Genomic DNA, 50,880 nt, shown 5'->3' with positions numbered 1-50,880 from the left:
ATGGTCAAACGCACAATCGGCGGCAGCGCAAAGATAATGGTGACCACCACGCCGGGCACATTCCCGATGCCAAACAGCATGACAATCGGCACCAGATAGACAAACGCCGGAGTGGTTTGCATGGCGTCGAGCAATGGGCGCACCACTTTTGCCGCACGCTCACTGCGCGCCAGCCAGATGCCGAGCGGCAGACCAAGCAGCATGCAAAAGAACAGGGCGGTTAATACCAGTGCCAGCGTGACCATGGCCTGTGGCCAGGCACCGATAGCTCCGATGGCAACCAGCGATATCAGCGTTGCCGCCCCCATACCCAGTGATGACATCTGCCAGGCGATAAGGGAGAACACCAAAATGGCGACCGGGGCTGGCATGCCTAACAGCGCCTGCTGGAAACCATTGAGAATGATGTCAACCGGCACGCGAATGCCTTGAAACAGCGGACGGAAATGCAGCACCAGCCAATCGATCCCTCCGGTGACCCAATGATCCAACGGAATCAACGTATCTTTGAACGGATCTAACAGTGAAAAGTGCTCCTGAGCCGGTGCTGGGGCGCTGTTCAGCCAATCAGCGCCAGACTGGGCGGCATCCTGAGCGGGTGCACCCCACGCATCCGCGCTGTTGGTGGCAGTGTCACCCGAAGCCGAAGCACTTTGTGCTGCCGATGACCAAGGATCGCCATTGCTGCTGGTGGCTGCCTGTTCGGCAGCATTGACCGGTGTTTGCGTGGTGTCCCACGGATGGGTTGCGTTAGTCATTGTTGCTGCCCTCCTTGTCTAATGCCTGTAACAGCATGCCCTTGGAAATAATGCCGATATATTCACTGTTCTCACCGATGACCGGTACGGCGCAGGGGGCCTGAGCAACCTGTGAAATCAGTTCGTTGAGTGACATATCTGCGGGCACCGGGGCAGGGTCGGACAGTAAAGCCTGTTCCAGCGGTTGTTGCGCGTGCAGTGCTTTTTTCAGCGAATCGATAGACACGACGCCGATAAATTTTTTCCCTTTTTCCAGCACGTAGCCATATTCACGGTCATCGTCCTGTAGGATCTTAAGCGCCGAGCGCGGCCCAACGCCTGGCGTTTTGCGGATCAAAGTAACGGGACGACGGCGTGCAATATCCTTCGCACTGAACACGTGGCTGATATCCACGCCGCGGAAGAAGGTTCGCACATAGTCATTGGCCGGGTTATTGAGAATTTCATCCGGCGTACCGACCTGGATCACTTCACCACCGTGCATGATGGCGATGCGATCGCCGATGCGCATGGCTTCGTCCAGATCGTGTGAAATAAACACGATGGTACGCTGGTGGCGCGATTGCAGTTTCACCAACTCATCTTGCATTTCCGTGCGGATCAGCGGATCGAGCGCTGAAAACGCTTCATCCATCAGCAGGATATCGGGATCGTTTGCCAGTGCACGTGCCAGACCGACGCGTTGACGCATCCCGCCGGAAAGCTCATCTGGGTAAGTGTTGGCATAGGCTTCAAGACCCACCTGTTGCAGAGCTTCGAGCGCTTTCTGTTCGCGCTGTGCTTTATCGACGCCCGCCAACTCCATGCCAAACGCGGTGTTAGCCAACACGCTCAGGTGCGGCATCAAGGCGAATGACTGGAACACCATGCTGATTTTTTTGCGGCGCAGGGCGCGCAGTTCCGTGTCTGATACCTCGGCGATGTTTTCGCCGTCGATCAGTACCTGACCGCGAGTCGGTTCAATCAGACGATTGAGAAGGCGTACCAGTGTGGATTTACCCGAGCCGGATAATCCCATGATGACGAATATCTCGCCTTCTTCAATGGCCAGATTGGCGTCTTTCACGCCGACAGTGAGACCGGTTTTTTCAAAGATCTGATCTTTGTTTAGCCCTTTGTCTATCAGTTTGAATGCCCTGTCAGGGTGCTCGCCAAATATTTTATAGAGATGCTTTACTTCGAGTTTTATTGCCATGAAATGATAAAATTCCTCTGTGATTTATCGTTCTATATTTCGGTCCTGATGAAGGTGAAAACACGCCATACCCTACCATACTCAGATTCTGAGGCAACCCTTGTGGCCGAGAATGATGCTATGGGGATATTCATTTTCATGTTGCTGTATAGTCCATTTTTGTTTATTTTTCACAGTCTGATTTAAATATTGTTTATTGATATTTTGTATTATTTTTTATTTTAATATCAATGTCATGTGTTTTTTAAAATTCTATATTTTAAATGGTTTTGTCGTTTAGGTGTGTTGTGGGTAATAATGGGGTTGAATGACGTTGTGATTTTTTTTGAAATTACTTATGCCATTGCAGTGATAAAGGTGATTTATATCGCTATTTGGTGGTGGATATTTTCGGATTACACTGAAAATGATTGCCCCATAGAATGGGGGAGAATGATACTGTCAAGGCTTTATATTTACCCGTGACAGGCATTGAAATAGAGGATGCCCACAGGCATCCCCTACAAGGCTATTTCACCTTCTTTACGGGCAGGAAATGGCGCTGACCACGCCGGATTGTTCCAGTGCCCAGGCGGCACGCAGACAAATATCTTCCCGCCAGGGGGCGGCAATAAGTTGCACGCCAATCGGCAGTCCTTTTTTGGTCATCAACGGCACGGTGACGACGGGAAGCCCGACAAACGAAATAGGCTGAGTCAACATGCCCATACTGGCGCGTACGGGCAGATCGGTGTGGTTGATTCGCATCGTTTCCTGCCCGATAAGGGTGGCGCAGCACGGTGTCGCCGGGGCAATCAGCAGATCCACGTGTTCAAACAGCGGCAATACCTGACGGCGAAAGGCGTCACGAAAGCGCTGAGCCTGTAGATACCAGGCAGAAGGTAGCATGGCTCCCGCCGTCAGGCGTTCACGTGAGTGCGGCTCAAATTTTTCAGGTGCGTGACGCAGAGCGGAGAGATAACGGTTGCCCCCTTCGCTGGCAGAGAGAATAAAGGCGGCGGTGCGAGCCAGTTCGGCCTGGGCGAGGGTCCTTTCTTCGTTGGCCGCCAGCGCGTGTGCAACACGTTGCACGGCATCGCGCGCATCATCATCGCAGGCTTCACGAAAGTAACCGGAAAGCACGGCGCTGCGCAGGCCATGAGCGCCTTGCTGCAAGCGGGAAGCCGTCGAAAGGTGCGGCTGTGAACGCTGAAAACGATCGTCACTATCAATGCCTTGTAAGGCATCGAACACTTGGGCCAAATCCTCCGAGCGGCGCGCCAGTGGGCCGATATGATCGAGGCTGGCAACAAACGGGTGGCTACCTTCACGAGATAACCGGCCAAATGTTGGCTTCAAGCCAAAAATGCCGCACAGCGACGCGGGCACCCGAATCGATCCATTGGTATCACTGCCCAGTGAAAAGTGCACCAGCCCCGCGCCGACCGCGGCGGCGGAACCACCTGAGGACCCCCCCGCGATACGGGTTGGATCGAGTGGGTGGTGAGTCGGGCCGTAGTGGCTGTTTTCGGTGGTGAAGCCGTAGGCGTATGCATCCATATTCAGCATGCCGGAAAGCAGAGCACCGCTGGCGCTTAACTGGCGTAGCGCAAAGGCGTCGCGCTTGGCGGGGGGATGGTCGGCAAACAGCTGTGCGCCTGCCAGCGTGGTTTCGCCGGCAACGTCAAACAGGTTCTTTACCGCATAAGGTACGCCCGCCAGCGGTGGTAAAACCTCACCGCGCAGGCGTCTCGCATCCAGCGCATCGGCCTCTTGTTGCATACGTTGGCCCGTTATCTGGGTATAGGCATTTAACGTTGGGTGCCGCTGCGCGATGGCATCCAGCGTAATGTCAGCGATCTCACGGGCGGCAAGCTCCCCACGTTGCAGATGTTGTTGCAGTTGGGTGATGGATAACGCGGTGAGTTCCGCCATCGACAACGGGAGCGTCATAATTGATACACCCCCGCGATCTCTTCCTGCATCTCCAGCGGATAGTCCATCAGCGGCTGCGCCATCTCTGCGATGCGCTGTAACTGGAGCAGCACCGCGTCATGGCGCTCTGGCGGGAGTGGCAGATTCAGCAGGGTTTCCATCTGTTGCAGATAAGCGCTTAGGGTTTCAGGGGCATGAGAGGTCATCGGTTCTCCTGTTGTTTCACGATGCAGACGTGTTAGCGTGAAACGTGTGTTGCAAGAGTTGTTCCAGAATGGTTGCGACACTGAGAGGGCAGACGTTTTTTCCTATTGTATGTCGGTGATGGGCTTGTGGTAGTGTGATTGCAACGAAAGTTGCAGTGACGCAGAGATAACGGAATCACCATGACACAAATTGATGAGCGGCTACGCAGTCGTTACAGCACTCTCTCTGGGCAGGAACAGCGCATTGCCGATTTTATCTTTACCCATTTCGACGATGTGATTGGCTATAACAGCGCCGAACTGGCGCGGCTGAGCGGCGTGTCGAAAGCGACAGTCAGTCGCTTATTCAAACGGTTGGGGTATGCCAGCTACCGTGATGTGCGTGAAGAGCTAAGAACCCTGCGCCAAAGCGGGATGCCGTTGGCCGAGAGCCGTGATGCGGTTCAGGGCAATACGCTGCTGGCACGCCACTATAAACAGGAAATGGCGAACCTGGCGCAGTGGATCAACCGGGTCGATCCAGCGCAGTTTGGTGCCATTATTGATGCGTTGCTGCGGGCCCGACAGGTCGCGATCATCGGTCTGCGCAATAGCTATCCGGTGGCGCTTCATCTGCGCCAGCAATTGATGCAGGTGCGTGCGCAGGTGGCGCTGTTGGCCCAACCGGGGCAGACGCTGTCGGAAGAGATTGCTGACCTGGAACCACAGGATGTCGCGGTTGTTGTGGCGTTTCGTCGCCGCCCGCGCGTTATCCAGCCGTTACTGGCACAGTTGCAGGCGCGTCAGATACCCGTTGTACTGATCTGTGAACCGCAGGCCAACGGCTTATTTCCCTTTGCTACCTGGTCATTGTGTCTGCCGCTGGACAGCGTTTCCGCCTTTGATAGCTACAGTGCAGCCATGAGTCTGGCTGGCTTGCTCAGCAATGCGTTACTGCATGAAATGTTGCAGCAAGGTCGTCAACGTATTCATCAGATAGCCGATCTTTATACCCACCTGGATGAATTAGAGCAGCGCTAAGCGCGCGCCAAAAGAGTGCTTTTGCACTTTTTTAGTGCTCACGCTGCGCTGCATTTTTGCGTGTTTTACGCGCTGTTAGCTCGTTTCCCCCCTTGCTATGCCTGATTATCACGTTTTTTAAGACTGGCATGCCCTTTGCTTAATCTGTGAAACGATAGTTTCACTTATCGCTTATTAAGAACTTTTGGTTTCATCTGACTCTCAACCAGGAGATACGCAATGGGCATCAAAAAACACCTTATCGCGCTGGCTGGCGCACTGCTGTTAGTGGCACAAGCGGGCAACGCGGTTGCCGATCAGCTTCAGGATATTGAACAGCGTGGCGTGTTACGCGTTGCAGTACCGCAAGACTTTCCACCGTTTGGTTCAGTCGGTACTGACCTGCAACCACAAGGCTATGACATCGACGTCGCCCGCTATCTGGCGCAAGAGATGAAACTAAAGTTGCAACTGGTGCCGGTGACCAGCGCTAACCGTGTGCCTTATCTGCAAACCAATAAAGTGGATCTGGTGATCTCCAGTCTGGGTAAAAACGCCGAACGTGAAAAAGTGATCGATTTCAGCCGTGCCTATGCGCCGTTCTTTCTCGGGGTGTTTGGTCCGCAGGCCGGTACGGTGAGCGATGCGCAGCAGCTGGCAGACAAAAGCGTCGGGGTAACGCGTGGTGCCGTAGAGGACATGGTACTGAGTGAAATCGCACCGAAAGCGGCGCAGATCAAACGCTATGAGGATAACAACACCACGCTGTCGGCGTATCTGTCCGGGCAGGTGGAGTATATCGCGACCGGTAACCTGGTGGTGGCTGCCATTGCGGCACAAAACCCCGCCAAGGCTCCGGTTGCCAAATTTATGCTGAAAGACTCACCGTGCTATATCGGCATCAAGAAAGGGGAAACAACGCTGCAAGCCAAAGTCGATGCGCTGATTGCCCAGGCGTTGGCGGATAACACCCTGAATGCGCTCTCTGAAAAGTGGCTCAAAGCGCCATTGCCCGCCAGCCTGCTGACTGAATAACCGGGTGCCTAAGGGAGAGATGCCATGACCTATCAACTGAATTTTGCCGCGCTGTGGCCTTACTGGCCCGAACTGCTCGCGGGGCTGTGGGTGACGGTCCAGTTGACGGCCATGGCGACCTTTGGCGGTATTGCCATCGGCATCTGTGGCGCGGCATTACGCAGTGGTCGCCCTTCGCTGCCAAGCCGCCTGTGGGGGCTATACGTTGAGCTGATCCGCAATACACCGTTTGTTGTGCAGCTGTTTTTCATCGTTTTTGGCCTGCCAACGCTCGGCTGGAAACTGACGGCGGGTGAAGCCGCACTGCTGGCGATGTTGATTAACCTGGGAGCCTACAGCACGGAAATTATCCGCGCGGGCATTCAGGTTACGCCGAAAGGGCAGTGGGAAGCCGCGCGCGTGCTGGGGCTGACACGCATGCAAACCTTTGTTCGCGTTATCTTGCCTCCGGCTATGCAGCGTATTTATCCGGCGCTGGTCAGCCAGTGCATTATCGTGATGCTCGGTTCATCCGTGGTATCGCAGGTTTCTTATGAAGAGCTGACCTTTGCCGCCAACCTGATTCAATCGCGCACCTTTCTCAGCTTTGAGGTGTATCTGGTTACCACGCTGTTTTATCTGGCGCTGTCGTTGTTGATGCGGCAATTGCTGATGATGGCGGGCCGCCGTTTACTCGGGAGAACGCACGGATGATGAACTTTACCGATTGGGATATCGTGCGCAACCTGCTGCTGGCGGCGCGTTGGACACTGCTGCTCTCGCTGACGGCTTTTTTCGGCGGCGCGCTGGTGACATTGCCGCTACTGTTGGTGCGGCTAAGCCAGCGCCGTTGGGCGGTACGTTTTACGCATTTCTATGCCGGTGTGTTTCAAGGAACGCCGCTGTTGATGCAGCTGTTCCTGGCCTTTTTTGGCCTTGGCCTGTTTGGCATTGATGTCAGTCCCTGGACCGCTGCGGCACTGGCGCTGACGCTGTTTACCAGCGCATTTCTGGTGGATATCTGGCACGGCAGCATCGTGGCCTTGCCAAAGGGGCAGTGGGAAGCGTCACGCTGTCTCGGGCTGAGCTTTGGTCAAACGCTGTGTCGGGTGGTCGCGCCGCAGGCCATGCGCATTGCCATCGCACCCACGGTGGGGTTTTCGGTGCAGGTGATCAAAGGGACGGCGTTGGCATCGATCATCGGTTTTATCGAATTGACCAAAGCGGGCACCATGCTGAACAACGTCACCTATCAACCTTTCAAGGTCTTTGGCCTGGTCGCTCTGGGCTACTTCCTGATGTGTTATCCGCTGTCCTATTACAGCCGCTATCTGGAGAAGAAATTCAATGCCGCTCATCACCATTAATCAGGTGCAGAAATACTACGGGCAGAACCACGTCCTGAAAGGCGTCGATCTGGATATCGATATGGGCGAGGTCATTTCCATCATCGGGCGCAGTGGCTCGGGAAAAAGCACGTTGTTGCGCTGCATTAACGGCCTGGAGGGCTATCAGGAAGGGAGCATCAAGCTCGGCGGCGTAACCGTGACCAACCGTGATTCGCAAGCGCGTGAAATCAGCCGTTCAGTGGGCATGGTGTTTCAGAACTTTAACCTGTTCCCGCACATGAGCGCGCTGGAAAACGTGATGCTGGCACCCCGTTTAGTGCTGAAAAAAAGCGAAGCGGAGAGCCGTGCGTTGGGAGAGCAGATGCTGGCGAAAGTCGGTTTAAGCGAACGTCTGCACTACTCACCCGCCAACCTGTCTGGCGGTCAGCAGCAGCGTGTGGCGATTGCCCGTGCGCTGGCGATGAACCCCAAAGTGCTGCTGTGCGACGAAATTACCTCGGCGCTCGATCCTGAACTGGTGGGCGAAGTGCTGAAAGTGCTGGAGCAACTGGCGGCAGAAGGTATGACGCTGATTTTGGTCACACACGAAATGAATTTTGCCCGGGAAGTGGGCGATCGGGTGGTGTTTATGCATGAAGGCACCGTGTGGGAACAGGGGGACAGCCGAGCGCTGTTCGCTAACCCGCAGACCCCCGAACTCAAACAGTTTATTGCGTCGGTGCGTGGTTTGACGGAGGCCTAAGTCCCGTCGCTTGCAACGAACGTTTCTGCTTTTTTTTGGAGTTGTGCATGATGAATAACGAATTATACGCGCAGATCAATCCGCCTCACCGTTTATTGATGGGACCCGGCCCGATCAATGCGGATCCCCGTGTACTGCGTGCCATGGCATGTCAGTTAATTGGTCAATACGATCCGGCCATGACGGAATACATGAACCAAACCATGGCGCTTTATCGTCAGCTGTTCCGCACAGAAAACCGTTGGACCATGCTGGTGGATGGTACATCGCGCGCGGGTATCGAGGCCATTTTGCTCTCGGCGATCCGCCCCGGCGATCGGGTTCTGGTGCCGGTGTTTGGGCGTTTCGGGCATCTGTTATGTGAAATTGCGCGCCGCTGCCGCGCCGATGTTCACACCATCGAAGTGCCTTGGGGAGAAGTCTTTACCGCGGATAAGATTGAATATGCCATCCAACGGTTGCGCCCGCGAGCCCTACTGACGGTGCAAGGTGATACCTCCACCACCATGTTGCAGCCGCTGGCCGAACTCGGCGATATCTGCCGTCGTCATGATGTGCTGTTTTATACCGATGCCACGGCGTCTTTCGGTGGCAACGTGCTGGAGACGGACGCTTGGGGATTGGACGCGGTTTCTGCCGGTTTGCAGAAGTGTCTGGGTGGCCCCTCAGGCAGCGCGCCGATTACCCTCAGTCCGAAGATGGAAGCGGCCATACGCCGTCGTCGCTGCGTGGAGCAGGGGATTCGCACGGCTGAACATCGCGACGGCGAAGAAGAGATGATCTACTCCAACTATTTCGATCTCGGCATGGTGATGGACTATTGGGGGCCTGAGCGCCTGAACCACCATACTGAAGCCACCAGCATGCTGTTCGCTGCACGGGAGTGTGCCCGAGTGATGCTCGAAGAGGGGTTGGATAAGGGCATCGCACGCCATGCACTGCACGGTGAGGCGCTGGTCGCCGGTCTGGAAGGCATGGGGTTGCGTATTTACGGTGATAAGCAACACAAAATGAATAACGTGACCGGTGTGGTTATCCCTGAGGGCATACAGGGTGAGCAAATCCGCCAGTGCTTGCTGAATGATTTTGCCATTGAAATCGGCACTTCATTTGGTCCGCTACAGGGGAAAATCTGGCGCATCGGTACTATGGGGTATAACGCCCGCAAAGATTGTGTGATGCAAACCCTGAGCGCGCTGGAAGCGGTGCTCAACCGCCACGGTTTCCGCACGGTGCAGGGCGCGGGATTGCAAGCAGCATGGGACCGTTATGACGCCAGCGCCGGAGTGGCGCAATGAGTTCGCCGTGGTTATCGCGCTTTACGGCGCAATCGGCCGCTGAGCGGGTCATGTGGCGCTGCGATACCCTGGCAGAGATCAGTGAAGATACCGATCAACTGACGCGGGTTTACCTGTCGCCGCAGCATTTGCGTGCCAATACCTGCGTGGGGGAATGGATGCGGGAAGCGGGAATGCAGGTGTGGCAGGATGCGGTCGGCAATATCTGCGGTCGCTATGAAGGCAATCTGCCCGATGCGCCGGCGGTATTGTTAGGTTCGCACCTTGATACGGTGCGTAATGCCGGACGCTACGATGGCATGCTGGGCGTGTTGGCGTCCATTGAGGTGGTGCGCTTTCTGCATCAACAGCAGATTCGCTTGCCGGTAGCGTTGGAAATTGTGGGATTTGGTGACGAAGAGGGAACGCGTTTTGGTATCACGCTGCTGGGCAGCCGAGGGTTGACCGGTACCTGGCCTAAAAACTGGCTATCCTGCCAGGATGCGCAAGGTGTGAGCGTATCACAAGCGTTGTCGCAGGCAGGGTTATGCCCGGAGGGGATCGGACGTGCGGCGCGTGTGCCACAAAGCATTGTCGCCTATCTGGAAATGCATATTGAGCAAGGCCCCTGTCTGGAACACGATAACGCCGCATTGGGCGTGGTGACAGCGATCAACGGTGCACGCCGGTTAAACTGTGTGTTTCAGGGAACGGCGGGTCACGCCGGTACGGTGCCGATGACGCAACGTCAGGATGCGCTGGCGGCAGCGGCACAGTGGATGGTTCTGGTTGAGCAACTGACACGCGAGCAGGCGTCCGGTTTGGTGGCAACCATCGGTACGTTGCAATGTGCCCCGGGGGCCGCGAATGTGATACCGGGTGAGGTGCGTTTAACGCTGGACGTACGCGGGCCGGAGGAGAAAGCACTGGCTGCGTTGCTGGCACATTTATTGTCTCATGGCGAGCTGGTTGCGCAGGTGCGTGGCTGTCGCTTTGAGGCTGAAGAGTATTACCGCATTGCCCCAACGCGGTGTGATGAGGGACTACAGCGGTTGCTGTGTGAAGCGGTTACTCAGGTACAAGGGCGTGCTCCCGCTTTGCCGAGCGGTGCCGGACACGATGCGATTGCGATAGCAGAGCGCTGGCCGGTCGGCATGCTGTTTGTGCGCTGCAAAGGGGGGATTAGCCACCACCCGGATGAGTCTGTCACCACGGTGGACGTGGCGCAGGCGCTCCGCGCATGGCTGGGGGTGGTACTCAATTTCGCTAAGGAATAGTGTTTTTTTTGATATATCGGCAACGTACCTTTGTTCAATTTTGTTTGGTCGTGATTCTTTTGGTGTTCTCCCGCGTCGAATGCTGCTGAGGAAAGGGGAGATGCCAGGATGAGCAGCATGGATGCTGCGAAAGCGCTCGCCGCGTCGGGAACGCGTCGAGCGCGGTCCGTCCGGCGGCGACCGTTTCCGAAGGCACCGCGCAGCGGCAGTATTCCGCAAAAAGCCCGGGGGCACGGGGTGGGGGCGACTGCACACCCCGTGTCGGGCGCGTGCCACGCGGGTGGCAGAGATACAGTGACGCTTTCGCGCACGAAACCTAACGCGGACATGGCATACATGTGATGCCTCGTTTCATCTAAACAGCATAACGGCCTGTGCCGTCTCACTGACTACAGTGTGAACCTATCCGCATCCCGCCATGCCGGAAATGCTTCACGGTAGCTTTGCAGTGCTTCCAGCGACAGTTCTGCGCTGATTTGCGCAGGCTGGTTCTCTGGCGCACGCGCGACGATCTCGCCCAGCGGGTTGATTATCTGGCTGTCACCCTGATAGCTGTGATCGTTGCCATCCGTGCCGACACGGTTGCACCCTGCCACATAGGCCTGATTTTCAATGGCGCGTGCCGCGAGCAGCGTACGCCAATGGTGGGCACGCGGGGCGGGCCAGTTTGCCACGTACAGCGCCAGATCGTAATCCTGACGGTTGCGTGACCACACCGGGAAACGCAGGTCATAGCAAATCTGCGGCAATATCCGCCAGCCACGCCATTCGATAATCAGGCGTTCATGTCCGGCTTCAAAATGGTGATGCTCGTTGGCCATGCGAAACAGGTGGCGTTTGTCATAGTGGTAAACGTCGCCCAACGGTGAAACCAGTACAAAGCGGTTGACTGCACCTTTGGGTGTGGCAACCGCAATGCTGCCGCCGATGAGCGCATTGGTCTCTTTGGCCCACTCTTGCAGCCAGGTTTCTACCACCGATTGTGACAGCCCTTTGCCTGCGGCATTCATGGCGAATCCGGTGGTAAACATTTCTGGCAGCACGATAAGATCGCTGCCGCGCACCGTTTCCAACTCGGCATCGAAATGGCTCAGGTTGGCTGGCCCATCAAGCCATACCAAAGGCTGTTGTAGTAGCGTGATCGTTAAAGTCGACATAAGCGTTCCGCCGCTGCTTGCAAGGTAGATTCCTGTTTAGCAAAGCATAGTCGAATCAATTTGTGCGGGAAGGGATCGGCGCAGAAAACCGAAAGCGGGATCGCCGCCACGCCGGCGTGTTCCGTTAGCCAGCGACAGAAAGTAACATCATCAAGATCAGAAATGGCACTGTAATCCGCCAGCAGGAAGTACGTTCCTTCACAGGGCAGCACGTCAAAACGGCTGGCGGAGAGCGCATTGACCAGAAAATCACGGCGTGCACGATAGAATTCCGGCAGTTCCTGCCAGTGCTCTGGCGCATGGCGCAGCATATCGGCAATGGCTAATTGCGCCGGCGTATTGACGGAGAAGGTGAGGTACTGGTGTACCTTGCGAATTTCTGCACTGATGGCCTCAGGGGCAATGCAATAACCCACTTTCCAACCGGTCATGTGGTAGGTCTTACCGAAGGAAGAGACCGCGATAGCGCGTTGGCGCAGTTCGCTGTGGCGCAGAACGCTGGCGTGCCCTTCCGGTGCAAAGCAGATGTGTTCATAGACTTCATCGCTCAACACGTAGATTTCGTGGTTGGCAATCGCCTGCCACAACTGCTCGAAATCGCTTTGATGCCACACGGTGGCAGACGGATTGTGTGGTGTGTTGAGGATCACCAGACGAGTGCGGGCGCTTAACAGCGCGCGAAACGCCGCCCAGTCCACGTTAAACAGCGGTGGCTGTAGCGCAACGCGTTTCACCACGCCGCCCGCCAGCTCAATAGCCGGCGCATAGCTGTCATAGCTGGGATCAAAACAGATAACTTCATCGCCGGGCCGCACCAGCGCAGCGATGGTGGCAAACAGCGCTTCGGTGGCCCCGGCTGTGACCGTGATTTCGTTGTCGGCATCAGGCTGCCAGCCATACTGTGCCGCGGTTTTTTCGGCAATCGCGCTGCGCAACGGTGCCGCTCCGGTCATCGGCGCATACTGGTTCGCCCCTTGGGCAACGTGATAGGCCAGACGCTGTTGCAGGTAATCTGGTCCGCTGAAATCCGGGAACCCCTGTGACAAGTTGATCGCCTGATACTGCTGGGCCAGCGCGCTCATTTGGGTAAAGATGGTGGTGCCCAATGCGGGCAGTTTGCTGTCGGGAAAAAGTGCGGCACTCATGGTAGAAATGAACTCCTGCAAACCTGCTGTATTGCGAGCCAATATAACACGATGCTTCGGGAAAAAGTGCGGCACTCATGGTAGAAATGAACTCCTGCAAACCTGCTGTATTGCGAGCCAATATAACACGATGCTAGTATTTGGCAATCAAGACGCATGGACGTTTAAACGGCTAAATTCCATTGGCGTCTAACCTATAACAAAACGTACTAACCACAGTGATAAACGCTGTGGTGAAGAGCACACCTGCACAGGATGAACGATGAGTGAAAACCCAGAACTGGCGGCGTTAGTCGCGGCCTGTCATTGGATTGGGCAAAAAGGGTGGTGTCCGGCAACCGGCGGCAATATGTCGGTGCGTCTGGATGCAGACCGTTGCCTGATCTCCGAATCCGGTAAGGACAAGGGCAGTTTGCATCAGGATGATTTTTTGCTGGTGAATATTGCCGATAACCATGTTCCCAGCGGGCGCACGCCGTCGGCTGAAACCGGCCTGCACACGTTACTCTATCGTCGCTTTGCGCCAGTCGGGGCGGTGTTGCATACCCATTCCGTGAACGCAACCGTGCTCTCCCGCGTAGAAAAAAGCGATGCATTGGTGCTGGAAGGGTATGAGATGCAGAAATCTCTGCAAGGGCAGCATACCCACCTTGACCGCGTTGCCATTCCCATTTTTGCCAACGATCAGGATATTCCCGCACTGGCAGCACGCGTCGCGGCATACGCGGATACCCAGACGCTGCGCTACGGTTTTCTCGTGCGTGGTCATGGGCTTTACTGCTGGGGAGAGGATGTCGCGCAGGCTCGCCGTCATCTGGAAGGGCTCGAGTTTCTGTTTCAGTGTGAACTGCAACGCCGTTTGCTGGAGGTAAAATGATCAAGGCCATCGTGACGGATATTGAAGGCACCACCAGCGATATCCGTTTTGTGCATAACATCCTGTTCCCCTACGCGCGCGCGCGTTTAGCGGAGACGGTGGCGCAGGCTGACACTCAGCCCGAGATAGCCGAAACGCTGGCGCTGTTGCGTGAAGAGATCGGTCAGCCGCAGGCGCAAGCCTCCACCTTGCTGGACGCGCTGCATCAATTTATGGAGCAGGATCGCAAATCAACAGCATTGAAACGTCTGCAAGGGATTATCTGGCGCAACGGCTATCTCAACGGTGATTTCCGTGGTCATGTGTATGACGACGTTGCGCCGCAACTGCGCAGGTGGCATGAGCAAGGGATCGCGCTCTACGTCTACTCATCGGGGTCGGTGGAAGCACAGCAACTGCTGTTCGGTTATAGCGATGCCGGGGACTTACGCCCGTTGTTTAGTGGCTACTTTGACACTCGCGTCGGTGCCAAGCGAGAAGCGCGTTCATACCATCATATTGCCCAGGCCATTGGACTACCCGGTGAGCAGTTGCTGTTTTTGTCTGACATTCATCAAGAGTTGGACGCGGCCGCCGAGGCTGGTTGGCAAACGTGCCAGTTGATTCGTGATGAGGCGGATGTGGAAAGCTTTCATCGTCAGGTGGCGCGTTTCGACCAAATTGACCCATCCCAGGCCACCAGCGCCGTTTAAGGAGTTTTGCCATGAGTGCATTAACCATTTTTAACGACAATGACGCCAGCCAACCGGTATGGGACAGCCGCGAGGCGGACGCTATCCAAACGGCGCTTGCCGCGATAGGCGTTCGGTTTGAACGCTGGCAGGCCGATCGCACGCTGAGCGCTGCTCCGACAGCGGAAGAAGTGCTGGCGGCGTATCAGCATGAAATTGATAAGCTGGTGGCAGAGAAAGGTTACCAAAGCTGGGATGTGATCAGTCTGCGTGCCGACAATCCGCAGAAAGACGCATTGCGCACCAAATTTCTGTCTGAGCATACACACAGCGAAGATGAGGTGCGCTTCTTTGTTGAAGGTGCCGGGCTATTCTGCCTGCACCTGAACGGCAAGATTTATCAGATATTGTGTGAGAAGAACGATCTGTTGTCGGTACCTGCGGGCACCGCGCACTGGTTCGATATGGGTTCCGAGCCGCATTTTACCGCGATTCGCCTGTTCGATAATCCAGACGGTTGGGTGGCGCACTTTACCGGTGATGCCATTGCCGATGCTTATCCGAAGCTGGCATAGTCATGCCGATTTTGCCTCCAGCCGTTGGCTGGAGGCAAGGGTTTAGCGCAATGCCTGAGCGAAGATCCCTGCTTGCACCTGTTCGGGTGTTATCACGCCGCTATCCAGCACCCAGCCGCTAATCAGTGAAGCGGGTGTGACATCAAAAGCAGGGTTATAAACCTGCGCATCTTGTGGTGCCCACTGGCAAGCGCCAAAACTGCCCGCCACGCCGGTCACCTCGGTGGCGGCGCGCTGCTCAATGGGGATCGCCTTGCCATCTAGGCAGGCCGCATCGTGCGTCGTGTGCGGTGCGGCGACATAGAACGGAATACCATGATAATGGGCTAGCACGGCCAGGCTGTAAGTGCCAATTTTGTTGGCAATATCACCGTTTGCGGCAATGCGATCGGCGCCGACCCAGACGGCATCGACTTGACCCTGTGCCATCAGGGTGGCGGCCATCGAATCACAAATCAAACGATAGGGGATGTTCAATTCCCCCAACTCCCAGGCGGTCAGCCGCCCCCCTTGTAATAAGGGGCGTGTTTCATCCACCCAGACCTGTTCCACGTGTCCTTGGCGGTGCGCATGGTGAATCACCCCGATGGCGGTGCCGACGCCCGCGGTGGCTAATCCACCGGTATTGCAGTGGGTAAGCAGACGACTGCCGGGTTTGACCAATGTGGCCCCGTGCTGAGCAATCTGTTCACACAGGGCGCGATCCTCTTCGATCAGACGCAAGGCTTCCTGCACCAGTGCAGGAACAGGCTGAGGCTGCGCCAGTGCCTGTTTCATACGATCCAGATTGTTCATCAGATTCACGGCAGTAGGGCGCGCGGCACGCAGGGTTTCCAGTGCTTGCTCAAGCGCAGTTACTGGCATGCCATTTTCCGCCAGCAGCGCTAACAGCACGCTGGCGGAAAGTCCGATCAGCGGTGCGCCACGCACCCGCAGAGTACGAATATGCTCAACCAGCGCTGCCACATCCGGACTGGGGTGCCATACCGTTTCCTGGGGTAAAGCCTGTTGGTCGAGGATCCAAAGTTGGTTATTCGTCACCTTAAGACTCAGTGTGTTAAAGCTCTGCATGGGTCGTTAAATTCCTGTTGCGTATTGCGTTGATTTTCTTATTCTGCCAATATGAAAAACAGAAGTATAGACGTCCAAACGCTTTTATGTCTAAAACTGGACGGCAGATAGCGAATTAATCGATAGTCGAGTCATAAGAAGAGGTGGTGATGTCCCTGTATCGTACCTTTAGCGCGGCAGATGCCGTTGAATATGCCCGTCAATTTGGTGCGGTGCCGGACCCGCAGACGCTGGTGGCCGCCGATGAAATTGGTGATGGCAACCTCAATCTGGTGTTTAAAATCCGCGATACGCAGGGCGTGAGCCGTGTCATTGTCAAACAGGCGTTGCCTTATGTGCGTTGCGTTGGGGAATCCTGGCCATTAACTCTCGACAGAGCGCGCATTGAAGCGGAAACCCTGCTGGTGCATGCGCACTATTGCCCGCAACACACGGTTAAGGTGCTGCATCATGATGCGGCGTTGGCGGTGATGGTACAGGAGGATCTTTCTCATCTGCATATCTGGCGGCGCGAGTTGGTGGACGGTCAGGCCTATCCGCATGCGGCGGCGCAGGTGGGAGAGTATCTGGCGCAGACGCTGTTCCACACCTCTGATTTTTACGCGCATCCCCATGAGAAAAAGGCGGCAGTTTCGCGCTTTATCAATCCTGAACTGTGTCAGATCACCGAGGATCTGTTTTTTACCGATCCCTATCGCGACCATGAACGTAACCGTTTTGATGCCGAGTTGCGTCCAACGGTGGAAGTGCTGTGGCGCGATGCCGCACTTAAGCGCGCCGTGGCGGCGCTCAAGCACCGTTTTCTGGCGAACGCCGAGGCACTGTTGCACGGTGATATTCACAGCGGTTCGATTTTCGTCGGGCCAACCACGCTGAAAGTGATTGATGCAGAATTCGGTTTCTATGGGCCCATCGGGTTTGATATCGGCACCGTGCTGGGTAACCTGCTACTGAATTTCTGCGGTCTGCCTGGGCTGCTGGCTCCCCGAGAAGCCGCGGCCGCGCGCGACAACCGTTTACAGGATATCACGGCGCTGTGGCACGCCTTTTCTGTGCGCTTTAGCGCATTGGTTCACGAAAATGGCCGCGATCCGGCACTGGTGGAATCAGGGTATGCAGAGCAGTTCCTCAAACACGTGTGGCAGGATACGCTGGGTTATGCCGGTACGGAGTTGATTCGGCGCGCGATAGGTTTCTCGCACGTTGCCGATTTGGCAAGCATCGCAGAATCGCAGGCGCGCCACGCTTGCCAGCGTCACGCCGTTGAATTAGGTAAAACGTTGATTTTGACTGCGAGTGATATTCCCGATGTTGCTGCGCTATTGGCGCGGGTGCGGCAGAGCGGGGCGTAACCTTAACGTGAAGACGCTAAACCGGTATAGAAACGGTTGCCGGTTTAGCGCTGTTTTATTTTTGGGCTGATAACGTCACAACAACATGTTTATCCAGACTCAAATATTGATGGATGCTTGCCGCAATATTAAAAATCTCAATAATGCTCGCTGATCCTGACGGCAACATGTCCCCTAAATACCGGGCTACCACCGTAGCCCGGCACACCATCATGCTACCGCGACAGATTTTTTCGTGGTTGGTTTAGCCTGTGGTGCCTGAGCAGCCAGTGCCTCAGGCGCAAAATCATCCACGTTGATGGCGCGCAATCGGCTCGCTTCGGCTCGGATCAATATCTGTGCTTCTTCTGCGGTGATATCGCCTTCTGCCAAGGCTTGTTCCGCTAACCGATCGAGTCGCATAAACGGCAAGGATTTACCCAGCGCTTTCGACAGCCGCTGGTGGATCGGTTCGGCAGCCATCACATCCTGCAACGACTGTTCCAGCAGGCCCACCGGGTTGTGCTCACTGGCCGTCAGGTATTGGCCACGTCCTAACCGGCTGCGCGTGGCGCTTGGCGTTTGCAGCAGCTTGGCGACTTGATGATCCAGACGATCGCTCGGCGCCGGGCTGACCTGACCCAGCGGGAATAGTGCGATGCGCATGATGGTCGCCACCGCCCGGTTCGGGAAGTTGCGCAGCAGATCGTTCAAGGCCACTTCTGCCTGGTGCAGGCTATCTTGCACCCCCCAGTGCACCAGCGGCAGGTCAGCCTGCTGGCGGCCCTCATCGTCAAAGCGTTTCAGCGTCGCCGAGGCGAGATAAAGTTGGCTCAACACATCACCCAACCGAGCGGAGATACGTTCCCGACGTTTCAAATCGCCGCCCAGCACCGCCATCGACACATCCGCCAGCAGCGCCAGGTTGGCACTCAGGCGATTCATCCGCTGGTAGTAGTGACGGGTGGCATCTTTGGTCGGTGCATGACTCAAATGCCCATTGCTGAGCCCCAGCCACAGACTACGAGCCAGATTGCTGCCGACATGCCCGATATGACCAAACAGTGCACGATCGAAGCGCGTCAGGTTGCCATCCTGTGCTGCCTCCATCTCTTTGAGCACATAGGGATGGCAGCGAATCGCGCCCTGCCCAAAGATAATCATACTGCGCGTCAGGATGTTCGCTCCTTCCACGGTGATCGCAATGGGGGAGCCCTGATAGCTGCGCGCCACGAAGTTGGAAGGGCCAAGACAGATACCTTTACCGCCGGTGATGTCCATGGCATCCAGCGCGGCGCGCTGGCCGCGATGAGTACAGTGATACTTCACGATGGCGGAGAGCACCGCTGGTTTGGCACCTTGCATGATGCCTACGGTCACCAGCGTCGCGGCGGCATCCATCACGTAGGTGTTGCCTGCGATACGCGCCAGCGGTTCTTCAATCCCTTCCATTTTACCGATGGAAATTTTGAACTGGCGGCGCAGGTGCGCATACGCCCCGGTTGCCAGCGCAATGGATTTCATGCCGCCCGTCGAGTTGGACGGCAGTGTAATACCGCGCCCCACTGACAGGCATTCCATCAGCATGCGCCAGCCCTGACCGGCCATTTTGGGTCCACCGATAATGTAATCGAGCGGAACGAAAATGTTTTCCCCTTGCGTCGGACCGTTTTGGAACGGCACGTTAAGCGGGAAGTGGCGGCGACCAATCTGCACGCCGGGCGTGTTGGTCGGGATCAGCGCACAGGTAATACCGATATCGTCTTCTTCGCCCAGCAGGTGATCGGGATCGTGCAGCTTGAATGCCAGTCCAAGCACGGTGGCAATCGGTGCCAGCGTGATATAGCGTTTGTTCCAGGTTAAACGCATACCCAGCACTTGCTCGCCCTGCCATTCGCCGTAGCACACAATGCCGACATCAGGAATCGAGCCCGCATCGGAGCCCGCTTCCGGGCTGGTGAGTGCAAAGCAAGGGATTTCCTGACCACGCGCCAGACGTGGCAGGTAGTGATCTTTCTGATCGTCGGTACCGTAATGTTGCAGCAGTTCGCCGGGGCCGAGTGAGTTAGGCACACCGACGGTGATCGCCAGAATACTGGAGACACCCGCTAGTTTTTGCAGTACCTGAGACTGCGCATAGGCGGAGAATTCCAGCCCGCCGTACTGCTTTTTGATGATCATGGCGAAGAAGCGGTGCTGCTTGAGGAATGCCCACAGCTCCGGCGGCAGATCGGCCAACTCATGGGTTATCTGGAAATCATTCGCCATGCGGCATGCTTCTTCCACCGGGCCATCGAGAAATGCCTGCTCTTCTTCTGTCAATGTCGGCTGCGGGTAGTTATGCAGCATCTTCCAGTCCGGTGCACCGCGAAACAGTTCGCCTTCCCACCAGGTAGTCCCGGCGTTGATGGCCTCTTTCTCGGTGTTTGACATGGTGGGCATCACCTTCTTAAACATCCGCAGAGCCGGGGCCGACAGTGCTTTTTGGCGCAGCGCGGTCACCACTAGCGGCGTCAGCACCACCAGCAGCGGCAACAACAGCCAGAAGGACCACAGCCCACCAGCCCCCATCAATGCGAAGTAGGCCACGAGCAACGCGGCGCTGAGCGGTAGATTCACCCGATGATAAAACAGGGCTCCCACCATTATCAGCAAAACAAGAATACTGACTGCGACCATAGTTCGTCTCCAGAGTTGTCATCGGCCGTTAATCCGATCCGTTCACGTTGCGCCTGCGCGCATCCCACTCAATCCTGTTATCACTACGGCAAACATCTGCTAAGAGGTCTGACCTGTATGTGTATAGTGTGTAGTGCATCGCGTCTTTTTTATCAATTTATTTACAACACAATTACAACTTAACTCACAAACTGGTGCGTTTTTACCCCAGCAGTGATAAACATCAGCAATTGTCTTGATTGCGGCATAGCATACTTCTCGCGGTTTCCGCGATCCGTTACACTGCCAGCATTCCCTCTGCGCGCACCTCCCGTGCGATGCAGAGTTATCGCCTGTTACCGAACAAAACGAGAGGATCCTATGTATCAGGACTTAATCCGTAGTGAACTGAAAGAGGCTGCGGCTACGCTGGACGCTTTTCTGAGTGACGACGCGAACATTCAGTCGATTCAGAATGCGGCGGTTCTGCTGGCTGATGCGTTCAAGGCGGGTGGCAAAGTGATTTCCTGCGGCAATGGCGGTTCACACTGTGATGCGATGCATTTTGCCGAAGAATTGACCGGTCGTTATCGTGAGAACCGCCCTGGTTACCCGGCGATTGCTATCTCCGATCCCAGCCATCTTTCCTGCGTGAGCAATGATTTTGGCTACGATTTCGTATTTTCTCGCTATGTAGAATCGCTGGGGCGTGAAGGCGATGTGCTGCTCGGGATTTCCACTTCGGGCAATTCCGGTAATATCATCAAAGCCATTGATGCCGCTCGCGCCAAAGGGATGAAAGTCATCACCCTGACCGGCAAAGACGGCGGAAAAATGGCGGGTACGGCGGACGTTGAAATTCGCGTACCGCACTTTGGTTACGCTGACCGTATTCAGGAAGTGCACATCAAAGCGATTCATATCCTGATTCAGTTAGTCGAAAAAGAAATGGCAAAAGGGCAGTAATCTCGCCAGGTTGCTAGCAGTAGGGGGTAGGAGGGGGCATGTGTGAACTGCTTGGGATGAGCGCAAACGTTCCGACGGATATTTGTTTCAGTTTTACCGGGCTTATACAGCGCGGTGGCGGCACCGGGCCACACAAGGATGGCTGGGGCATTACCTTCTATGAAGGCAATGGTTGTCGCACGTTCAAAGATCCGTTGCCGAGTTTCAACTCTCCTATCGCCCGCCTGGTGCAGGAGTATCCGATTAAATCCTGCGCGGTGGTGTCGCACATTCGTCAGGCAAATCGCGGCGCGGTTACGCTGGAAAATACCCACCCATTTACCCGCGAACTGTGGGGGCGTAACTGGACGTTTGCCCATAACGGTCAGTTGAAGGGATATCGCGGGCTGAAAACAGGCCATTTCCGCCCCGTGGGGCAAACCGACAGCGAGTACGCCTTCTGCTGGCTACTCAATCAGTTGGCGCAACGTTATCCGCGCACGCCCGCCAGTTGGCCTGCGGTGTTCCGTTTTATCGCGGAGCAAGCCGATGTGCTGAGAAGCAAAGGCGTGTTCAACATGCTGCTCTCTGACGGGCGCTTTGTGATGGGATATTGCTCCACTAAGCTCTACTGGATCACGCGGCGTGCGCCTTTTGGTAAGGCAACCCTGTTGGATAGAGATGTGGAAATCGATTTTCAGCAGCAAACGACGCCCAATGATGTCGTCACTGTGTTGGCGACGCAGCCGCTGACGGGAAATGAAACCTGGCATCAAATTATGCCAGGTGAGTTCGTGCTATTTTGTTTGGGTGAACGCGTAGCGTGAGGGTTTTTCACTGCTGATAACGGATGGATTAACCACATACTGTCCGTTATTTACCGTGATTAACGGTGGCTGATAATTCTGGTTGAAATACGCATAACCCGGCTGAAGTTGACGCCAGAAACTGTTATACGTGGAATTACGGTGGCGCTGCATGTTGGTTTCCGTCATACGGAAAGGATATATCGCCAAATCAATTTTGGTTTGTCCATTACGTAGCGCCGCTTCAGCATAACGGTAAATTTCGTCGATATAGTTGTTGGTCATGGCATAACAGCCAACAGACACACATTCACCGTGAATCATCAAATAGCGACCGGAATAGCCCTGCGCCCGATCGTATTCATTAGGAAAACCAATGTTGATCGCTTTGTAGTAATGGCTGTCGGGTTTTAACTGCCGCAGATCAATCTGATAGAAACCTTCCGGGCTTTTCAGATCGCCCTCGACACGCTTGGGCCCTAATCCGCCGGAATATTTGCAGATGGGGTAGTGATCCAGCAGGCGATATTCATTTCCTACCTTGGCGTACAGTTCCAGTATCCGCTCTTCTTTGAAGATCTGAATATAGATCGGTGAACCGAGTAATTGTTGTTTTAATTCTTTTGCTATGGGAGCCGGTTCACTGGCGACACTGGTAACAACGACGGATGGCAAAAAAAACAACATCGCAATAGACAGCGCGATTTTTTGCATTATTAATCCTGATGGTAAAAGCTGTGTGACAAACGATAGCCGCTGCCCTGCTCATCTTTTGTGAGACAGGCGCAGCCACATTATCATCGCCTTTATTTTTATCAAGCGAGAAAAGCAGCAAAACGGCATTTTTACGTTAAGAAAACGGTGACACGGCTTTTTCTCTGCGCTTCTTCAAGCGCATTGACAGAAAAAAAGAGTGTCACCTGATGTGTCAGTCCTATTTATGCGCATTGCGCTTCAATGGTCATGATATCCGTGCTGAACGATCCATCGGCTTGAATCGCAAAATAGTCGATGACCTCTGCGGACAAGGTTTTTTGCAGCGCCAGAATCGCGTTGGAGAAATGTGGCGGTGTGCGCATGCGGGCAATCCAACTGCTGAACTCCAACGGCAGTTTATCCGCCTGAAGCTGACGTATGGTAAAACCTGACTCGGTCAGCAGCGTCATCCACTCACCCGGCGCGTAGTTACGCACATGTGAGGTGTCGCGCAGCATTTCTACCGTTTGCAGGTAGATATCCAGCACCGGATGGCCTGGCGAAACCACATCCATCAGAATCACGGTGCCTCCCGGCTTCAACACGCGTTGGATTTCACGCAATGCCCGCCCGACGTCGTGCCAGTGATGTGCCGAATAGCGGCTAATGACCACATCGGCGCTGGCGTTGGCAAAGGGCAAAGACTCCGCAGGGCCATGCTGCGTGTGGATGTTGTTCAGCCCCTTCTGCTGTGCCGCCTGCGCCACGACGTTCAGCATCTCCGTCGAAAGATCGTAGGCCGTCACGCGGGCGACCTGCTGCGCCGCAACGAAGCTGGCATGGCCTGCGCCACACCCTACATCGATAATGTGTGCATCGGGAAACGCGGCGAGGCGTTCTGCCAGCCAAGTGAGATCGTTCCCTTGCGCATGTACCGCGCTGTTTAAATAGTGCTGCGCCTGTGCGCCAAATTGTTCAACGACGTGCTGATGGTGATTCGGTGTAGTTTTCATCATGGCTCTCATGCTGTTGGCAAAGGTAAGACGCAGCGCTACGTCGACCTGAATGACCCGAGTTGTGGTTACTATAGGCAGCCTCTGATACGGGTACAATATGAACATTTATACTGGTATAGAATAGTGCTAGTTTAATTAACACGATTCGTATTAACCAACGTAGTGCTCACCAACATAGTGCTCACCAACGTAGTGCTCACCAACATAGTGCTCACCAACACGGTCAAGAAAACATGAATAATGGCTCACTGAGTGGTCCAAAGGCATTAGGGGCTTTTTTGCGTGCGCAGCGTGAAATGCTCGCTCCGGAGAGGGTCGGGCTACCTGCTGCGGGACGGCGGCGCACCAGCGGTTTGCGCCGTGAAGAGTTAGCGCAGTTGAGTCGCATCAGCACCACTTGGTACACCTGGATAGAGCAGGGGCGTGAGGTCTCCGTCTCTCCTGCGGCGCTAGCGCGGTTGGCCGTGGCATTACAGCTTGCCCCCGCAGCGCGTGACTATTTGTTTAACCTGGCGAATGTTAAAGATCCGGACAAACAGCCAGAGGCTTTGCCTTTGGGCACACAGGTGACTGCGGCGTTGCAGTGCATGAATTGCCCAGCTTACCTGCTGGATGGCATGTGGAATGTGCTGGACTGGAATGCGCAGGCACAAGCGCTGTTTCGCGGCTGGTTAGGTGAAGACCCTCAACCTAACTTGCTGCGCTTCATGTTTGTTCACCCGCTGGCAAAGCAGTTGGTGGTGGATTGGCCCAAGCGCGCTCGCCGTGTGGTGGCGGAGTTTCGTGCCGAATCGAGCCATTACTCCCATGAGCTGATGCGTGAGTTGGTGGTGCAATTGTGTCGGGATAGCCGTGAGTTCGAACGCTGGTGGACACAGCAAGCGGTGATGGCGCGCGAAGGCGGCGAGCGGCGCTTTCACCACGCCACTACCGGCGAGGAGATAACCTATCAGCAGCAGACTTTTCATCCGGCGTTGCATCAGGAATTCAAATTAGTGATGTTGATTCCTGCGGATACCGGAGATGGGCCTACACCGCGTTAATCTTACTTGCATACCGTTTTTTGTTACTGTATTTTTGTACAGTAATTGGAGGGTGTATGCGTAAAATTATTCATGTCGATATGGATTGCTTCTATGCCGCCATTGAAATGCGTGATAATCCGCGCCTGCGCGATATTCCTCTGGCGATTGGCGGCAGTGCAGATCGACGGGGCGTGATCAGCACCGCCAACTATCCCGCCCGCCGTTACGGCGTGCACAGTGCTATGGCGACGGCGACTGCGTTGCGTTTGTGCCCTCAGCTTAAGCTCCTGCCGGGGCGTATGGAGGTGTACAAAGCCACCTCGCGCCTGATTCGCGATATCTTTTCCCGCTACACCACGCTGATAGAACCCCTTTCGCTGGATGAAGCCTATCTGGATGTGACAGACAGCCCGCTGTGTAACGGCTCTGCGACGCTGATTGCTCAGGATATTCGCCAGACAATCGCTAATGAACTACAGCTCACGGCATCGGCGGGCGTGGCTCCCATCAAGTTTCTTGCCAAGGTGGCATCGGAACAGAATAAACCTAACGGTCAGTTTGTGATTACCCCCAACAACATGGAAGCCTTTCTGCTGGCACTGCCGCTGGAAAAAATCCCCGGCGTGGGTAAGGTGACGGCAAAGCGGCTGGAAGAGAAGGGGTTGCACACGTGCGCAGATGTGAGGCAGTACGATTTGGCCGAATTGCTGCGCCAGTTTGGCAAATTTGGTCGTGTGTTATGGGAACGCTGCCATGGCATTGATGAGCGTGCGGTTTCTCCCGATCGTTTGCGTAAATCCGTGGGGGTAGAAAAGACGCTGGCCGCCGACATCCACCATTGGCATGAATGCGAGGGGCTGGTGGAACAACTTTATCAGGAACTGGAATTGCGCCTGAGGCGCGTGAAACCGGACCTGCATATTGCCCGCCAGGGCGTAAAATTGAAGTTTGATGATTTTTGCCAGACCACGCAGGAGCACGTGTGGCCCGAACTGAATAAGCAAGATCTGCTGCGTCTGGCGCGGCAAACCTGGGAAGAACGACGTCAGACCCGAGGCGTCAGGCTGGTTGGGTTGCACGTTACTTTGCTCGATCCGCAAATGGAACGCCAACTGCTGCTGAATTTGGAGTAACGGGACGTGAAGTAAAAAACGCGCCGGTGGCAGTAAATGCCCCGGCGCGCCTTGATTACGCTTTTTCTGGGATAGCCGCCAGCAGCGCGGTCAGCAGTTGCCAGTAACGGCCTACGCTTGCAATGTGCACCTGCTCATCGGGAGAGTGCGGTCCGGTAATGGTGGGCCCAATAGAAACCATATCCATGTTCGGGTAGGGCTTTTTAAATAACCCACACTCAAGCCCAGCGTGAATAACCATGACGTTCGGCGTGGTGTCGAACAGTTTCTGATACGTTTCACGCACCAACTGCATCACCGGTGAATGGGCATCCGGTTTCCAGCCCGGGTAGCCGCCTTTCGGCGCGGTGTGAGCGCCCGCTAACTGACCCAACGCCGTCAACGTTCCAACCACGGCATCTTTACCGCTGTCGATCAGTGAACGGATCAAGCAGACGATTTCTGCCTGTTCTGCATTCATGGTGACCACGCCCAGATTGAGCGAGGTTTCTACCACGCCTTTGACTTCATCACTCATACGAATGACGCCATTCGGGGTGGTATTCAACAAGGCCAGCAGGCGATCGCGGGATTCGGCGGTGAGCGGCAGAGCATCGCTGGAAGTTTCTTCCAGCACCAGCGTCAGGTTTTTCTCCACGGCAGCCAGTTCGTGTTGCAGCGTTGCCAGATATTGTTCTGCCAGCGTTTTCAGCGTGGCGACGTTGCCCGTAGGAACGGCCAGCGTGGCGAACGCTTCACGCGGAATGGCGTTACGCAGGGTGCCGCCGTTTAAATCCAGCACGCGAATATCCGTTTTCGCGGCGTGCTGGAACAGAAAACGTGCCAGCAGCTTATTGGCGTTACCCAGACCTAAATGAATATCGCAGCCGGAGTGGCCGCCTTTTAGCCCTTTCAACGTCAGTTTGAACGTGGTGAGACCTGCGGGCAGCGTTTCGCGCGTCAGCGGCAGACGGGTGATAAAATCGATCCCGCCGGCGCAGCCCATGTACACTTCACCTTCTTCTTCTGAATCGGTGTTGATCAGTATGTCGCCCTGTAGCCAGTTGGGCTGCAAGCCGAAAGCGCCATCCATACCGGATTCTTCCGTCATGGTCAGCAGCACTTCCAGCGGACCGTGTTTCACGCGATCGTCAGCCAGCACCGCCAGCGCCGAGGCCATGCCAATCCCGTTATCGGCACCCAGCGTAGTACCGCGTGCTTTGACCCAGTCGCCATCCACATAAGGTTGGATAGGATCAGTGGTAAAATCGTGTACGGTGTCATTGTTTTTCTGCGGCACCATATCCAAGTGCGCCTGCAATACCACCGCTTTGCGGTTTTCCAGCCCCGGCGTTGCGGCTTTACGCAGCAGGATATTCCCCACGGCATCGCGCTCGGCGTGAATATTACGCCCTTCGGCCCAGGCTAAAATGTGCTGTGCCAATGCCTCTTCATGGTAAGAAGGATGGGGAATGGAACAGATGGTGGCAAAAATATCCCACAAAGGCTGGGGAGCAAGTTGAGACAGTTCAGACACGATTAGCGTCTCCTCGTTAGCAGACCCGTCTGCGCATCAGGTGCGTAAGGCCTGCAAGTTAAACGTTTCGGGGTGTGCCGCCGCAATCGGCACGTCAGTGACAGAATATCACTTTCCTTCTGTTTTGATGCATCTTCAATTTGTATTGCCGAAGGTTGTGATATTTTGTGCTTTAAAAAATGTAAAAATAAGAATATTGCATCGATACTTTGCGCTAAGTAACCGGTATGAACGTTATTTTTCGCTTTGTGCTAGGGTGTCTTTACCCGGCAATGTGAGGGCAAAAGCAAGAGGTATGCAGCGATTGCGTGGATAAATACTGGTTTTTATGCTGGCGGCTATCTATAATCTCGCGCAACCTTTTTCCCCCCTCAGACTCGAATTAAGCCAATTTAACGTTGGTCAGGACAGATTTTTATGAGCGAAAAGTACGTCGTCACCTGGGATATGTTGCAAATTCATGCCCGTAAACTGGCCCAGCGTCTGCTGCCAGCCGAACAATGGAAAGGCATTATTGCCGTTAGCCGTGGCGGGTTGGTTCCCGGTGCACTGCTGGCGCGTGAATTAGGCATCCGTCATGTGGATACCGTGTGTATCTCCAGCTATGACCACGACAACCAGCGTGAGCTGACTGTCCTGAAACGTGCCGAGGGAGACGGTGAAGGGTTTATCGTGATCGACGATCTGGTGGATACCGGGGGAACGGCGAAAGCGATTCGCGATATGTATCCGAAAGCGCATTTTATCACCATCTTCGCCAAGCCAGCCGGACGTCCGCTGGTTGATGACTACGTGGTTGATATCCCGCAGGACACCTGGATTGAGCAACCGTGGGACATGGGCGTGGTGTTTGTTCCGCCTTTGGTTGGACGGTAACAGGCTGGGCGGTAATCGCCTTCCGGCATAGCGTTCAGACGCTAACTAATGTTATGTTAATTGCCCGGCTTTGTGCCGGGCAATTTTTTTTTAAAGGCTCCAAGAAGCCTGTGTAGCACGTTCATTTCGATGCGCATCAGCCGTGCGTTTTCGTGTTCTCAATCATGCCGTATCTAGGAGACTGCCGTGGTTCAAGCCAATCTCTCTGAGACACTGTTTAAACCCTCGTTCAAACATCAAGAGACATCAACGCTGGTCAGGCGCGCTCGCCACCATGAAGACGTTGAGCGTCATTCCGCGCTGGAAGGACGCTATTCAAAACACTGGTATCGCACGCTGAACCGCCTGATGTGGATCTGGCGCGGTGTCGATCCGCGTGAAATCGAAGAAGTGCTGGCACGGATTACGGTCAGTACCGCGCAACGCAGCAATGAACATTTTCTGGATACCGTGGTGGGCTACCGCAGCGGCAACTGGATTTATGAGTGGGCCAAGCAGGGTGCCGCCTGGCAATCCAAAGCGATGGAAAGCGAAGAGACCCAGCACGATGGTCACTATTGGCTGAATGCGGCCAATCTCTACAGCATTGCGGCTTATCCCTATATCAAAGGGGACGAACTGGCGGAGCAAGCACAAACGCTGGCTAACCGTGCCTATGAAGAAGCGGCTAACTACTTGCCGTACCAGTTAAAAGCGCTGGATTTTCCCATTGAAGGCGGCGGCAGCCTGCGCGGCTTTTTGCACTTGCCTGAGCAGGGCTCAGCACCGTTCCCGACCGTGCTGATGTGCGGCACGCTCGATATGCTGCAAAGCGACTATTATCGCCTGTTCCGTGACTACCTGGCACCCGCGGGCATGGCTATGTTGACCATTGATGTGCCGTCGGTAGGCTTTTCATCGCGCTGGAAGCTCAGTGAAGACAGCAGTTTTCTGCACCGACAAGTATTGCGTGCGCTGCCTGATATTCCCTGGGTCGATCACTGCCGCGTGGGTGCCTTTGGTTTCCGTTTCGGTGCCAATATCGCGGTGCGGTTGGCCTATCTGGAACCGGGCCGTTTGCGCGGTGTCGCAACGCTTGGCCCCATCGTGCACCATTTGTTGTGTGATACCCTGCGCCAACATCAGGTGCCGGATATGTATATGGATGTGCTGGCCAGTCGTCTTGGCATGGCGAATGCCACCGATGCGGCGCTAAAAACGGAACTGGGCCGCTACTCGCTAAAAACGCAGGGGCTACTGGGCCACCGTTGCCCGACGCCGATGTTGGCGGGGTATTGGGATAATGACCTGCTGTGCCCGAAAGAAGAAGCGAGCCTGATCGTCAATTCGTCCACCAACGGTAAATTGTTGCCCATCAAGTCGGCGCCGATATACCGTAATTTTCATCAGGCATTGGGCCATATCAGCGATTGGCTAAAGGGGACGCTGAATGCCTAATCATCGGACTCACAAAGAAAGAATAACCTGAACATATGACGGGTATAGCGGTTTAATTTATTGTTGCCATCTGTTAAAAAAGAAGCTTCAACCTGAGGAGTAAACCGATGACATTACCGAGTGGACACCCGAAAGCCCGGCTCATGAAAAGTTTTGCCTCATTGGGGCCCTATCTACGCGAGAATCAGTGCGGCAACGAGCGTTTTTTCTTTGATTGCCTGGCGGTATGCGTTAGTGTGAAACCTGTGCCGGAAAAACGGGAATTCTGGGGATGGTGGCTCCAGTTGGAAGCCCAGGAACAGACACTCGTTTATTCCTACCATACTGGCTTGTACGATAAAACGGGCCGTTGGCAAGAAGAGAAAATTAAGGATACCGAAGTGCTGACCAAAGTACAGGAGACGCAACAGCAGTTTCATACGCGTCTGGAAAAGCTATTACACTCTTTGGAACCCGCCTTGACGCTCACCGAGCGACCGTGAAGCCTCTCTTTTGAGTCTGCGCCGCGTTACCGTTTGCGAGAGCGGGGCAGATTCGCGTAATCTCTGTTGCCATTATGAACGTGCTCTGTGGCAACGTTTTCACTATTTCGTGTTTTGACCAACATTAACGGCAGATTAATCATGAGTGGCAGCCAGACTTTGGTTGTGAAATTGGGTACCAGCGTGTTGACCGGTGGATCGCGCCGCTTGAACCGTGCCCATATTGTTGAATTGGTTCGCCAGTGTGCGCAGCAGCACGCGGCCGGACACCGTATTGTGATTGTGACGTCTGGGGCGATTGCCGCCGGGCGCGAGCATTTGGGTTATCCTGAATTGCCTGCCACCATCGCCACCAAACAACTGTTGGCTGCAGTCGGGCAGAGCCGTTTGATTCAACTGTGGGAACAACTGTTTTCTATTTACGGTATCCATATTGGTCAGATGTTGCTGACGCGCGCGGATCTGGAAGACAGAGAACGTTTCCTCAACGCCCGCGACACGCTGCGTGCATTGTTGGACAACCGTATTGTTCCGGTGATTAACGAGAACGATGCGGTAGCGACGGCTGAAATCAAAGTTGGCGATAACGACAACCTGTCAGCGCTCGCGGCGATATTGGCAGATGCGGACAAGCTGCTGTTGCTGACCGATCAGGCTGGCCTGTTTACCGCCGATCCGCGCTCCAACCCGGAGGCGGAATTGATCCGGGAAGTGGAAGGCATTACCGATGAACTGCGCCTGATTGCCGGTGGCAGCGTTTCCGGCCTTGGCACCGGTGGGATGTCGACCAAATTGCAGGCCGCCGACGTGGCTTGCCGCGCCGGGATTGATGTGATCATTGCGGCGGGTAACCGCGCCGATGTGATTGGTGATGTGATTGGCAACGTGTCGGTCGGTACCCGTTTTCACGCCGTGGAAGCGCCGCTCGAAAGCCGCAAACACTGGATCTTCGGCGCACCGCCAGCGGGTGAAATCACCATCGATGACGGTGCGCTTTCCGCGATCGTTGAACGTGGCAGCTCGCTGTTGCCAAAAGGCATTCGCGAGGTGAAGGGCAACTTTTCTCGCGGTGAGGTCATCCGTGTGTGTACCCTTTCTGGACGCGATTTGGCGCATGCAGTAACCCGTTACAACAGTGATGCGCTACGCATGATCGCTGGGCACCACTCGCAGCAGATTGCCGATATCCTCGGGTATGAGTATGGCCCGGTGGCCGTTCATCGCGACGACATGATTATCAATTAAGGAGCACGCCATGCTGGAAAAAATGGGCAAAGCGGCTAAACAAGCCTCCTATCACCTGTCGGTGCTGAGTACGGTGCAGAAGAACCAGGCGCTGAACGTGATTGCTGACCTGCTGGAAGCGGAAAGTGCAGAGATCCTGGCCGCTAACGCGCTGGATCTGGCGGATGCACGGCAAAACGGCATGAGCGCCGCGTTACAAGATAGGTTGCTGCTCACGCCACAGCGGTTGAGCGCCATCGCTGACGATGTGCGTCAGGTCTGCCGCCTGAATGATCCGGTAGGTGAGGTGATTGATGGCCGCCTGCTGGATAATGGATTGAAACTGGAGCGCCGTCGCGTGCCGTTGGGCGTGGTGGGGGTTATCTATGAAGCGCGTCCGAATGTGACGGTGGACGTCGCCAGCCTGTGCCTGAAAACCGGTAACGCAGTGATTTTGCGCGGTGGCAAAGAGACGTATCGCACCAATGCGGCTACCGTGAGCGTGATTCAACGCGCATTGGCACAAAGTGGGCTGCCCGCTGCTGCAGTTCAGGCGATTGAAAGCCCGGACAGAGAGCTGGTCAACCAACTGCTTAAACTGGATCGCTACGTGGATATGTTGATCCCACGCGGTGGTGCCGGGCTGCATAAACTTTGTCGCGAACAATCGACCATTCCGGTGATCACGGGTGGAATTGGCGTGTGCCATATTTTTGCCGATGAGAGTATTGATTTTGCTAAAGCGTTGACCGTGATTGAAAGCGCCAAGGTACAACGCCCGAGCGCGTGCAACAGCCTGGAAACGCTACTGATTCACCGCGCCATTGCTGCTCAGTTCCTGCCTGCACTGAGCGAGAAAATGGCACAAGCAGGGGTGACGCTGCACGCCAGCCCGGAAGCTTTGAGCACGCTGCAAAGCGGGCCTGCCAACGTGGTTGCGGTGGAAGCCAAGGATTACGATGACGAATGGCTGTCTAACGACCTCAATGTGGCACTGGTGGACAACATGGATGCCGCCATTGCGCATATCCGTGAACACGGCACGCAGCACTCCGATGCCATTTTGACGCGCTCCATCAGCAATGCGGAACGCTTTGTGCGCGAGGTGGATTCTTCGGCGGTGTATGTCAATGCCAGCACCCGCTTTACCGATGGCGGACAGTTTGGTTTGGGCGCCGAAGTGGCGGTAAGCACACAGAAACTGCACGCGCGTGGCCCGATGGGATTGGAAGCGTTGACCACCTACAAGTGGATTGGTTACGGCGAAGACTTAATTCGCGCCTGACCGCTGCCTTAAGTCTGAAAGTTATAGGATTCTCCATTATTAGCAGTGAAAATAATGAGAGAATCCTGTTATTCCTTCGGTCGTTTACAAAACCAGCAAACGGACGGTAAAACTATTGACTTGCTGCGGTGATTTCACTACTTTGTCACCCCGTAGTCCACCGTCAGTGCTCACTGACGTGTCTCAGGGCCGATATAGCTCAGTTGGTAGAGCAGCGCATTCGTAATGCGAAGGTCGTAGGTTCGACTCCTATTATCGGCACCATAAAATCAATGAGTTACGTATATTCTAGGTTGCTTGCGTTGTGTCCTAAAACATTATGTAACGGCGTATGTAAGTAAATTCTGTCAACTCAGATCAACACTCTTTATAGATGAATGACGCCTATATTGCGAAATCGATCGTGGCTTAGGTCTAGGAATCTCATCTGGTTTTTTCCTCAAACTCTAGTGGCTAATCACTCTGCTCCCCTTGCTATGATGCTATTCCTGCTATTAATAGCGGAAATAGCAATCACTGAGGCCCAGTATTTTTATATAAGGGTATGTGAGTTTGCAAGTGACTACCTACCTCGCTGCCAACATCCCTGGATAATGCTTGGCAATAATGTCGTTCATCCGCTCGATCAAGTCAGGACGTTTAAAGGTGAGATGCCCAGTGCCTTTCTGAAAATAACGCACACTAAAGAACTCATCCTCGTATTCCTGCTTGTGAGGATTATCGCGGATATGGTCCATCAGTCGAATGGTGACATCACCCCGGTTATCGGGGATCGGTTTACCATCCAGCAGATAGAACATACGCTCTAGATCGGCCAGTTGATCGCGTCGCCAGCCCCAGTTCAGGCCAAACCCCCAACGGTTGTAGGTCACCAGATTGCTGATAATGATTTTGTTACCGAAGTAGCAAGGGTGATTGGTTTTGTAATCCCACGATAGCCCTTTGAATACGTTGATGACCCCACGCTCGAATACTTCCAGCTTACTCTGGTGAAGTTGCTCAAAGGTGCTGAGGATATTGGCTTCGCTGATAGCCGGTAGCTCACCCTCATCCAGATTCTTGTGCCACTGACTACGCGCTTCGGCATCCATCAGCGACAACATGCCGGATTTCAGCATCAGGTCGCGCCAGATATTGCGATCCAACGTGCGGATGATGGCGGGCATCGCCTTGTCAGGCGTTTCTGTTAGCCAGCAATCGTAGCGATGCCCTTGCTTTAACGCCCAGTCTTCAGCGGTGCCGCCACCAATAGTCGCTGTTAGTGTTGAGATCGCCCGTAGCTGGTTGAGGAGCTGTTCTATCTGTTGCAGCGCGGTATCACGTCCGGTAACGATACGTTCGATATTGGTCGAGCAGATCAGCTCGGTGTGTTCGGTCAAAACCTCGGATTCAGTTTGCATAGTTTGTGGTCCATACATAAAAGCAAATGCGCCAGCCGGTAAGGGCTGGCGCATTATGCATCGGGGAGAGAGATAAATAGGTTTAGTGTGGTGTTACTGGAAAACAGCTCGGGATTTTTATGCCTTAAGTAAGCCCGTTGCACGTCTGGCGCGAAGGATATCGACAGTCGTGAGAAACGGTGATTGCTCCTGCCAGTTAAAGCCGTTGCGATCGATACGCACCAGTTCGTAGCGCTCTACCAGAAAATTCACCGCATTGACCAGCGTGACGCCAGCATCGATATGCTCCTGAATGACGTTTTCTTCACAGAACGGTGTGTCGTTCAGCGTCAGGCCGTAGTGCTTTTCCAGCAGGTAGGTAAGTAGTTGCTGCCAGACGGTTACAGGTGACGGACAGGGGTTATCCTCCCGTGGCGGGATTGCAGGTGGTCTTTGCATGGAAATACTCTCTTCAGGTTAAGTCGATAAAATCAGGGAATTGCCAAAGACGGGGAGAAAAACAACGGATCAGTGTGTTACAGCAGAGGTCAGATAAATAACAATATACACATAGCCAAAACTGCCTAACGTATCGGCTTCACAGGTCCATTCATTGCAATGCAGCGTAATGCAGCCCTGCTGGCGAGGATTCAACTCACCCAAGCGCAGTTTTTGTTCCAACTGCTTAATCATCTCAGGAAAACTCTGTTCCAGATTACGGGCTTCCGTTTCGCTAAACGTACCGACAACGCTGGCCCGGTCTGCCAGATAATGAAGATAGTGACCTTCCTGCACCAGCCTAGCTCCGAACTGTGGAGTAACGGCACGTTTTAGTCCCCATTCCGGGGTATCAGACGATGGCATGATAGCTTCCTTATAAAAACACGGCGGTAAATGTGGTCATCACAGCCAACCACGTTCAGCGAACGACACCACTTCCGCGCCGCCAATAACCAGGTGATCAAGTACTCTGATATCAAGCGGTGAGAGGGAATTTTGCAGTGTGTCGGTGATATGGCGATCGGCCTGACTGGGCTCTGCCCAGCCGGAGGGATGATTGTGTGCCAGTATCACGGCGGCTGCGTTGTGACGTAGTGAGGCTTTGAGGATTTCACGTGGATGCACTTCGGTACTGTTGATACCGCCTAGCGCGATAACTTCCTTTTCTATCAGACGGTGTTGGTTATCCAGATACAGCACCATAAAGACTTCACGCTCCAGGTGGAGTTGCCCCTACTAAAACGGACACGGCTAATTAACAGCTAACATGGCATCGCGATATTCGCGTGGGGATTTCATGTTCAGCCCCTTGTGCGGATGCAGGTTATTATAGTCCTCCATCCATTCTGCCATTTTTTCCATCACTGATACTGCATCCGGCAGGTCATTTACGTAGACGTAATCCCGCTTGAACGTCTTGACGAACGACTCTGCCATGCCGTTGCTTTCCGGGCTACGTACTGGGGTTGTACACACGATGAACCCCAGTGAACTGGCGAACTTACGCGTGGCATCGGCTATGTAGCAACTGCCGTTATCAGTCAGCCATTCTACTGCATGTGGGACCATCAGTGCGTTACCGAACCGCTTCTCCAGACTTTCTGTCAGCAGATCCTGTACCATTACACTGCTGATACCCCCTGTGGTGGCACTCCAGCCGATAACCTCTCGGTCACAGCAGTCCAGGCTGAACACCACTCGTACTACTTCACGGTTCCAGCAGCGGATTTCAAAGCCGTCAGAGCACCACCGGGTATCCGGTTTCAGTGTGATCACATTACCGGTAGGGTTGCGGTGTTTTTTCTCATGCCCCGATTTTGCCAGCAGCAGGTTATGGTGTTTCATGATCCGGTATATCCGCTTTGGATTTACCCGGCGACCGTCTTCCTTTAACCTGCGATTCAGATGTGCGGTGACCCTGCGATAGCCATTTGTCGAGCGCTGGCTGCATATCTGTCTGATTGATGGCAATAATTCCTCATCCGCTTCTTTGCTGTAACGCGCCATACGGGGCATCCGCTGCCCACTCAGGCGTTCATAAAGATTAGATCGTGATACCTGCAGTACCCGTGTTATCCGGATTAGGGGATATCGTCCGGTGGCAGCAATGGCATGCGCGATATCAACTTTTTTGACTGCGCTATCTCCAGCGCATCGCGGAGGATTTCGGCTTCCATTGTTTTACGTCCCAGCATCTGCTCAAGCTGTTTTACCTTTTTTTCCAGTGCCTTAACTTCAGCAACACTAACAACGTCATCGCCAGCAGCGATCGCAGATTGGCCACCTTCGTTCATAAGTCGTTTCCATTTAAAAAGCAGACTGGGTGTAATGCCATATTGCCGGGCAACCAGAGAAACGGAATAGCCGGGTTGTATGGACAGCGCAACAAAACGGGACTTTTCTTCGGCAGTATAACGGCGTCGCTTCTGCTCGCCAGTGATCACTTCGATTCTTTGCACAAGACACTCCTTAAACATAGGTCTATGCCTATGTCTTATTGATGAAGTGTCCGGTTTAAATGGGGGCTACTACACCAGGCTACTGAGTTCCAGCATTAACCAGCTTTTGGTGTCCTCAGACGTTTTGAACTGGCGTGCGTTTTTACGCACCCGTTTTTCCAGCAGGCACAGCGCCATCTGGATGATGCGTTGCTCTCGGGCGAGTACTATTGAAGAGCATTTTGTATGCTGCATTTCATGCATTTCCTTATCAAAGATAAAGGCCCCAGTTGCTTGAGTAACTGGGGCCTGAGTAAAAGAAGATATACGTATTTAATAAATAGTCATTAAAACAGATTGATATATCACTTAATATGATTTATAGATGAATAAATATATTTACTATATAGCACGTTGATTATTTAACGCTAATTCCTTTTTCTTACGTTACTTATCTGGATTGCTAAAAGAGTTATTTTCACCATACTTTCGGTTTCTAAGCCAGACAGGATCGTGTTTTTCCTTATTAAAGGACCACGCACCGATTGGATAGCGTTTAACTAGTACGCCATTAATCCCAATATCAACGTTAGGAAGACCATAAGTTTTGCTTTGCGTAATATAGGCATTAGGGCTACAGATCCCAGTATCATACTGTTGCCAAGACTGAATATCACCACGATTTACAATATACAAATCACCAAAAGCGCAAGCACTCTTCGATACTCGGTTAAACACAGCAACATGAAATTTTGCACTAGCAATCAGTACGCATGTGCTGTTTGAGCCACCACAGGCTTGCCAGAGTGTTTGTCCATTTTTATTGGTAAATTCCCAGATAGTATTAGGTGGTGGAGCATCTGGATTGTTATTAGCAACAGACTTATTCGCTTCCGCAATACGCTTCGCGGTTTCATTTTTCTCAATTTCATCCGCAAACAATATTTTCTTTTCCTCTTCTCCGGGCTCACCGATGAACCCTTTCCTTTCACCAAAGTAATACCCTAAAACACGATGATCAGTTGGTTGATAAAGAAAATTGAGATAATGCCCACCACAATTATGTGCTTCACACATTGATCCCTTCAACCAAACTTTACCTGCTATTTCAATGGGGGATAATGGACTTTCTGGGCCATCTAACGGTGTGTTATCCTCCATCAGATTCTTCAGGCCTACCGCGTCCATGCTGGCGTCGATATCCTTTTTATACTGGGGATCGCTGCTGTAGAGTTCTGAAGGATAGGGACATGTATTTTGGATTTGGTTTCCGACACTGATTATTTTACATTGTAATGCTTCGCTTGCTGTTTTTGCACCGGTAGTAGCGCAGACAACAGTATTCAGTAGTGGAAGAGATACCGTAGCCCAGATGGTATTTCTGATATAGATATTCATCGTGTTTCCTTAAACTTAAATAGAGCTGAAATATCAGCCCTATTGAAATAATTAAATGTCGCCACGATCCCGGAGGATTTTTCTTGCCAGCCGTTTTTCCATGTCAGTTGCACTACTAAAGAAACCATCATCATTCATTATTTTCTTTAGCTCAGCACTGTTTTTTCCATCCAATTTTTCGTGGGTTTCTTTCATCTCACGAACATTATCTAATGTATCTTTTGCTACCTCTTTGGCTAATTTTCCCGCTGCATCCCAAAATCCCATAATCTTCTCCTTTGTGCTTAATTATTGGTTAACGCGTTAGTAATTATTGAATCGTCTCAGCTTTCATTTCCCTGGCAGATAATTTCTGCTACAGGTGCTGAGACAGTAGCGAATGCTGACATCACTTCGCGGATAAAACGAAAGTGTGGCAGTGCAGTGATGAAACTCGGGGTTGCCGTAAGTCGATAAATCACCTCACTGCGTGTATAGGTTTCTTTCGAGAAGGTGACAGCATGTATATCCGTTAGCGGAAAAACTGCGATGCGCCCCTGATATTCTCCTGTCAAATACCAGCATCCAGCCAATAGAATCAGGCGATAAGGGGCTAACCTCTCACAGCGATTACCATCAGCCAAAAGGCATACGCGTTGTTTCTCCGTAATGGCGGTAGCAAGTCGATAGAAGGAACCAGACAGTGACGTAGCTGTATTCGTGACACCATGCCAGATAAGGCATGGTGCATCATCACTGCCAGCCAGCAGGATGTTTACCAGGCGACTATCAAGGTCTGGGAACATACCAGCGACACCGGATTGACGGGCAAATGTAAGTGCTACCTGATCAGGATGCACAATGTTATGCCCTGTGAGCAGTCGGCAATTTCCGTTGTTATATTCCAAATCCAGATACATCAGACGTTCACGGAAATCCCGGCGCAGAGTACGTACCGACACGCCAAATTCAGCGGCCAGTTTACTAACATTTAACGTCTCTCCGGCCAACAGACGGCTGATGATCAACGACAACCTGATAGCCAGACGATCATAACGACGCTCTGCCTTAGGCATGATTTCATCTCCGTACAAAGTTAACTGACTAAAAATAGATATGAATACTTTAACGAGGGGGAGGGTCAGGGTATGGACACTATGAAAAATATTTTTATTTCAGAGGTAAGGCAGGTGTAACGCGGGTTGGCTGGATAAAATTGCGTTTTCTTGTTTTATCCCGAGGATTTATGCGGACAGGATGTGTCCGTAGTGGTAATCCCTGTTAATGTTTATCATACTGAAAGACGCCCTTGTTGATGAGCCAGCATGGTTTCCGCCATCACCCACAGCGCTCGGTTGAGTTTGATATCGCCATCAATCCCTTTGACGGCTCGTGTCCGGGCCTGCTTTCCCTGCACGGAGCGACCCGTCAGCCCGCCTTTTATCAGGTTCTCCTGTACCCGTTGATAGGTGGTCCACAGGTCGTTGGATTCATCCTGCCAGCGGCGTGGAGCCAGTATCTGCGCTGCTGTGACCGGCTGGTGGTCTTCGCCAAAGCGGTAGGTCAGCGCCGCCTTTGCCAGCGCAACCTGAGCCGGTGGCGGCAACAACAGTGACTGCATGGCATCCCGCTTCTCATCGATACGCTCAAAGGTGTCCAGTACTTCATAAGCCCCTTCAATCACCCGCCCAACCACATCGCCTTTGTGTGGCACCCGAACCTCACCCAATGATTCACCACAAATCAGGCCGTTCTGACACACACTGCGAAACAGCCCCGGCAACATCTGATACGAGCTTGAGCCGTCATGACTGTTCAGCAGAATAATCTCCGGCACCTGTTGGCCGGTGATTTGTCCTTCCCGGCGCAGGCGTAGCATATGTTTGGTGTGCTCGCGTTTACCGATATCCCTGACGCGAGTCTGGCAGGCAAAGAAGGGCTGGAACCCTTCACGCTGGAGGCTATCCAGCAGGGTGATGGTCGGGATACAGGTGTAACGTTCACTGCGCGACGCGTGCTTGTCCTCACTAAACACGCTGGGGACCACGCGGAACAATTCATCGTGTGTTAACGGTCGGTCACGACGGATAACATTGGCAGCACCAAAGCGGGAAGCTAAACGAACCATAGGAATGTCCTCAGAAAAAGAATAAATAAAAACCCTGCCGCAAAAGCGACAGGGCCAGATGGGATGAAAAGGTTAGGTGTTGCTTAGAACAGCAAGGACCACAAGGAACGGGCGAGTGACACCACCGTTTGTTTGAGGCCGCCGATAAGCATTTTTAGCGGTGCTGGGACGGCAGGTAACGCAATCACGCTATCAAGTATGTCGCCAACCGACTGGGCAAAATCATCCCGAGCCCGACTCTCAATAGCCACTGACCGCCAGTTGGGCTGTAGCCGAACCGACAGCGGACTACTGGCCTTAGGCTGTAAACACTGAAACAGCGTCTCCACCATTGCTGCCATGCCCCAGCCGGTTTTTACCGACACGGCGCAGACCGGATGGGTCGGAAAGAAGGTGGAACGCACTGCGACACGACGGGCATAAATATTGCCTGACTGATTGAGTGAGGGTTGCTGTGTGTCCCAGTCCCATTCGTGACTGGGCTCCAGCTTATCCACCTGATTCAGGACGAACAGTACCTTGTCACGATAGCGCTCACCGATAACGGTGCGATAGATATGCTGGTCAATGGAAAGCGCTCGGTCATCGGCTTTAAGCAACCAGAGCACAATATCAACGCGCGGCAGCCAGTGCTGGTAGAGTGCAGCATAGTCACGATCCCTATCCTCACTCTCACCGACACCGGGTAAATCGACAAACAGAATGCTGCGTTGCCCCGATGACAACCGGAACGTAAGAGCTTGCCGGGTGCAGGCGCAGTTATCACTGACCGGGGACACTTTCCCCTGAAACAATGCATTACACAGGGTGGATTTACCTACACCGGTTTTCCCCATAATGCCGATGACGGGTTCGTATTGGATCAGTTGTTCAATGTGGTCAATGACTCGCTGGTGCAGGTTATCCGGCAATACTGACAGCGACGCCTGTATCTCTCGCAGATTCTCGTGGTTGGGCATAAAGATTTCTCAGACAGACAGAACGGCGTGGCGGCTATTGCAAACCGCCACAGATTGGGGTGTGCATGGGGATAATATCTATCTGAAATTTATTGTAATATGGGTCTCTAAACTATCTGGTAAGGGGTAAGACGTGTACCGGTCAGGAGTAAGTATACGATTGCACAAAACAGGGGAGATCTTAACATCCTCAAGTTTTTTATTTTTATGCCGATACCAAATCCTATCCCTGTGAAACTTGAACATATCAATACTTTTTATTCACTGATGACATAACCTGTCAACGGCAAGGGGTAAGCTCGGTAATATAAGAGCACACAAGGAAAAAGTGATGGGCAAGAAGAACCTTCTGTTGGCATCGCGTCTGGCCGACATCTTATTACGATTTAACCGCGGTGAAACTTTAACGCTGAACGGGTTGGCAGAAGAATATGGGGTTCATCCACGTACTATTCGCCGTGACATTGAAGATCGCCTTGCTATCGCTGGCGTCGAAAAAGATACCGTTAAGAACAGTTATAGTTTACGTGTCGAGTACCTAGGTAAATTTGATGCCTCCAGTATTGATACTTTCGCTGAGGTTGCTGGTGTTAAAGAATTATTTCCAGCACTAGATAAGAAGATACTACAATCAGTCTTTTATCCAACACCTGAGCAAAACATCCTAGTGATGGGACATCGTTATATTAAAAATGCACAGCAAACAGAGAATTTCACACGTTTGCAGCAAGCAATTAGTGAATGTCGCCGCATTGACTTTAGCTACTTTAAACGAGCAGAGCACCACACCTACCATGTTGAACCATATCAGTTAATTAACCATAGCGGCATCTGGTATCTTGCAGCAAATCATAATGGGAAAATGAAGAAATTCACCCTTAGCAAAATTTCAGCCCTACACTGCACATTTGATATTTTTAAACGATCCAGCATCCTACTCAATGATTTGAAAAATGAAGAAAGCGTCTGGAGTAATGAGCTTAAATTCGAAGTTGTCATAAAAGTTTCACCTGAGGTTGCAGAATATTTTCAGCGCCGAGATTTAGTCATCGGCCAAGTAGTAGAAAAAGAACTGACTGATGGAGGATTAATTATCTCCGCTCGTATTTCACATAAAAACGAAGTTTTACCTATCGTGCAATATTGGCTGCCCCACGTGAGGATCGTTTCGCCAGAAAGTTTACGACAAGAACTAGAAACCACTATGCGTCATTATTTAGGAATACAAGGATAGTCAATGGCAGGAATAAAACGCAACAGAGCAAAATCGCCAGTAAAAGCTTTTTCAGCCTCTCAACACTGTAGCGTCATTGTTACTGCAACCATGAGTGCGGGAAAAACATCACTGATTAATGCTCTTCTTGGAGATGATCTGTTGTTTTCAGCAAACGAGGCTGCAACTGCAACGCTCACCCGCATTATCCCTAATCGTAATTTACGCCAGCGGGTTGAGGGTGCAAGTTATACCGTCCATGGAGAGCTTCACGCGCAGTCGGATAACGTATACAGTGAACTATTGCGTCAATGGAACGATCATCAGGCGGTTAGCAGCATCAACCTTGGCTGCCGCATTGCGGGATTGCGCAAAACTGTACGTCCCCTAGCTATCTACGATACCCCAGGTCCAAATAACAGCCAGGATATGAGCCATAAAATACTGTTGAATACCGCTCTCGCACTACCAGGCAAAAAACTTCTAGTCTATGTACTCAACGCAACCCAACTTGCAACTCGTGATGATGAGTGTCTATTGCAGGAAATCAAACAGAATGTGAATCTGACGACCAACGATTCTATTATTTTTATCCTTAACAAAGTCGACGAATTGGACGAAGAGCATGGTGAATCTATAGAGCTATTTTTGAATAAATCTCGTGATTATCTTGAACGTATTGGTTTCCGGCAGCCAATTATTATTCCAGCTATGATGCAGATGTCATTAATTGCCCGAAAAATCCTTAATAGAAAGCCTGTAACCCGTACTCAGCACAGGCGTTTGCAGACGGAATTACAGCGTTTTCATCAGAATAAATATTTGTTTAATCTCGCCTCAAACATTCCCTCTGTGATTAAGCGTCAGATCTACGCCGAGTTAAAAAGAACTAAATCTGAACATGCGGAATTTGGCATTTTTAATAAAACAGAACTCAATCAATTCATCGCTTATAGCGGTATTCGTACCCTTGAGCTTTATATATCACAACATAATTAATCTCACGGATAACTATGAATAGCATTTATATAGAACACAACCCATTTACTGTGGAATCAGTTTTTCTGATTAATGGAACCGAACCCGCCCCTGGCTGCAAATTATCGGACTATAAAGAGGCACGTCTGCAGTTGTGGGTTGAGTCTCTGTTTAACGAAATTCAGGCTCTACTCAATGGCGAAACGCAGTTCGACGTGACATTTAAAGGGGTGGAATCTGATTATATCGATGTGCAGGGCGCAGCCGAGCATGCCCGTACAAATGGCATGATAATTGCTTTACGCTGGGAACCGGTGCGGGCAACGGAAGATCGTCTGGACGAAATCAATGCTCTGATGGCAGAGGCAAAGAAAAATGATCAGTTCAGCAAGTACATAGAAGATAATGAACAGGTGCGCAACGATTTTCACGAGGCGTTTAACAACGACTTTAACGTCTATGTTGTCGCAACCATGTCTTCCGGAAAATCCACGCTAATTAACGCCATGCTGGGGCAGGATTTGCTCCCTGCTGCCAACGAAGCAACAACGGCGACAATCGCACAGATTATTGATGATAAAACCACCGGAAGCCGCTTCTTAGCTCGCCGCTTCTCAGTTGAGGGAGAGCAAGAGTCTCATCCAGATGTTTCTATCGAGACGCTTAAAATATGGAATAGCATGGAAGGTACGCAGGAGATAGAGCTATGCGGCAATATTGTTGCGATGCAGCCACGCGACCATGTACGTCTGGTGTTAACCGATACTCCAGGGCCAAATAACAGCCAGGATGCAGGCCACGAACTTAAAACTATGAGTTTTATTAAAGATTCGCGCCGTAATCCTCTGATTTTGTATGTTCTAAACGGAACGCAACTGGGTACGAATGACGATAGAAACTTGCTGAGCCTAGTGGCTGAAACCATGCAAAAAGGTGGTAAGCAGAGCAAAGATCGCTTTATTTTTGTGGTCAACAAAATGGATGCCTTCGATCCAGAAAGTGGGGAAGATGTGGGGGCTGCTCTGGGGCGTGTAACTGAATACCTGGAAGCCAATGGTATCCGCAATCCGCAGGTTTATCCGGTCTCAGCCCATCTAACCCGCCTACTGCGCAAACATCCCGACAGCCTGACCAAGAAAGAGCGAGGAGATTTACACACTCTGACAGAGCTGTTTGTTGAAGAGCCGATGATGGATTTCCCGTCCTATATGCCACTGACTTCACGCGTGCGCCGCAGCTTAGAAGAACGTGGTTTGAGCGGTGTTCTGAAACGTAGCGGCCTTCCTGCCGTAGAAGTGATGATTGATGAATACATTGATAAATATAATGTCCCAACTCGCCTGAACCGTGCCTATACCGCTCTGCACCGTGCTATTAGTCTCGGGATGAAAGAGACACAATTGGCCGAACAACTCCAGCGAGAGGAAAGCGAACTAGCATTGATTAACGATGAGATCATCTTGCTGCAGGAACGTCGTAAGAAAGGGCTGGACACTGAAACGTACAAGGATCGCGTGCGCCGCGAAGGTAAAGGTTTGCCGAAATTCGTTGGTAGCTCATTCTCCACGTCGGATGCAAAATTCCGTGGCATATTGAATGAATTGAGTAACACCATTAGCTCTCAGGGTGAAGTGGATGCTAGCCGCGCGCAGATTGAACTCAGCAATGCAGAACGCCAGCTTTCTTTCTTACATAACGACCTGATTGGCGATTTTGAAACCGTATTCGAAGCAAGCCAACAGCACATAAAAGATGAGCTAAATGATGAGTACAAGAAATTTATTACGAGTATTTTTGACGAAACCCGCCAACTATCTCTCCCTATGCTACAGGGACTGAAAGAGAGTATTCAGGGGGTATCACTCAATCTCGACCTTAATGACCGTGACATTCAAATAAAACAGGTGGTCAGCGGGCAGAGAGAAGTCAGCAATTCTCGCTGGTATAACCCTTTTTCTTGGGGAAGTACTCGTACTGTCTACGAATACCGAGATGTCAAATACGTAGATATGAACGATGTCTGGAAACAGAAAAGAACGCTGGTTGAAAGTGCATTTAACGACTTACGCAGTTGTGCTCTTGAAAAATTTGAAACCGATAAAAACAAACTGGTAGAGAATTACCTAGCCTTTATTGAACGTGAATTTAACGAAAAATTCGACGCGCTGGTCAATGCTCTCCAGACACAACTCACCGACAAAGGAAAGCGTGAGGAAACGATTAACAAAGCAAAAGAGCAGCAGCGCTGGATTAATGATTTCAAAACAAAGCTTGATAACACGCTGGCTATCTGAGGATGGAACTTTCAATGGACGACATAATGCAGGCTTTTCGACAGACGCTGCTACAGCACTTGGCTGAAAACGAACTGGAAAGTGACGCTCTGCGCCAACTTCTCCTGGCAGTACCGAACAATACGGTCTTTGATGATTATGAGGTGAATGAACTTCTTGAGTCCATCGAGCCGAGCAAACTCGACTGGAACGCAGGTTATTTTGCCCATCAGCGTAAGCTGGCGCAGCGTAATTTTTCACAAAAACGCCTTAACCATCTTATTGATGTTCGTGAACATCTCATGAATGAGGGGATAGCGGGTTTTGTCAGAATTTCAGCTACCGCACAGGAAACCAAAAAAATGACAAACAATAACGGCATTGGCGATTATACGCCGGGCGATAACCTGGCAGATATGGTACTTAACCGTACGACTAGCCTGGCACGTTCAGCGTTGATTAACGAGCTGGAAGATAACCGTTTGACAATAGATGAAGTCACCCAAGCCGTTCGCTGGACCCATGAGCGCGTGCCGGACCTCTTCATAGACTACGAAGAAAACGCTCTGGCAGGCAAGATGATACTTGATCCTACTCAGTGGGATGCGGAGTATTATTATCTCCAAACCTCCTACACCAATGTTAACTTTGCAGAATCCCGTTTTAAGCATTTGATTGAAGTGCGTAACATGCTGCGTCAGCGCGGCGTTAAAGGGTTTGAACGCATCGTTATCACTCGGAGACAACCGCAATCTCGGCCACAGCAGCACGACCAGTCAGGTTATCGTACCGCGTCGTCTTCCACTACCACTGCATCGTCGGTACAGCCTGGCTTCCTGCGCGTTGCATTATTGGCTGGTGGCGCGTTGGCTCTGCTTGCAGCTCTAGTCATTTCACTACTTTAAGGATGACGTTATGGCACAATCAATCATCACGCCAACTCGTTTGCAGGAGTTAGAACTGCGCGCAGAGGTCTCTCTCCAAGCGGCGAGATCCTTAATTAATCGCAGCTATTTGGCAGAAATGAAGCACTATCCGCTCCAGGATCTCGCCAGCCAGACGGGGCTTGCGGTCAACCGCGCTACGGATGTTCGGATCTTTCGCATTGAGCGTATCGTGCAGGAGAACAAGAAGTCGGTGCTTGAAAGCACGACTGCGGCCTACACGGCGCTCGGCGCAGCCGGGTATACCGTTTTCCTGTTTCTGAAATCTGACGGTCGTGAAACACATTTGTACATTGGTACGCGTGGAACAGCCGGTAAAACGCTGGGACACAGCGCTGGCGAACTGCTCAAAGAAACCTTCAAGGGCCATTTTTCGGGTAGCCATCTCATCCCTCTGGCCGCAACCGAAACGGATGAGCTGCTGGATGGTGCACTGGCTCAGCAGCATGAACCCTCTGCGTCAATCACTGCCGTAACCGGAGTGCCGTCGTTATCTACGGACAACCATGATCTCTTTATGCAAGGCTTAGAGCACTTTATTGATGCAGCGGAAAGCCGTGTCTATCAAGCGCTGATTCTTGCAGAACCTATCTCTCCGCAGAATCTTGAGGTGATCCGTACAGGCTATGAGCAGGTTGCTACCCAGCTTTCTGGGCTTGTAAAACGTAATTACTCTTACGGTGCGCAGGACAGTGAAAGTATTGGCCTGAGCATCAGTGAGGGACTGAGTCAATCGCTGGGCGAAAGCCTAGGAATGACGGAAACCAAAGGTACCTCGGACACGGCGGGTACATCAACAAGTTCAAGTTGGGGTAATACCTACACCAGCGGTGCCAGCAACGCCTTCACGCGTACTGTTGATGAGTTCCAGCGCTCATACCAGCAGGGTGACACCATGGGGCCAATGCGCAGCTTGGGTTGTCTGCTGAAACACAATGTTCTAGAACGTAACATTTCTGCTAGCCAAACGAGTGGCGGTTCAGCCGGTGTTTCCAGTAGTCAGACGGCTACCCAGTCGCATGCTAACTCGACCACGACGACCCAGACAGATACCACCACCCGGACAGACAGCCATTCGCTGAATAAAACTCAAGGTAATACTCGGCAAATTGCCTTTGACATCACCGACAAAACCGTTGAGAAGCTGCTCGAAAAAGTGGATCACCATCTGGAAAGAGTGAACGAAGCTCGCACCTATGGTGGATGGCAGACTGCAGCCTATTTCATCGGCGACAGCACCGCATCCTCTGAATCACTTGCTAGTATTTTTCTTGGGTTAATGCGCGGTAGCCGCTCTAGCACCGAGGATTTCGCACTGACGACATGGCAGTCACGCGAAAAAAAAATGGTGCTCGAATGGCTGACAACACTGACGCATCCGCACTTGACTCCAATGTTTTCAGCCGGTATCAACATTGATTTCCTGACCCCCGCCACGTTAGTTTCCAGTAAGGAGATGGCCATTCAGTTAAGCCTGCCGCGCCGCTCAACCTCCACAGTTGCCGTTCTGCAAACTCAGGCGTTTGGCCGCAAAGTCCAACGTCTGGACAGCAACAACGCAACGGAAAAGCGTGAACGACAAATTTGTCTAGGCCAGATCCGTCACCTGTGGAACGACTTGCCACAGACCATCAATCTTGATGTTAACCAACTGGCAAGCCACCTTTTTGTGACCGGTTCGACTGGTGCAGGCAAAAGCAACACCATTTATGAGTTGCTCTCTCAACTGGGCCAGCACGGAATCCCTTTTCTAGTCATTGAACCGGCGAAAGGCGAATATAAACATATCTTTGGTCATCACCCTGACGTGCGTGTTCTGGGCAGCAATACGCGCTACAGCGAGCTGCTGCGGATTAACCCGTTCCGTTTTCCACCAGAAACCCACGTTCTGGAACATATCGATCGCCTAGTGGAAGTGTTTTCTATGTGCTGGCCAATGTATGCGGCCATGCCAGCTATCCTCAAAGAGGCGATTCTACAAAGCTACAGCGAATGCGGTTGGAACATGGTCGACTCTATAAACCAGTTCTCGCCAGCACTGTTCCCGACCTTTAACGATCTACTGACGCAGTTACAAGCCGTGATTGATGATTCGGCCTATTCGCAGGAACTAAAAAGTAACTACACCGGTTCGCTGGTGACTCGCGTTAAATCGCTGACCAATGGGCTGAATGGACAGATATTCTGCGGCGAAGAGATCGACAGCATGGAGTTGTTCGACCGTAAAGTCATTATCGATCTCAGTCGTATCGGCGCGCAGGAGACAAAATCGCTGATCATGGGCATTCTGGTGATCCGCCTGAGCGAATACCGCGCGGCAAACTCCGGTATGAATCAGCCATTAAAACATGTCACTGTACTAGAAGAAGCTCACAACATTCTGAAACGTGGCAGCACAAGCGGCGGAGAAGGCAACGACATTACCGGAAAATCCGTTGAAATGCTCGCCAATGCGATTGCAGAAATGCGTACCTGGGGCGAAGGATTTATCATTGCCGATCAATCCCCTTATGCCGTTGATATTTCGGCCATTCGTAATACAAACACCAAAATTATCATGCGGTTGCCGGATGAAGCCGATCGCCGGATTGCTGGGAAATCCGCAGGGCTGAACGATGAGCAGCTCGATGAACTGGCGCGTTTTCCAAAAGGGGTCGCGCTGGTTTACCAGAATGACTGGCTTGAACCCGTGCTTTGCCGAGTGAATAAATTTGCTGGTAAAGAAGTGCTGTATCACTACGATGCTCCCACATCCATGGCGACTAACGCGCAGCAATTCAACCAACATTTGCTCAATTGGTTACTGTCACCACGCGTACCAGTCCCACAGGTAATATCACTTGAGACGCTAGAGGCTGAATTGGATGGCAGCAACCTCGCTACGACACAAAAAATCCACTTAAAATCGTTATTTTCTGCTTTCCGAGAAACGGGAATGCTCGAACTGCATCAGGAGCAGAATTTTGCCCGACTGGCGAACATCGTGGTTAATCTGTTCGGCTACTCCTCCGCTATTGAACGCTGTGTGCGACAAGCGTCAGGGTTTGATGTCCTCGACACAACGTTCCGTCGGTTGATTACCCGGCAGGCAGGCGAGTTGCCCGAATCGCTCAATGTAGCAATACAACAATGCTTTATGCGCGATCTGGTTACCCGTAGCGAGGAGTTTCTGCCTGTGTATGCCGAATGGCGTGATTACATTACCTCGGAGGCTGTCGCATGATTGAGGCAATTATAATTAAAGAGCTGGAAAAAGAGATGGTGGGAACACTCATGGAAAGAATGGGTGAACTTCCCAGTAGAGATGTTTCGCTAAAAGAACTCGATAAACCTATTTTCATTAAACAGGCTACCGAACAGTGTGGTCTGCGCCTTGGGCTCACTGAGTTGACCGAAGAGACCAAAGAGGTGCTTACAGAAGATGGCTACAGCAAGGAGGTTATCGACAACATCGGCAGTGAAGAGGAAGCCACAATCTATCAGGAAGCGGGACTGGAATGTCAGCCCGTAAATGGTAAAGATGCGCTAGTAAATAACGACATCGACCTAGAACAAATTGACGTACTGGGTAATACCAACCTTGAACGAATGGAGATGGGTAAACCACCGCTGGATGAGAACGGTAAACCCATTGAACTGCACCACATCGGGCAGAAATCGGATTCTCCGCTGGCGGAACTGACCCACGAGCAGCACATGGAAGGCGGCAATAATACGGTACTTCACGACACCACAAAAGAATCGGAGATCGATCGCGGTTCCTTTGCTAAAGAACGAGAGGATCATTGGAAAGCCCGAGCCGAAGAGATTAAACAACGTCAGGAACAGGAGGGAGCATGAAACAGGTAGAACAACAGGTTGCAGCGCACAATGCCATTACTCGCCCAGCAAGCGAGCAGGAAATTGCCGCAGCGGAACAGACGCTACAAATCGCATTTTCCCCAGAATACCGAGCCTATCTTGCACTGTTTGGTCTGATTGCTTCCGGTGCAACCGAACTCTATGGGCTCGGCATACCCGTCACGTCCCACCTGAATATTCTGAGTGCAATAGTCCCCCTGCGCGAGGGCAAAAATTATCCGTTACAGGCGGTTCCACTGTGCGAAATTGGCGATGGTTACTATTATCTTTACGACAATCAGGCACGGCAGATTTTAACCTGGTCAATGGTGTCTGGCGTTCAGGAGTGTAGCAATGAATCGCTCGAAACATTCCTGCTAAAAACCGTGTTTGATATTCAATAGTAGACGTCTCCTTCCATAGCAGAGTCGAAAGGCTCTGCTGTTTTTCACTTTACAGATTTATAAATCACCATAGCTCAACCAAGCCACCCACACTGCAAAAGCGCTCGTGAACTGATCGACTGGTTTGAAAATAATAATACAATTTAAAGAACTGGAATCTGGACTTGGCCAGAAAGTTACTGATAAACTTATCGTTTTCTGGCATGTCCTGGAAGTAAGCGTGCAGCGAGAACCGTGTTGACAGGATTACTCCGCAGGTAGCGTTACTCTCCAAGGCAGCAGTTCGTTGA

The 50,880-nt window shown here is 52.6% G+C and carries 49 protein-coding genes, 1 tRNA gene and 1 pseudogene; 28 read left to right on the top strand and 23 right to left on the bottom strand.

All coding sequences use genetic code 11. The features are described from left to right. The 4 genes from J5224_RS15405 to hpxX form a co-directional block, all read right to left on the bottom strand. Positions 1 to 758: ABC transporter permease subunit (locus tag J5224_RS15405; RefSeq protein ID WP_264626207.1), on the bottom strand; the 758-nt coding region annotated here is incomplete at its 3' end. Next, a complete protein-coding gene (gene proV, locus J5224_RS15400; RefSeq protein ID WP_264626206.1) occupies positions 751 to 1,953 on the bottom strand; it encodes a glycine betaine/L-proline ABC transporter ATP-binding protein ProV in 1,203 nt (400 codons plus the stop codon). The genes proV and J5224_RS15405, both read right to left, overlap by 8 nt. Before the next feature lie 522 nt (positions 1,954 to 2,475). Beyond that, positions 2,476 to 3,867, bottom strand: coding sequence for an AtzE family amidohydrolase (locus tag J5224_RS15395; RefSeq protein ID WP_264626210.1), 1,392 nt, complete (start codon positions 3,865 to 3,867; stop codon positions 2,476 to 2,478). Positions 3,868 to 3,881: 14 nt separating this feature from the next. Then, positions 3,882 to 4,073, bottom strand: coding sequence for an oxalurate catabolism protein HpxX (gene hpxX / locus J5224_RS15390; RefSeq protein ID WP_264626205.1), 192 nt, complete (start codon positions 4,071 to 4,073; stop codon positions 3,882 to 3,884). A gap of 180 nt (positions 4,074 to 4,253) precedes the next feature. On the opposite strand from hpxX, the gene J5224_RS15385 reads away from it, so the two are divergent. The 7 genes from J5224_RS15385 (at position 4,254) to hpxK (ending at position 10,731) form a co-directional block, all read left to right on the top strand. Further along, a complete protein-coding gene (locus J5224_RS15385; protein ID WP_264626204.1) occupies positions 4,254 to 5,093 on the top strand; it encodes a MurR/RpiR family transcriptional regulator in 840 nt (279 codons plus the stop codon). A gap of 219 nt (positions 5,094 to 5,312) precedes the next feature. Further along, positions 5,313 to 6,107 carry a transporter substrate-binding domain-containing protein gene (locus J5224_RS15380; protein WP_264626203.1) on the top strand — a complete coding sequence of 265 codons (795 nt, stop codon included), beginning with the start codon at positions 5,313 to 5,315 and terminating at the stop codon, positions 6,105 to 6,107. Positions 6,108 to 6,131: 24 nt separating this feature from the next. Continuing rightward, on the top strand, positions 6,132 to 6,800 hold the full coding sequence (locus tag J5224_RS15375; RefSeq protein WP_195314011.1) for an amino acid ABC transporter permease: 669 nt from the start codon (positions 6,132 to 6,134) through the stop codon (positions 6,798 to 6,800). Next, the gene (locus J5224_RS15370) at positions 6,800 to 7,453 is read left to right on the top strand and encodes an amino acid ABC transporter permease (protein ID WP_222161146.1); all 654 of its coding nucleotides are present in this window, start codon (positions 6,800 to 6,802) and stop codon (positions 7,451 to 7,453) included. The genes J5224_RS15375 and J5224_RS15370 overlap by 1 nt, the downstream gene beginning before the upstream one ends. After that, entirely contained in the window at positions 7,434 to 8,177 is a 744-nt protein-coding gene (locus tag J5224_RS15365; RefSeq protein WP_264626202.1) for an amino acid ABC transporter ATP-binding protein, read from the top strand. Before J5224_RS15370 ends, J5224_RS15365 begins: the two co-directional genes overlap by 20 nt. A 50-nt stretch (positions 8,178 to 8,227) precedes the next feature. Further along, entirely contained in the window at positions 8,228 to 9,475 is a 1,248-nt protein-coding gene (locus J5224_RS15360) for a pyridoxal-phosphate-dependent aminotransferase family protein (protein ID WP_264626209.1), read from the top strand. Continuing rightward, complete coding sequence (gene hpxK / locus J5224_RS15355; protein WP_264626201.1) at positions 9,472 to 10,731, top strand: allantoate amidohydrolase; 1,260 nt, start codon at positions 9,472 to 9,474, stop codon at positions 10,729 to 10,731. The genes J5224_RS15360 and hpxK overlap by 4 nt, the downstream gene beginning before the upstream one ends. A gap of 389 nt (positions 10,732 to 11,120) precedes the next feature. On the opposite strand, the gene J5224_RS15350 is transcribed toward hpxK, so the two are convergent. Beyond that, positions 11,121 to 11,888: an amidohydrolase gene (locus tag J5224_RS15350; RefSeq protein WP_264626200.1), complete on the bottom strand. Its 768-nt coding sequence runs from the start codon at positions 11,886 to 11,888 to the stop codon at positions 11,121 to 11,123. After that, entirely contained in the window at positions 11,876 to 13,033 is a 1,158-nt protein-coding gene (locus J5224_RS15345; protein ID WP_264626199.1) for a pyridoxal phosphate-dependent aminotransferase, read from the bottom strand. Before J5224_RS15345 ends, J5224_RS15350 begins: the two co-directional genes overlap by 13 nt. Positions 13,034 to 13,295: 262 nt before the next feature. Here J5224_RS15345 and J5224_RS15340 point away from each other — a divergent pair, with 262 nt between their 5' ends. The 3 genes from J5224_RS15340 to J5224_RS15330 are packed head-to-tail and all read left to right on the top strand — an operon-like array spanning position 13,296 to position 15,156. Beyond that, on the top strand, positions 13,296 to 13,910 hold the full coding sequence (locus tag J5224_RS15340; RefSeq protein ID WP_264626198.1) for a methylthioribulose 1-phosphate dehydratase: 615 nt from the start codon (positions 13,296 to 13,298) through the stop codon (positions 13,908 to 13,910). Further along, entirely contained in the window at positions 13,907 to 14,602 is a 696-nt protein-coding gene (mtnC, locus tag J5224_RS15335) for an acireductone synthase (RefSeq protein ID WP_264626197.1), read from the top strand. The genes J5224_RS15340 and mtnC overlap by 4 nt, the downstream gene beginning before the upstream one ends. A gap of 11 nt (positions 14,603 to 14,613) precedes the next feature. Continuing rightward, positions 14,614 to 15,156 carry a 1,2-dihydroxy-3-keto-5-methylthiopentene dioxygenase gene (locus J5224_RS15330; RefSeq protein ID WP_264626196.1) on the top strand — a complete coding sequence of 181 codons (543 nt, stop codon included), beginning with the start codon at positions 14,614 to 14,616 and terminating at the stop codon, positions 15,154 to 15,156. A gap of 42 nt (positions 15,157 to 15,198) precedes the next feature. Here J5224_RS15330 and mtnA read toward each other — a convergent pair whose 3' ends face one another. Continuing rightward, entirely contained in the window at positions 15,199 to 16,227 is a 1,029-nt protein-coding gene (mtnA, locus tag J5224_RS15325; RefSeq protein WP_264626195.1) for an S-methyl-5-thioribose-1-phosphate isomerase, read from the bottom strand. Positions 16,228 to 16,376: 149 nt separating this feature from the next. Between mtnA and mtnK the strand changes: the two genes are divergently transcribed. Beyond that, positions 16,377 to 17,579, top strand: a complete 1,203-nt coding sequence (gene mtnK / locus J5224_RS15320) for an S-methyl-5-thioribose kinase (RefSeq protein ID WP_264626194.1) — start codon at positions 16,377 to 16,379, stop codon at positions 17,577 to 17,579. Positions 17,580 to 17,789: 210 nt separating this feature from the next. Here mtnK and fadE read toward each other — a convergent pair whose 3' ends face one another. Continuing rightward, positions 17,790 to 20,237, bottom strand: a complete 2,448-nt coding sequence (gene fadE, locus J5224_RS15315; RefSeq protein WP_264626193.1) for an acyl-CoA dehydrogenase FadE — start codon at positions 20,235 to 20,237, stop codon at positions 17,790 to 17,792. A 360-nt stretch (positions 20,238 to 20,597) separates the two neighbouring features. Between fadE and lpcA the strand changes: the two genes are divergently transcribed. Both lpcA and J5224_RS15305 read left to right on the top strand, forming a co-directional pair. Then, on the top strand, positions 20,598 to 21,182 hold the full coding sequence (gene lpcA / locus J5224_RS15310) for a D-sedoheptulose 7-phosphate isomerase (protein WP_196907719.1): 585 nt from the start codon (positions 20,598 to 20,600) through the stop codon (positions 21,180 to 21,182). A gap of 38 nt (positions 21,183 to 21,220) precedes the next feature. Next, positions 21,221 to 21,988 carry a class II glutamine amidotransferase gene (locus tag J5224_RS15305; protein WP_264626192.1) on the top strand — a complete coding sequence of 256 codons (768 nt, stop codon included), beginning with the start codon at positions 21,221 to 21,223 and terminating at the stop codon, positions 21,986 to 21,988. On the opposite strand, the gene dpaA is transcribed toward J5224_RS15305, so the two are convergent. Continuing rightward, complete coding sequence (gene dpaA / locus J5224_RS15300) at positions 21,959 to 22,681, bottom strand: peptidoglycan meso-diaminopimelic acid protein amidase (protein ID WP_264626191.1); 723 nt, start codon at positions 22,679 to 22,681, stop codon at positions 21,959 to 21,961. The two genes, J5224_RS15305 and dpaA, sit on opposite strands and share 30 nt — an antisense overlap. Before the next feature lie 224 nt (positions 22,682 to 22,905). Continuing rightward, positions 22,906 to 23,676 carry a class I SAM-dependent methyltransferase gene (locus J5224_RS15295; RefSeq protein ID WP_264626208.1) on the bottom strand — a complete coding sequence of 257 codons (771 nt, stop codon included), beginning with the start codon at positions 23,674 to 23,676 and terminating at the stop codon, positions 22,906 to 22,908. A 236-nt stretch (positions 23,677 to 23,912) separates the two neighbouring features. On the opposite strand from J5224_RS15295, the gene J5224_RS15290 reads away from it, so the two are divergent. Both J5224_RS15290 and dinB read left to right on the top strand, forming a co-directional pair. After that, complete coding sequence (locus tag J5224_RS15290; protein WP_264626190.1) at positions 23,913 to 24,722, top strand: helix-turn-helix transcriptional regulator; 810 nt, start codon at positions 23,913 to 23,915, stop codon at positions 24,720 to 24,722. A 56-nt stretch (positions 24,723 to 24,778) separates the two neighbouring features. Then, positions 24,779 to 25,837 carry a DNA polymerase IV gene (dinB, locus tag J5224_RS15285; RefSeq protein ID WP_264626189.1) on the top strand — a complete coding sequence of 353 codons (1,059 nt, stop codon included), beginning with the start codon at positions 24,779 to 24,781 and terminating at the stop codon, positions 25,835 to 25,837. Between the two features lie 55 nt (positions 25,838 to 25,892). Here the strand turns inward: dinB and pepD are convergent, their stop codons facing one another. Next, positions 25,893 to 27,353, bottom strand: a complete 1,461-nt coding sequence (gene pepD / locus J5224_RS15280; protein WP_264626188.1) for a beta-Ala-His dipeptidase — start codon at positions 27,351 to 27,353, stop codon at positions 25,893 to 25,895. A gap of 417 nt (positions 27,354 to 27,770) precedes the next feature. Between pepD and gpt the strand changes: the two genes are divergently transcribed. The 6 genes from gpt (at position 27,771) to J5224_RS15250 (ending at position 32,921) form a co-directional block, all read left to right on the top strand. Next, positions 27,771 to 28,229, top strand: coding sequence for a xanthine phosphoribosyltransferase (gene gpt, locus J5224_RS15275; RefSeq protein ID WP_264626187.1), 459 nt, complete (start codon positions 27,771 to 27,773; stop codon positions 28,227 to 28,229). Positions 28,230 to 28,415: 186 nt separating this feature from the next. Further along, positions 28,416 to 29,666, top strand: a complete 1,251-nt coding sequence (gene frsA, locus J5224_RS15270) for an esterase FrsA (protein ID WP_264626186.1) — start codon at positions 28,416 to 28,418, stop codon at positions 29,664 to 29,666. Positions 29,667 to 29,773: 107 nt separating this feature from the next. Further along, positions 29,774 to 30,148: a sigma factor-binding protein Crl gene (crl, locus tag J5224_RS15265; RefSeq protein ID WP_264626185.1), complete on the top strand. Its 375-nt coding sequence runs from the start codon at positions 29,774 to 29,776 to the stop codon at positions 30,146 to 30,148. A 141-nt stretch (positions 30,149 to 30,289) separates the two neighbouring features. Continuing rightward, positions 30,290 to 31,393: a glutamate 5-kinase gene (gene proB, locus J5224_RS15260; RefSeq protein WP_195314039.1), complete on the top strand. Its 1,104-nt coding sequence runs from the start codon at positions 30,290 to 30,292 to the stop codon at positions 31,391 to 31,393. Between the two features lie 10 nt (positions 31,394 to 31,403). Then, positions 31,404 to 32,657 carry a glutamate-5-semialdehyde dehydrogenase gene (gene proA / locus J5224_RS15255; RefSeq protein WP_264626184.1) on the top strand — a complete coding sequence of 418 codons (1,254 nt, stop codon included), beginning with the start codon at positions 31,404 to 31,406 and terminating at the stop codon, positions 32,655 to 32,657. Positions 32,658 to 32,845: 188 nt separating this feature from the next. After that, positions 32,846 to 32,921 (top strand) — tRNA-Thr (locus J5224_RS15250). A gap of 302 nt (positions 32,922 to 33,223) precedes the next feature. Here the strand turns inward: J5224_RS15250 and J5224_RS15245 are convergent. The 11 genes and pseudogenes from J5224_RS15245 to J5224_RS15195 all read right to left on the bottom strand — a co-directional run bounded on the left by J5224_RS15245 (position 33,224) and on the right by J5224_RS15195 (position 40,938). After that, positions 33,224 to 34,057 carry a DUF4942 domain-containing protein gene (locus J5224_RS15245; RefSeq protein WP_264626183.1) on the bottom strand — a complete coding sequence of 278 codons (834 nt, stop codon included), beginning with the start codon at positions 34,055 to 34,057 and terminating at the stop codon, positions 33,224 to 33,226. Between the two features lie 117 nt (positions 34,058 to 34,174). Beyond that, complete coding sequence (locus J5224_RS15240; RefSeq protein WP_264626182.1) at positions 34,175 to 34,495, bottom strand: toxin; 321 nt, start codon at positions 34,493 to 34,495, stop codon at positions 34,175 to 34,177. A gap of 69 nt (positions 34,496 to 34,564) precedes the next feature. Further along, positions 34,565 to 34,900 carry a type IV toxin-antitoxin system YeeU family antitoxin gene (locus J5224_RS15235; RefSeq protein ID WP_264626181.1) on the bottom strand — a complete coding sequence of 112 codons (336 nt, stop codon included), beginning with the start codon at positions 34,898 to 34,900 and terminating at the stop codon, positions 34,565 to 34,567. A 39-nt stretch (positions 34,901 to 34,939) separates the two neighbouring features. Continuing rightward, a pseudogene (radC, locus tag J5224_RS15230) lies at positions 34,940 to 35,257 on the bottom strand (RadC family protein); the annotation flags it as partial. A 30-nt stretch (positions 35,258 to 35,287) separates the two neighbouring features. Beyond that, a protein-coding gene (locus tag J5224_RS15225) for an IS3 family transposase (RefSeq protein WP_264626180.1) occupies positions 35,288 to 36,513 on the bottom strand; the annotation gives its coding sequence in 2 pieces (ribosomal slippage) (positions 35,288 to 36,168 and positions 36,168 to 36,513; 1,227 coding nt in all). 51 nt (positions 36,514 to 36,564) lie between these two features. Then, positions 36,565 to 36,729 carry a hypothetical protein gene (locus tag J5224_RS15220; protein WP_264626179.1) on the bottom strand — a complete coding sequence of 55 codons (165 nt, stop codon included), beginning with the start codon at positions 36,727 to 36,729 and terminating at the stop codon, positions 36,565 to 36,567. A 192-nt stretch (positions 36,730 to 36,921) separates the two neighbouring features. Beyond that, positions 36,922 to 37,872 carry an inhibitor of vertebrate lysozyme family protein gene (locus J5224_RS15215; RefSeq protein ID WP_264626178.1) on the bottom strand — a complete coding sequence of 317 codons (951 nt, stop codon included), beginning with the start codon at positions 37,870 to 37,872 and terminating at the stop codon, positions 36,922 to 36,924. Between the two features lie 51 nt (positions 37,873 to 37,923). Next, complete coding sequence (locus J5224_RS15210; RefSeq protein ID WP_264626177.1) at positions 37,924 to 38,139, bottom strand: transposase; 216 nt, start codon at positions 38,137 to 38,139, stop codon at positions 37,924 to 37,926. Between the two features lie 56 nt (positions 38,140 to 38,195). Continuing rightward, positions 38,196 to 38,927, bottom strand: a complete 732-nt coding sequence (locus J5224_RS15205) for a helix-turn-helix transcriptional regulator (RefSeq protein WP_264626176.1) — start codon at positions 38,925 to 38,927, stop codon at positions 38,196 to 38,198. 215 nt (positions 38,928 to 39,142) lie between these two features. Beyond that, positions 39,143 to 39,979: a DUF932 domain-containing protein gene (locus tag J5224_RS15200; RefSeq protein ID WP_264626175.1), complete on the bottom strand. Its 837-nt coding sequence runs from the start codon at positions 39,977 to 39,979 to the stop codon at positions 39,143 to 39,145. An 83-nt stretch (positions 39,980 to 40,062) separates the two neighbouring features. Then, complete coding sequence (locus J5224_RS15195) at positions 40,063 to 40,938, bottom strand: GTPase family protein (RefSeq protein ID WP_264626174.1); 876 nt, start codon at positions 40,936 to 40,938, stop codon at positions 40,063 to 40,065. Positions 40,939 to 41,269: 331 nt separating this feature from the next. On the opposite strand from J5224_RS15195, the gene J5224_RS15190 reads away from it, so the two are divergent. Genes J5224_RS15190 through J5224_RS15160 form a run of 7 tightly spaced genes read left to right on the top strand, consistent with a single transcriptional unit; the run spans position 41,270 to position 50,590 of the window. Beyond that, the gene (locus J5224_RS15190; RefSeq protein WP_264626173.1) at positions 41,270 to 42,172 is read left to right on the top strand and encodes a helix-turn-helix transcriptional regulator; all 903 of its coding nucleotides are present in this window, start codon (positions 41,270 to 41,272) and stop codon (positions 42,170 to 42,172) included. Positions 42,173 to 42,175: 3 nt separating this feature from the next. Next, complete coding sequence (locus tag J5224_RS15185; protein WP_264626172.1) at positions 42,176 to 43,150, top strand: dynamin family protein; 975 nt, start codon at positions 42,176 to 42,178, stop codon at positions 43,148 to 43,150. Between the two features lie 14 nt (positions 43,151 to 43,164). Then, positions 43,165 to 45,423: a dynamin family protein gene (locus tag J5224_RS15180; protein WP_264626171.1), complete on the top strand. Its 2,259-nt coding sequence runs from the start codon at positions 43,165 to 43,167 to the stop codon at positions 45,421 to 45,423. A gap of 14 nt (positions 45,424 to 45,437) precedes the next feature. After that, entirely contained in the window at positions 45,438 to 46,307 is an 870-nt protein-coding gene (locus J5224_RS15175; RefSeq protein WP_264626170.1) for a hypothetical protein, read from the top strand. A gap of 10 nt (positions 46,308 to 46,317) precedes the next feature. After that, positions 46,318 to 49,569 (top strand): ATP-binding protein, encoded by a 3,252-nt coding sequence (locus tag J5224_RS15170; protein WP_264626169.1) that lies wholly within the window; start codon positions 46,318 to 46,320, stop codon positions 49,567 to 49,569. Then, positions 49,566 to 50,186, top strand: coding sequence for an HNH/ENDO VII family nuclease (locus J5224_RS15165; RefSeq protein WP_264626168.1), 621 nt, complete (start codon positions 49,566 to 49,568; stop codon positions 50,184 to 50,186). The genes J5224_RS15170 and J5224_RS15165 overlap by 4 nt, the downstream gene beginning before the upstream one ends. Beyond that, positions 50,183 to 50,590 (top strand): SMI1/KNR4 family protein, encoded by a 408-nt coding sequence (locus J5224_RS15160; RefSeq protein ID WP_180785923.1) that lies wholly within the window; start codon positions 50,183 to 50,185, stop codon positions 50,588 to 50,590. Before J5224_RS15165 ends, J5224_RS15160 begins: the two co-directional genes overlap by 4 nt. 64 nt (positions 50,591 to 50,654) lie before the next feature. Here J5224_RS15160 and J5224_RS15155 read toward each other — a convergent pair. Continuing rightward, positions 50,655 to 50,880: hypothetical protein (locus J5224_RS15155; protein WP_264626167.1), on the bottom strand; the 226-nt coding region annotated here is incomplete at its 5' end.

This window comes from Candidatus Symbiopectobacterium sp. NZEC135, from assembly GCF_025962695.1.
The sequence above is the reverse complement of the archived record's forward strand: the minus strand, read 5'-3'. Positions and strand labels throughout refer to the sequence as shown.

What these genes read in the sequence shown, in the direction of transcription:
- J5224_RS15295 (WP_264626208.1), bottom strand. Translation starts at nt 23,676, where the DNA reads ATGAAAACTACACCGAATCACCATCAGCACGTCGTTGAACAATTTGGC.
- mtnK (WP_264626194.1), top strand. Translation starts at nt 16,377, where the DNA reads ATGTCCCTGTATCGTACCTTTAGCGCGGCAGATGCCGTTGAATATGCC.
- J5224_RS15380 (WP_264626203.1), top strand. Translation starts at nt 5,313, where the DNA reads ATGGGCATCAAAAAACACCTTATCGCGCTGGCTGGCGCACTGCTGTTA.
- J5224_RS15200 (WP_264626175.1), bottom strand. Translation starts at nt 39,979, where the DNA reads ATGGTTCGTTTAGCTTCCCGCTTTGGTGCTGCCAATGTTATCCGTCGT.
- J5224_RS15245 (WP_264626183.1), bottom strand. Translation starts at nt 34,057, where the DNA reads ATGCAAACTGAATCCGAGGTTTTGACCGAACACACCGAGCTGATCTGC.
- J5224_RS15175 (WP_264626170.1), top strand. Translation starts at nt 45,438, where the DNA reads ATGGACGACATAATGCAGGCTTTTCGACAGACGCTGCTACAGCACTTG.
- mtnA (WP_264626195.1), bottom strand. Translation starts at nt 16,227, where the DNA reads ATGCAGAGCTTTAACACACTGAGTCTTAAGGTGACGAATAACCAACTT.
- hpxK (WP_264626201.1), top strand. Translation starts at nt 9,472, where the DNA reads ATGAGTTCGCCGTGGTTATCGCGCTTTACGGCGCAATCGGCCGCTGAG.
- J5224_RS15290 (WP_264626190.1), top strand. Translation starts at nt 23,913, where the DNA reads ATGAATAATGGCTCACTGAGTGGTCCAAAGGCATTAGGGGCTTTTTTG.
- J5224_RS15365 (WP_264626202.1), top strand. Translation starts at nt 7,434, where the DNA reads ATGCCGCTCATCACCATTAATCAGGTGCAGAAATACTACGGGCAGAAC.
- J5224_RS15190 (WP_264626173.1), top strand. Translation starts at nt 41,270, where the DNA reads ATGGGCAAGAAGAACCTTCTGTTGGCATCGCGTCTGGCCGACATCTTA.
- proA (WP_264626184.1), top strand. Translation starts at nt 31,404, where the DNA reads ATGCTGGAAAAAATGGGCAAAGCGGCTAAACAAGCCTCCTATCACCTG.
- J5224_RS15385 (WP_264626204.1), top strand. Translation starts at nt 4,254, where the DNA reads ATGACACAAATTGATGAGCGGCTACGCAGTCGTTACAGCACTCTCTCT.
- J5224_RS15235 (WP_264626181.1), bottom strand. Translation starts at nt 34,900, where the DNA reads ATGCCATCGTCTGATACCCCGGAATGGGGACTAAAACGTGCCGTTACT.
- J5224_RS15160 (WP_180785923.1), top strand. Translation starts at nt 50,183, where the DNA reads ATGAAACAGGTAGAACAACAGGTTGCAGCGCACAATGCCATTACTCGC.
- J5224_RS15185 (WP_264626172.1), top strand. Translation starts at nt 42,176, where the DNA reads ATGGCAGGAATAAAACGCAACAGAGCAAAATCGCCAGTAAAAGCTTTT.
- J5224_RS15215 (WP_264626178.1), bottom strand. Translation starts at nt 37,872, where the DNA reads ATGAATATCTATATCAGAAATACCATCTGGGCTACGGTATCTCTTCCA.
- J5224_RS15350 (WP_264626200.1), bottom strand. Translation starts at nt 11,888, where the DNA reads ATGTCGACTTTAACGATCACGCTACTACAACAGCCTTTGGTATGGCTT.
- J5224_RS15340 (WP_264626198.1), top strand. Translation starts at nt 13,296, where the DNA reads ATGAGTGAAAACCCAGAACTGGCGGCGTTAGTCGCGGCCTGTCATTGG.
- proV (WP_264626206.1), bottom strand. Translation starts at nt 1,953, where the DNA reads ATGGCAATAAAACTCGAAGTAAAGCATCTCTATAAAATATTTGGCGAG.
- J5224_RS15305 (WP_264626192.1), top strand. Translation starts at nt 21,221, where the DNA reads ATGTGTGAACTGCTTGGGATGAGCGCAAACGTTCCGACGGATATTTGT.
- J5224_RS15375 (WP_195314011.1), top strand. Translation starts at nt 6,132, where the DNA reads ATGACCTATCAACTGAATTTTGCCGCGCTGTGGCCTTACTGGCCCGAA.
- dinB (WP_264626189.1), top strand. Translation starts at nt 24,779, where the DNA reads ATGCGTAAAATTATTCATGTCGATATGGATTGCTTCTATGCCGCCATT.
- J5224_RS15360 (WP_264626209.1), top strand. Translation starts at nt 8,228, where the DNA reads ATGAATAACGAATTATACGCGCAGATCAATCCGCCTCACCGTTTATTG.
- hpxX (WP_264626205.1), bottom strand. Translation starts at nt 4,073, where the DNA reads ATGACCTCTCATGCCCCTGAAACCCTAAGCGCTTATCTGCAACAGATG.
- J5224_RS15165 (WP_264626168.1), top strand. Translation starts at nt 49,566, where the DNA reads ATGATTGAGGCAATTATAATTAAAGAGCTGGAAAAAGAGATGGTGGGA.
- lpcA (WP_196907719.1), top strand. Translation starts at nt 20,598, where the DNA reads ATGTATCAGGACTTAATCCGTAGTGAACTGAAAGAGGCTGCGGCTACG.
- mtnC (WP_264626197.1), top strand. Translation starts at nt 13,907, where the DNA reads ATGATCAAGGCCATCGTGACGGATATTGAAGGCACCACCAGCGATATC.
- J5224_RS15205 (WP_264626176.1), bottom strand. Translation starts at nt 38,927, where the DNA reads ATGCCTAAGGCAGAGCGTCGTTATGATCGTCTGGCTATCAGGTTGTCG.
- J5224_RS15180 (WP_264626171.1), top strand. Translation starts at nt 43,165, where the DNA reads ATGAATAGCATTTATATAGAACACAACCCATTTACTGTGGAATCAGTT.
- crl (WP_264626185.1), top strand. Translation starts at nt 29,774, where the DNA reads ATGACATTACCGAGTGGACACCCGAAAGCCCGGCTCATGAAAAGTTTT.
- gpt (WP_264626187.1), top strand. Translation starts at nt 27,771, where the DNA reads ATGAGCGAAAAGTACGTCGTCACCTGGGATATGTTGCAAATTCATGCC.
- J5224_RS15210 (WP_264626177.1), bottom strand. Translation starts at nt 38,139, where the DNA reads ATGGGATTTTGGGATGCAGCGGGAAAATTAGCCAAAGAGGTAGCAAAA.
- J5224_RS15220 (WP_264626179.1), bottom strand. Translation starts at nt 36,729, where the DNA reads ATGCAGCATACAAAATGCTCTTCAATAGTACTCGCCCGAGAGCAACGC.
- J5224_RS15170 (WP_264626169.1), top strand. Translation starts at nt 46,318, where the DNA reads ATGGCACAATCAATCATCACGCCAACTCGTTTGCAGGAGTTAGAACTG.
- J5224_RS15195 (WP_264626174.1), bottom strand. Translation starts at nt 40,938, where the DNA reads ATGCCCAACCACGAGAATCTGCGAGAGATACAGGCGTCGCTGTCAGTA.
- J5224_RS15345 (WP_264626199.1), bottom strand. Translation starts at nt 13,033, where the DNA reads ATGAGTGCCGCACTTTTTCCCGACAGCAAACTGCCCGCATTGGGCACC.
- dpaA (WP_264626191.1), bottom strand. Translation starts at nt 22,681, where the DNA reads ATGCAAAAAATCGCGCTGTCTATTGCGATGTTGTTTTTTTTGCCATCC.
- J5224_RS15370 (WP_222161146.1), top strand. Translation starts at nt 6,800, where the DNA reads ATGAACTTTACCGATTGGGATATCGTGCGCAACCTGCTGCTGGCGGCG.
- J5224_RS15395 (WP_264626210.1), bottom strand. Translation starts at nt 3,867, where the DNA reads ATGGCGGAACTCACCGCGTTATCCATCACCCAACTGCAACAACATCTG.
- fadE (WP_264626193.1), bottom strand. Translation starts at nt 20,237, where the DNA reads ATGGTCGCAGTCAGTATTCTTGTTTTGCTGATAATGGTGGGAGCCCTG.
- J5224_RS15330 (WP_264626196.1), top strand. Translation starts at nt 14,614, where the DNA reads ATGAGTGCATTAACCATTTTTAACGACAATGACGCCAGCCAACCGGTA.
- J5224_RS15240 (WP_264626182.1), bottom strand. Translation starts at nt 34,495, where the DNA reads ATGCAAAGACCACCTGCAATCCCGCCACGGGAGGATAACCCCTGTCCG.
- proB (WP_195314039.1), top strand. Translation starts at nt 30,290, where the DNA reads ATGAGTGGCAGCCAGACTTTGGTTGTGAAATTGGGTACCAGCGTGTTG.